This is a genomic window from Micromonospora cremea (assembly GCF_900143515.1).
GTDB classification, from domain to species: Bacteria; Actinomycetota; Actinomycetes; order Mycobacteriales; family Micromonosporaceae; genus Micromonospora; species Micromonospora cremea.
Window position 1 is genome coordinate 4,376,442 of the sequence record NZ_FSQT01000002.1, and the last position, 54,124, is coordinate 4,430,565.

The 54,124-nt window shown below is 73.2% G+C and carries 60 protein-coding genes (2 of these 60 only partly in view); 32 read left to right on the plus strand and 28 right to left on the minus strand.

Annotated features, from left to right (window positions below):
* A protein-coding gene (locus BUS84_RS33975) for an APC family permease (RefSeq protein ID WP_074318437.1) crosses the window boundary here: on the plus strand, positions 1-1,052 show its 3' portion. Its footprint begins 472 nt before the window's first position; 1,052 of the gene's 1,524 nt are visible here — the last part of the coding sequence; the start codon falls outside the window, past its left edge; its stop codon occupies positions 1,050-1,052.
* A complete protein-coding gene (locus BUS84_RS33980) occupies positions 1,049-1,639 on the plus strand; it encodes a GNAT family N-acetyltransferase (protein WP_074318438.1) in 591 nt (196 codons plus the stop codon). The genes BUS84_RS33975 and BUS84_RS33980 overlap by 4 nt, the downstream gene beginning before the upstream one ends.
* A gap of 124 nt (positions 1,640-1,763) precedes the next feature.
* Here the strand turns inward: BUS84_RS33980 and BUS84_RS33985 are convergent, their stop codons facing one another.
* The gene (locus tag BUS84_RS33985) at positions 1,764-2,762 is read right to left on the minus strand and encodes an IS481 family transposase (protein ID WP_084757911.1); all 999 of its coding nucleotides are present in this window, start codon (positions 2,760-2,762) and stop codon (positions 1,764-1,766) included.
* Between the two features lie 124 nt (positions 2,763-2,886).
* Entirely contained in the window at positions 2,887-3,708 is an 822-nt protein-coding gene (locus tag BUS84_RS33990) for a SigB/SigF/SigG family RNA polymerase sigma factor (protein WP_074318440.1), read from the minus strand.
* A 380-nt stretch (positions 3,709-4,088) separates the two neighbouring features.
* On the opposite strand from BUS84_RS33990, the gene BUS84_RS33995 reads away from it, so the two are divergent.
* Positions 4,089-4,847, plus strand: coding sequence for a hypothetical protein (locus tag BUS84_RS33995; RefSeq protein WP_074319321.1), 759 nt, complete (start codon positions 4,089-4,091; stop codon positions 4,845-4,847).
* Here BUS84_RS33995 and BUS84_RS34000 read toward each other — a convergent pair.
* On the minus strand, positions 4,796-6,385 hold the full coding sequence (locus tag BUS84_RS34000; RefSeq protein ID WP_074318441.1) for a phospholipase D family protein: 1,590 nt from the start codon (positions 6,383-6,385) through the stop codon (positions 4,796-4,798). The two genes, BUS84_RS33995 and BUS84_RS34000, sit on opposite strands and share 52 nt — an antisense overlap.
* 132 nt (positions 6,386-6,517) lie before the next feature.
* On the opposite strand from BUS84_RS34000, the gene BUS84_RS40805 reads away from it, so the two are divergent.
* Positions 6,518-6,646 carry a hypothetical protein gene (locus tag BUS84_RS40805; RefSeq protein ID WP_255421212.1) on the plus strand — a complete coding sequence of 43 codons (129 nt, stop codon included), beginning with the start codon at positions 6,518-6,520 and terminating at the stop codon, positions 6,644-6,646.
* Positions 6,647-6,706: 60 nt separating this feature from the next.
* On the opposite strand, the gene BUS84_RS34005 is transcribed toward BUS84_RS40805, so the two are convergent.
* Together BUS84_RS34005 and BUS84_RS34010 are read right to left on the minus strand one after the other, a co-directional pair.
* Positions 6,707-7,693, minus strand: coding sequence for a pirin family protein (locus tag BUS84_RS34005; protein WP_074318442.1), 987 nt, complete (start codon positions 7,691-7,693; stop codon positions 6,707-6,709).
* 9 nt (positions 7,694-7,702) lie between these two features.
* Complete coding sequence (locus BUS84_RS34010) at positions 7,703-8,185, minus strand: MarR family winged helix-turn-helix transcriptional regulator (RefSeq protein WP_074319322.1); 483 nt, start codon at positions 8,183-8,185, stop codon at positions 7,703-7,705.
* Positions 8,186-8,332: 147 nt separating this feature from the next.
* Between BUS84_RS34010 and BUS84_RS34015 the strand changes: the two genes are divergently transcribed.
* The gene (locus BUS84_RS34015) at positions 8,333-8,866 is read left to right on the plus strand and encodes a GNAT family N-acetyltransferase (protein ID WP_074319323.1); all 534 of its coding nucleotides are present in this window, start codon (positions 8,333-8,335) and stop codon (positions 8,864-8,866) included.
* 106 nt (positions 8,867-8,972) lie between these two features.
* On the opposite strand, the gene BUS84_RS34020 is transcribed toward BUS84_RS34015, so the two are convergent.
* Positions 8,973-9,458 carry an FBP domain-containing protein gene (locus BUS84_RS34020; protein ID WP_074318443.1) on the minus strand — a complete coding sequence of 162 codons (486 nt, stop codon included), beginning with the start codon at positions 9,456-9,458 and terminating at the stop codon, positions 8,973-8,975.
* Positions 9,459-9,518: 60 nt separating this feature from the next.
* Between BUS84_RS34020 and BUS84_RS34025 the strand changes: the two genes are divergently transcribed.
* Together BUS84_RS34025 and BUS84_RS34030 are read left to right on the plus strand one after the other, a co-directional pair.
* Positions 9,519-10,115, plus strand: coding sequence for a TetR/AcrR family transcriptional regulator (locus tag BUS84_RS34025; protein ID WP_074318444.1), 597 nt, complete (start codon positions 9,519-9,521; stop codon positions 10,113-10,115).
* Positions 10,116-10,143: 28 nt separating this feature from the next.
* Positions 10,144-10,731, plus strand: a complete 588-nt coding sequence (locus BUS84_RS34030) for a DUF1684 domain-containing protein (protein WP_074318445.1) — start codon at positions 10,144-10,146, stop codon at positions 10,729-10,731.
* A gap of 44 nt (positions 10,732-10,775) precedes the next feature.
* Here the strand turns inward: BUS84_RS34030 and BUS84_RS34035 are convergent, their stop codons facing one another.
* Positions 10,776-11,243: a YflT domain-containing protein gene (locus BUS84_RS34035; RefSeq protein ID WP_208869972.1), complete on the minus strand. Its 468-nt coding sequence runs from the start codon at positions 11,241-11,243 to the stop codon at positions 10,776-10,778.
* Positions 11,244-11,485: 242 nt separating this feature from the next.
* Here BUS84_RS34035 and BUS84_RS34040 point away from each other — a divergent pair, with 242 nt between their 5' ends.
* From BUS84_RS34040 to BUS84_RS34045, 3 genes are all read left to right on the plus strand, one after another.
* A complete protein-coding gene (locus BUS84_RS34040; protein ID WP_074318446.1) occupies positions 11,486-13,315 on the plus strand; it encodes a glycoside hydrolase family 15 protein in 1,830 nt (609 codons plus the stop codon).
* An 80-nt stretch (positions 13,316-13,395) separates the two neighbouring features.
* Positions 13,396-13,560: a ricin-type beta-trefoil lectin domain protein gene (locus BUS84_RS37910; RefSeq protein WP_143728604.1), complete on the plus strand. Its 165-nt coding sequence runs from the start codon at positions 13,396-13,398 to the stop codon at positions 13,558-13,560.
* 86 nt (positions 13,561-13,646) lie between these two features.
* A complete protein-coding gene (locus BUS84_RS34045; RefSeq protein ID WP_074319325.1) occupies positions 13,647-14,147 on the plus strand; it encodes a metallophosphoesterase family protein in 501 nt (166 codons plus the stop codon).
* An 18-nt stretch (positions 14,148-14,165) separates the two neighbouring features.
* On the opposite strand, the gene BUS84_RS34050 is transcribed toward BUS84_RS34045, so the two are convergent.
* Positions 14,166-14,381, minus strand: a complete 216-nt coding sequence (locus BUS84_RS34050; protein ID WP_074319326.1) for a DUF3072 domain-containing protein — start codon at positions 14,379-14,381, stop codon at positions 14,166-14,168.
* 115 nt (positions 14,382-14,496) lie between these two features.
* Here BUS84_RS34050 and BUS84_RS34055 point away from each other — a divergent pair, with 115 nt between their 5' ends.
* Entirely contained in the window at positions 14,497-15,435 is a 939-nt protein-coding gene (locus tag BUS84_RS34055) for an NAD(P)/FAD-dependent oxidoreductase (RefSeq protein WP_074319327.1), read from the plus strand.
* 55 nt (positions 15,436-15,490) lie between these two features.
* On the opposite strand, the gene BUS84_RS34060 is transcribed toward BUS84_RS34055, so the two are convergent.
* From BUS84_RS34060 to BUS84_RS34070, 3 genes are all read right to left on the minus strand, one after another.
* Positions 15,491-16,780, minus strand: a complete 1,290-nt coding sequence (locus BUS84_RS34060) for a cation:proton antiporter domain-containing protein (protein WP_074318447.1) — start codon at positions 16,778-16,780, stop codon at positions 15,491-15,493.
* Positions 16,781-16,886: 106 nt separating this feature from the next.
* Complete coding sequence (locus BUS84_RS34065; RefSeq protein WP_074318448.1) at positions 16,887-17,564, minus strand: HAD family hydrolase; 678 nt, start codon at positions 17,562-17,564, stop codon at positions 16,887-16,889.
* Between the two features lie 62 nt (positions 17,565-17,626).
* Positions 17,627-19,762: an ATP-binding SpoIIE family protein phosphatase gene (locus BUS84_RS34070; RefSeq protein WP_074318449.1), complete on the minus strand. Its 2,136-nt coding sequence runs from the start codon at positions 19,760-19,762 to the stop codon at positions 17,627-17,629.
* Between the two features lie 198 nt (positions 19,763-19,960).
* Here BUS84_RS34070 and BUS84_RS34075 point away from each other — a divergent pair, with 198 nt between their 5' ends.
* A complete protein-coding gene (locus BUS84_RS34075; protein WP_074318450.1) occupies positions 19,961-20,773 on the plus strand; it encodes a mechanosensitive ion channel family protein in 813 nt (270 codons plus the stop codon).
* A gap of 136 nt (positions 20,774-20,909) precedes the next feature.
* On the opposite strand, the gene BUS84_RS34080 is transcribed toward BUS84_RS34075, so the two are convergent.
* Positions 20,910-21,263, minus strand: coding sequence for a DUF6401 family natural product biosynthesis protein (locus BUS84_RS34080; protein ID WP_074319328.1), 354 nt, complete (start codon positions 21,261-21,263; stop codon positions 20,910-20,912).
* Between the two features lie 161 nt (positions 21,264-21,424).
* Here BUS84_RS34080 and BUS84_RS34085 point away from each other — a divergent pair, with 161 nt between their 5' ends.
* A complete protein-coding gene (locus BUS84_RS34085; RefSeq protein WP_074318451.1) occupies positions 21,425-21,874 on the plus strand; it encodes a hypothetical protein in 450 nt (149 codons plus the stop codon).
* On the opposite strand, the gene BUS84_RS34090 is transcribed toward BUS84_RS34085, so the two are convergent.
* Entirely contained in the window at positions 21,871-22,080 is a 210-nt protein-coding gene (locus tag BUS84_RS34090) for a hypothetical protein (RefSeq protein WP_074318452.1), read from the minus strand. The two genes, BUS84_RS34085 and BUS84_RS34090, sit on opposite strands and share 4 nt — an antisense overlap.
* Before the next feature lie 158 nt (positions 22,081-22,238).
* Between BUS84_RS34090 and BUS84_RS34095 the strand changes: the two genes are divergently transcribed.
* Entirely contained in the window at positions 22,239-23,540 is a 1,302-nt protein-coding gene (locus tag BUS84_RS34095; protein WP_074318453.1) for an MFS transporter, read from the plus strand.
* On the opposite strand, the gene BUS84_RS34100 is transcribed toward BUS84_RS34095, so the two are convergent.
* The 4 genes from BUS84_RS34100 to BUS84_RS34115 all read right to left on the minus strand — a co-directional run bounded on the left by BUS84_RS34100 (position 23,495) and on the right by BUS84_RS34115 (position 25,873).
* Positions 23,495-23,755 carry a hypothetical protein gene (locus BUS84_RS34100; RefSeq protein WP_074318454.1) on the minus strand — a complete coding sequence of 87 codons (261 nt, stop codon included), beginning with the start codon at positions 23,753-23,755 and terminating at the stop codon, positions 23,495-23,497. The two genes, BUS84_RS34095 and BUS84_RS34100, sit on opposite strands and share 46 nt — an antisense overlap.
* 108 nt (positions 23,756-23,863) lie before the next feature.
* On the minus strand, positions 23,864-24,325 hold the full coding sequence (locus BUS84_RS34105) for an SRPBCC family protein (protein ID WP_074318455.1): 462 nt from the start codon (positions 24,323-24,325) through the stop codon (positions 23,864-23,866).
* A gap of 49 nt (positions 24,326-24,374) precedes the next feature.
* Positions 24,375-24,791 (minus strand): DUF2795 domain-containing protein, encoded by a 417-nt coding sequence (locus BUS84_RS34110; protein ID WP_074318456.1) that lies wholly within the window; start codon positions 24,789-24,791, stop codon positions 24,375-24,377.
* A 101-nt stretch (positions 24,792-24,892) separates the two neighbouring features.
* The gene (locus BUS84_RS34115) at positions 24,893-25,873 is read right to left on the minus strand and encodes a YihY/virulence factor BrkB family protein (protein ID WP_074318457.1); all 981 of its coding nucleotides are present in this window, start codon (positions 25,871-25,873) and stop codon (positions 24,893-24,895) included.
* A 178-nt stretch (positions 25,874-26,051) separates the two neighbouring features.
* Here BUS84_RS34115 and BUS84_RS34120 point away from each other — a divergent pair, with 178 nt between their 5' ends.
* Positions 26,052-26,453, plus strand: a complete 402-nt coding sequence (locus BUS84_RS34120; protein WP_074318458.1) for a ChaB family protein — start codon at positions 26,052-26,054, stop codon at positions 26,451-26,453.
* A gap of 87 nt (positions 26,454-26,540) precedes the next feature.
* On the opposite strand, the gene BUS84_RS34125 is transcribed toward BUS84_RS34120, so the two are convergent.
* On the minus strand, positions 26,541-27,974 hold the full coding sequence (locus tag BUS84_RS34125; RefSeq protein ID WP_074318459.1) for an aldehyde dehydrogenase family protein: 1,434 nt from the start codon (positions 27,972-27,974) through the stop codon (positions 26,541-26,543).
* A 72-nt stretch (positions 27,975-28,046) separates the two neighbouring features.
* Between BUS84_RS34125 and BUS84_RS34130 the strand changes: the two genes are divergently transcribed.
* Complete coding sequence (locus tag BUS84_RS34130; RefSeq protein WP_074318460.1) at positions 28,047-29,654, plus strand: phytoene desaturase family protein; 1,608 nt, start codon at positions 28,047-28,049, stop codon at positions 29,652-29,654.
* A 50-nt stretch (positions 29,655-29,704) separates the two neighbouring features.
* Here the strand turns inward: BUS84_RS34130 and BUS84_RS34135 are convergent, their stop codons facing one another.
* The 3 genes from BUS84_RS34135 to BUS84_RS34145 all read right to left on the minus strand — a co-directional run bounded on the left by BUS84_RS34135 (position 29,705) and on the right by BUS84_RS34145 (position 32,044).
* On the minus strand, positions 29,705-30,472 hold the full coding sequence (locus tag BUS84_RS34135; protein WP_074319329.1) for a polyprenol monophosphomannose synthase: 768 nt from the start codon (positions 30,470-30,472) through the stop codon (positions 29,705-29,707).
* A 145-nt stretch (positions 30,473-30,617) separates the two neighbouring features.
* Positions 30,618-31,619 carry an SDR family oxidoreductase gene (locus BUS84_RS34140; protein WP_074318461.1) on the minus strand — a complete coding sequence of 334 codons (1,002 nt, stop codon included), beginning with the start codon at positions 31,617-31,619 and terminating at the stop codon, positions 30,618-30,620.
* Positions 31,616-32,044 (minus strand): SRPBCC family protein, encoded by a 429-nt coding sequence (locus BUS84_RS34145; RefSeq protein ID WP_342199272.1) that lies wholly within the window; start codon positions 32,042-32,044, stop codon positions 31,616-31,618. Before BUS84_RS34145 ends, BUS84_RS34140 begins: the two co-directional genes overlap by 4 nt.
* Before the next feature lie 172 nt (positions 32,045-32,216).
* Here BUS84_RS34145 and BUS84_RS34150 point away from each other — a divergent pair, with 172 nt between their 5' ends.
* From BUS84_RS34150 to BUS84_RS34185, 8 genes are read left to right on the plus strand one after another with little or no spacing between them, the layout of a single operon-like run.
* Complete coding sequence (locus BUS84_RS34150) at positions 32,217-33,896, plus strand: HAD-IIIA family hydrolase (RefSeq protein WP_074318463.1); 1,680 nt, start codon at positions 32,217-32,219, stop codon at positions 33,894-33,896.
* Positions 33,893-34,867 carry a glycosyltransferase gene (locus BUS84_RS34155; RefSeq protein WP_074318464.1) on the plus strand — a complete coding sequence of 325 codons (975 nt, stop codon included), beginning with the start codon at positions 33,893-33,895 and terminating at the stop codon, positions 34,865-34,867. The genes BUS84_RS34150 and BUS84_RS34155 overlap by 4 nt, the downstream gene beginning before the upstream one ends.
* Complete coding sequence (locus BUS84_RS34160; protein WP_074318465.1) at positions 34,852-36,069, plus strand: glycosyltransferase; 1,218 nt, start codon at positions 34,852-34,854, stop codon at positions 36,067-36,069. The genes BUS84_RS34155 and BUS84_RS34160 overlap by 16 nt, the downstream gene beginning before the upstream one ends.
* Positions 36,066-36,767 (plus strand): D-sedoheptulose-7-phosphate isomerase, encoded by a 702-nt coding sequence (locus BUS84_RS34165; protein WP_074319331.1) that lies wholly within the window; start codon positions 36,066-36,068, stop codon positions 36,765-36,767. The genes BUS84_RS34160 and BUS84_RS34165 overlap by 4 nt, the downstream gene beginning before the upstream one ends.
* Before the next feature lie 31 nt (positions 36,768-36,798).
* Complete coding sequence (locus BUS84_RS34170; protein ID WP_425293514.1) at positions 36,799-38,352, plus strand: PfkB family carbohydrate kinase; 1,554 nt, start codon at positions 36,799-36,801, stop codon at positions 38,350-38,352.
* The gene (locus BUS84_RS34175; RefSeq protein WP_074319330.1) at positions 38,349-39,050 is read left to right on the plus strand and encodes an SDR family oxidoreductase; all 702 of its coding nucleotides are present in this window, start codon (positions 38,349-38,351) and stop codon (positions 39,048-39,050) included. Before BUS84_RS34170 ends, BUS84_RS34175 begins: the two co-directional genes overlap by 4 nt.
* Positions 39,047-40,000: a glycosyltransferase family 9 protein gene (locus BUS84_RS34180; protein WP_074318467.1), complete on the plus strand. Its 954-nt coding sequence runs from the start codon at positions 39,047-39,049 to the stop codon at positions 39,998-40,000. Before BUS84_RS34175 ends, BUS84_RS34180 begins: the two co-directional genes overlap by 4 nt.
* Positions 39,984-40,967, plus strand: a complete 984-nt coding sequence (locus tag BUS84_RS34185) for a DNA topoisomerase IB (protein ID WP_074318468.1) — start codon at positions 39,984-39,986, stop codon at positions 40,965-40,967. Before BUS84_RS34180 ends, BUS84_RS34185 begins: the two co-directional genes overlap by 17 nt.
* Positions 40,968-41,012: 45 nt before the next feature.
* On the opposite strand, the gene BUS84_RS34190 is transcribed toward BUS84_RS34185, so the two are convergent.
* A complete protein-coding gene (locus BUS84_RS34190; protein WP_208869795.1) occupies positions 41,013-41,774 on the minus strand; it encodes a TetR/AcrR family transcriptional regulator in 762 nt (253 codons plus the stop codon).
* 81 nt (positions 41,775-41,855) lie between these two features.
* Here BUS84_RS34190 and BUS84_RS34195 point away from each other — a divergent pair, with 81 nt between their 5' ends.
* A complete protein-coding gene (locus BUS84_RS34195) occupies positions 41,856-43,457 on the plus strand; it encodes an MFS transporter (protein WP_074318470.1) in 1,602 nt (533 codons plus the stop codon).
* On the opposite strand, the gene BUS84_RS34200 is transcribed toward BUS84_RS34195, so the two are convergent.
* The 4 genes from BUS84_RS34200 to BUS84_RS40810 form a co-directional block, all read right to left on the minus strand.
* On the minus strand, positions 43,447-43,950 hold the full coding sequence (locus tag BUS84_RS34200; RefSeq protein WP_074318471.1) for a hypothetical protein: 504 nt from the start codon (positions 43,948-43,950) through the stop codon (positions 43,447-43,449). The two genes, BUS84_RS34195 and BUS84_RS34200, sit on opposite strands and share 11 nt — an antisense overlap.
* Positions 43,951-44,017: 67 nt before the next feature.
* Positions 44,018-45,649, minus strand: coding sequence for a RecQ family ATP-dependent DNA helicase (locus BUS84_RS34205; RefSeq protein ID WP_074319332.1), 1,632 nt, complete (start codon positions 45,647-45,649; stop codon positions 44,018-44,020).
* A 75-nt stretch (positions 45,650-45,724) separates the two neighbouring features.
* Positions 45,725-46,675: a TIGR03557 family F420-dependent LLM class oxidoreductase gene (locus BUS84_RS34210; protein WP_074318472.1), complete on the minus strand. Its 951-nt coding sequence runs from the start codon at positions 46,673-46,675 to the stop codon at positions 45,725-45,727.
* Positions 46,676-46,772: 97 nt separating this feature from the next.
* The gene (locus tag BUS84_RS40810; RefSeq protein WP_255421242.1) at positions 46,773-46,898 is read right to left on the minus strand and encodes a hypothetical protein; all 126 of its coding nucleotides are present in this window, start codon (positions 46,896-46,898) and stop codon (positions 46,773-46,775) included.
* Positions 46,899-47,114: 216 nt separating this feature from the next.
* Between BUS84_RS40810 and BUS84_RS34215 the strand changes: the two genes are divergently transcribed.
* On the plus strand, positions 47,115-48,605 hold the full coding sequence (locus BUS84_RS34215) for a glycoside hydrolase family 3 protein (protein ID WP_074318473.1): 1,491 nt from the start codon (positions 47,115-47,117) through the stop codon (positions 48,603-48,605).
* A 27-nt stretch (positions 48,606-48,632) separates the two neighbouring features.
* Here BUS84_RS34215 and BUS84_RS34220 read toward each other — a convergent pair whose 3' ends face one another.
* Together BUS84_RS34220 and BUS84_RS34225 are read right to left on the minus strand one after the other, a co-directional pair.
* On the minus strand, positions 48,633-48,920 hold the full coding sequence (locus BUS84_RS34220; RefSeq protein ID WP_074318474.1) for a GNAT family N-acetyltransferase: 288 nt from the start codon (positions 48,918-48,920) through the stop codon (positions 48,633-48,635).
* The gene (locus BUS84_RS34225) at positions 48,917-50,143 is read right to left on the minus strand and encodes a cysteine desulfurase-like protein (protein WP_074319333.1); all 1,227 of its coding nucleotides are present in this window, start codon (positions 50,141-50,143) and stop codon (positions 48,917-48,919) included. Before BUS84_RS34225 ends, BUS84_RS34220 begins: the two co-directional genes overlap by 4 nt.
* A 106-nt stretch (positions 50,144-50,249) precedes the next feature.
* Between BUS84_RS34225 and BUS84_RS34230 the strand changes: the two genes are divergently transcribed.
* The 6 genes from BUS84_RS34230 to BUS84_RS34255 form a co-directional block, all read left to right on the plus strand.
* Entirely contained in the window at positions 50,250-50,615 is a 366-nt protein-coding gene (locus BUS84_RS34230) for a hypothetical protein (RefSeq protein WP_074318475.1), read from the plus strand.
* A gap of 58 nt (positions 50,616-50,673) precedes the next feature.
* Positions 50,674-51,495: a DUF1206 domain-containing protein gene (locus BUS84_RS34235; protein ID WP_074318476.1), complete on the plus strand. Its 822-nt coding sequence runs from the start codon at positions 50,674-50,676 to the stop codon at positions 51,493-51,495.
* Positions 51,496-51,577: 82 nt separating this feature from the next.
* Positions 51,578-52,774: a mechanosensitive ion channel family protein gene (locus tag BUS84_RS34240; protein ID WP_074318477.1), complete on the plus strand. Its 1,197-nt coding sequence runs from the start codon at positions 51,578-51,580 to the stop codon at positions 52,772-52,774.
* Between the two features lie 350 nt (positions 52,775-53,124).
* Positions 53,125-53,559, plus strand: a complete 435-nt coding sequence (locus BUS84_RS34245) for a phage holin family protein (protein WP_074318478.1) — start codon at positions 53,125-53,127, stop codon at positions 53,557-53,559.
* Complete coding sequence (locus tag BUS84_RS34250) at positions 53,556-53,963, plus strand: DUF3618 domain-containing protein (protein ID WP_074318479.1); 408 nt, start codon at positions 53,556-53,558, stop codon at positions 53,961-53,963. Before BUS84_RS34245 ends, BUS84_RS34250 begins: the two co-directional genes overlap by 4 nt.
* A protein-coding gene (locus tag BUS84_RS34255; RefSeq protein WP_074318480.1) for a DUF4235 domain-containing protein crosses the window boundary here: on the plus strand, positions 53,960-54,124 show its 5' portion. 108 nt of this gene lie beyond the right edge of the window; the window shows 165 of its 273 coding nt (coding positions 1-165); the start codon lies at positions 53,960-53,962; its stop codon lies off the right edge, out of view. Before BUS84_RS34250 ends, BUS84_RS34255 begins: the two co-directional genes overlap by 4 nt.

A 54,124-nucleotide genomic window follows, 5' to 3' on the forward strand; every position in this document is an offset into this window, starting at 1 on the left:
TCCGGGTGGACATCAACGGCATGGTGCTGGCGGCGCTGCTGGTCGCCGAGATCGTGGTGATCCTGATCTTCGACCTGGGACAGCTGGGCAACCCGGCCGACGGCCAGGTCAGCCTCGCCGCGCTGTCGCCGGACAACCTCTTCGTGCCGGGAGTGGGCGCGGTGCTGGTGCTGGCCATCCTCGGCTTCGTCGGCTTCGAGTCCGCGGTGGTCTTCAGCGAGGAGAGCAAGGACCCGAAGCGCACGGTGCCGCTGGCCACGTACCTCTCGGTCGCGATCATCGCCGGGCTGTACGCGCTCTCCTCCTGGACCATGACGGTCGCCGTCGGACCGGACCGGATCGTCGCCGAGGCCGGTGAGCAGAGCGTCGGGCTGATCTTCAACCTGGCCGGTGCGCAGCTCGGCGACACGGCGGTCACCATCGGCCAGGCGCTCTTCCTGACCTCGGTGCTGGCCGCGATGATCTCGTTCCACAACACCACGGCCCGCTACGCGTTCGCGCTCGGCCGGGAGCGGGTGCTGCCGGCGGTGTTCGGGCAGACCTCGCCGCGCAGCGGCGCGCCGCGGGCCGCCTCGCTGGCGCAGAGCGTCCTCGGCCTGCTGGTCATCCTGCTGTACGCGGTCAACGGCTGGGACCCGGTGGTCAAGCTGTTCTTCTGGGGCGGCACCACCGGCGGGTTCGGCGTGCTGCTGCTGATCGCCACCACCTCGGTGGCGGTGATCGCCTACTTCGTCCGTTCCGGTGGCGGCGAGACGCTCTGGCGGCGGGCCATCGCACCCGGCCTGGCCACCATCGCGCTCTTTGTGATCATCTGGCTGGCCGTGTCGAACTTCGCCAACCTGCTCGGCGTCGCGCCGGACTCCACCCTGCGCTGGGCGCTGCCCGCGGTCTACCCGGTGGCGGCCGCGTTGGGCGTCGGCTGGGCGCTGGTGCTGCGCAGCAGCCGCCCGGACACGTACGCCCGGATCGGCCTGGGCGCGGAGAGCGCCGCGGCCGCCGCGCGGCCGGTGGAGCAGCCGCCGGCGTCGGCCGGCGCGGAGGTGCACCGATGAGCGTGGCCGTCGACCGGCTCGGGCCGGAGGACACCGCGCTGGTGGCCGGCCGGATCGCCCAGGCGTTCGCCGCCCTGGAGGTGACTCGCTGGCTGGTGCCCGACGCGAGCAAGCGGGAGGCCGTGCTGGCTGGAAACGTCGAGATCCTGGTCGAGCACGCGATGCGGCACGGCCTGGTGTACGCCAGCGCGGATCGGGCAGCGGTCGCGGTCTGGTTCCACTCGGTCGGCGAGCCTGCCCCGCCGCCACCCGACTACGACGCCCGGCTCGCCGCTGCCTGCGGTGAGTGGACCGACCGGTTCGAGCATCTCGACGAGTTGTTCGCGGCGAACCACCCGCATCCGGACCACCACCATCTGGCCTTCCTGGCGGTCGAACCGGAGCGGCAGGGGCAGGGGCTGGGCACCGCGCTGCTGGTGCACCACCACGCCTGGCTGGACGCCAACGGGATGCCCGGTTACTTGGAGGCGAGCAGCACGCGCAGCCGGGACCTGTACGTGCAGCACGGCTACCGGGCCGGCGAGCCGTTCCGGTTGCCGGACGGCACGCCGTTCTGGCCGATGTGGCGGGAGCCGGTGGGCCGCTGACGGAACCGGCCGGGCCACCGCCAACCGGCCGGTACGCAGCGGAACGCGCTGTAACGTCCGCGTGACAATTCGTACGAACGATGCAGGGCCGGGTCCGCGGACCCGGCCCTGCATCGTGAACCGCCTAGTTGTGCTGTCCAGGGACGTTGGTCAACCTGGTGATGGGTGGTAGGCCGCCGGTGGCGGTGTGGGGTCGGTGGTGATTGTAGTGATGCAGGAAGGCCGGTAAGGCCTTCCTGCGGGCTTGTTCGGAGTTGTAGAACCGGGCCAGGGCCCAGCCATCGTTCAGGGTGCGGTGGAAACGCTCGACCTTGCCGTTCGTCTGGGGCCGGTAGGGGCGGGTCTTCTTCACGGTGATGCCCAACTCGTGGCAGGCGTCGCGCCAGGCGAAGGACTTGTAGGCCGAGCCGTTGTCGGACAGGACCCGCTCGATGGTGACACCACGTGCGGTGAACCACGCGACGGCGTTGCGGAGCACGTCGATGGCGGTGGCGGCTTTCTCGTCGTCACGGATCTCGGCGTAGGCGACGCGGGAATGATCGTCGATGACGGTGTGCACGAACGCCGTCCCGACTTTCGGTGCCCAGTTCCTGCCGCGGTTTCCGGTCCGCACGGCGGTGGCGTTGCGGTGGCGGCGGCCCTGGAAACGGCCGACGTAGCGCCAGCCGCCGCCGTCGGGGATGTTGCCGTATTTGGTGACGTCGACATGCAGCATCGCGCCCGGATGCGGGTGTTCGTAGCGGCGCACGGGTTCAGCGGTTGTCCGGTCGATATGGCGCAGCCGGTTGAGGCGGCAGCGCACCAGCACGGCGTGCACGGTCGAGGCCGGCATGTCGAGGCGCCCGCCGATCTGGACCGGGCCCAGGCGCTGCTTGCAGCGCAGGTGCACGACCTTGCGGACCATGGGCTGCGGTGTGCGTGCCGGGCTGCGGTGCGGGCGCGACGAGCGATCCTGCATACCGTCAGCGCCCTGCTCGCGGTAACGATCTGTCCAGCGTTTCGCGGTGCGCCAAGAGACGTCATAACGGCGTGCTGCCTGGGCGACCGGCCAGCCCTCGTCCACGATCAGACGCGCCAGCCGCAGACGCGCGCGTGGGGTCAGAGCAGCATTACGGTGGAGCATGAAGGCCTCCTGGTTGCCGGAGCGGTTCCTCGACAGCTCCACTCCACAACCGGAGGCCTTCACCTACCTACGACATCAGACCGTGTCGTCACACAACCTCGACCAACCTCCCTGGACAGCACACCTAGTACGTGCCGTCGAGCTGGCCGCGCAGCTTGGTCAGCGCCCGGGCCAGCAGCCGGGAGACGTGCATCTGCGAGACGCCGATCTGCTCGGCGATCTGCGACTGCGTCAGGTTGCCGTAGAACCGCAGGGTGAGGATCTTCTGCTCCCGCTCGTCGAGCGTGGCCAGCGCCGGGCCGAGGGCGACCCGCAGCTCAGCCAGCTCGAACTCGGCGTCCTCGCCGCCGAGCATGTCACCCAGCTCGGTGGCACGCTCGCCGTCGCCGGTCGGGGTGGACAGCGACACCGCGTTGTACGCGCGGGCGCCTTCCAGGCCCTCCAGCACCTCCTCCTCGGTGAGCTTGAGGTGGGCGGCGATGTCGGCGACCGTCGGCGAGCGCCCGAGGGTCTGCAGGAGGGAGCTGTTGGCGTCGGAGATGGACAGCCGCAGCTCCTGGAGCCGGCGGGGCACCCGGATGTCCCAGGTGCGGTCGCGGAAGTGCCGCTTGAGCTCGCCGATGATGGTGGGGATGGCGTACCCGGCGAAGTCGACGCCGCGCGACGGGTCGAACTTGTCGATGGCCTTGATGAGGCCGACCGCGGCGGTCTGCGCCAGGTCGTCGGTGGGCTCGCCCCGCCCGCTGTAGCGGTGGGCGAGGTGGTTGGCCAGCGGCAGCCAGGCCTCGATCGCCCGGTCCCGCAGAGCGGCGCGCGACGGGTGGGTGGTCGGCAGCGCGGCCATGGCGTTGAGCAGGTCAGTGGCGCTGTCGGTGAGCGCACGCGGGTCGAGCTTCGCGCTCTTGACGGCGGTGCCCGGCTGCTCGCTGATCGTTGGCGCGGTCATTGGGTGGTCCTCCCTGCACCTCGTCCGCGGACAAAAAGACGTGACGCTTTGGTTTAGCTTCGTATGGGCCGTTCGGGACTCACCTTAACCTGATCGTCTCCCGGAAATCTAGCCGAAAGGCTGATGTACTTAAGCCCTTTAGGCCAGCAAAAGGCGCAAATCGGGTGGCGGTCCAGGCGGTTGTGAGGTCTCTTACTGATTCCACCGTCCACGTCCGGCCGACCGGCCGTCCCACCGTGGCTTGACCGGTCGGCCCACCGCCCCCGGCCGAGCGGTCAACATGAAACCCGACATCTGGACCCAGGTGTCTACTATCCGTCGTTGTCCCGCCGGTGGGACTGGCCGTAGCGTCGCCTGTACACACCCGGTTCGGAGGCACCGTGCTCGATCCAGCCGCTCCCCAGCTCGTCGTGAACAGCCGCACGCTCCACTTCAGCTGGTTGCCGGCGGATCCGGACGCGGTGGAGGCTCTGGTCCCGGCCGGCCTGCGTCCCCGCCCGGACCGGCAGGTGTTCCTCAACCAGTACATCGTCGACGACGAGACGCAGACGTCCGGCTTCGGCGCGTACTCGTTGACCTACCTCGGCGTCTCGCTGACCGGCGTGGACGCCCCCGGCGGCCTCAACCCGGGCGGCTGGTGGACCCACTACGTGGCGTCCAGTCGCACCGTCCGGGACTACGCCGCCGCCCGCGGCGCCCCGGCGATCACCGGCCGCACCAGCATCGAGGTGCGCGGCGGCGACCTGGTCTCGGTGACCCATGCCGACGGCGCACCGCTGATCCGGGCCCGCTGCCGGGTCGGAGAGACCGGCCACGTGATCAGCAGCGGGCACCACCGCTACTTCACCCGCCGCGACGGTCAACTGCTCAGCGCCGTCTACCCGTTCGTGGCGGAGCCGGTCGCCCCGTTCGAGATCGAGTCGGTCGAGTTCATGGAGCCCGGCCACCCGATGTACGCGCTACGGCCAGCCAACCCGCTGACCATCTGCTTCGGCTACTACTCGCCACGCTCCTCGTTCGCCTACCCCGGCGGGCTGAGCGTGCACCCGGGCGAAAGCGGCCCGCCACCGGCGCCGGCCCGGTCGGTTCACCAGGTGCCGGCCAACCTGGTCCGCAGCGGCCGACCGTCCGGGTCGTAGACCAGCCGGTACACCGGCAACGCCCAGGTGCGGGTGTACCAGGGCAGCCGATCGGGGCGGTGCGGGCGCAGCCGGCCGGGCGGACGGTCGCCCACCTGGCCGTCGTCGTACCACTGTTGCAGCGCGTCGGCAGCCGCCGTGACGGCCGCGACGGCGTCCGTGGGATCGAGCAGGTCGGCGTCGTCCGCGCCGGCCGGGTCGCGGTCCAGATGCTCGCGCCAGAGCCGCAGCCGTAACTCCCGGGCGAAGACCCGCGCCCCGTCGCCCTGCCCGGCCGGATCGGTGGGCTTCCGCTGGTCACGGATGTCGTCGAGCACCGCACAGGACAACTCGCTGTCGTGCGTCCACGAGCGGCGGTTGAAATTGTCGCTGCCCACGCTGGCCCACACGTCGTCGACCACGCAGACCTTCGCGTGCACGTAGACCGGGTCGCCGGCGTGGTTCTCCACGTCGAACACGTGCACCCGGTCCGGCGCGGCCCGCTCGCACAGCGACAACGCCTGCTCGCGGCCGACCATGTTCGGCGGCAGCGCGAGCCTGCCGTCCACGTCCGGGTGTCGGGGCACCACCGCGATCAGGTGCAGCTCCGGGTTGTCGCGCAGGGCGTGCGCGAACAGGTCCGCCACCTCGCTCGACCAGAGGTACTGGTCCTCCAGGTAGATGAGCCGGCGGGCACGGTGTACCGCTTTGCTGTAGCCCCTTGCCACCGACCGCTCGCCGTGCGGTGCGAAGGAGTAGCGCGGGCGGACCGCGGGGTAGGTGCGCAGCACCTGGATCTGGTGCGGACCGCAGGGCGGCGGGTCGGCCGGCTGCTCGGGCAGCGGGTCGGGGCGCAGGTCCGCGCCCCGTAGCCGGTCCCGCAGGTAGGCCATCGGGTTCTCCGAGTCCAGCGGCATCGGGTCGGTCCAGCGCTCCCGGAACACGGTGTCCAGCGCGCCGACCACCGGTCCGCGTACCGCGAGCTGCACGTCGTGCCAGGGCGGGTTGGGGCCGTACCGGGGAGACATCCGCACCGCCTGCGGGTCGCCGCGGTGCGCGGCGTCGTCCCGCCGGCTGTGGCACAGGTCGATCCCCCCGGCGAACGCGATGTCCCGTTCCGGGGCACTCGGATGCCGCAGCACCACCAGTTTCTGGTGGTGCGAGCCGCCACGGCGGACCCGCTGGTCGAGCAGCACCTCCCCGCCGGCCGCGGAGATCACCTCGCTGAGGTCGCGGTTCTCCGCCTCGCTGTAGGCCAGCGCGTCGAGGTGGGAGCGCCAGATCAGCCCCTTGACCACCACTCCACGCTGGGCGGCCTGGGCGAAGAGCTGGGCCACGGTCGGGCCGTCCGGGCGCAGCCGCTGGTCCGGATCACCCCGCCAGTCGGTGAAGAAGAGGTGGTCGCCGGCCGTCAGCGCCTCCACCTCGTCGACCAGCCGGTCGAAGTACGCCGCACCGTGAATCAGTGGCTCGGCGAGGTTTCCGGTGGTCCAGACGGGTAACACAGAGACCGGGTTGGCCCGTTCCTGTGCGGTGAGGAACCAGTCCTGCAACGGCAACGTCCAGCCCCCCGAGGTCGACAACGTCCTCACGGTAGGACCCCCGACGCGGGTTCGCACGCCAGGGCCGGCAGACCGACGACCTGGCCGACGCCACCAGAACGACGCGACAACAACCGAGGAGGCCACACCATGCCCCGCGAGACGACGAACCCCGTGACCGAGTACCGCGAGCCGGCGGTCGAGAGCGAACGGGGGGCGTTGGTAGCGGTGTTGGTGATGGTGATTCTCGGGGTGGCGGGGATTTTCGCCGTCTCCTGAGGCGGCGCCGGCGCCCCCGGGTACGGGGGCGCCGGCGCCGATCTCAGCGGTTGACCATGGTCAGGGCCTGGTGCCCTGGCCGCCGGTGTGCGGCAGCCGCTCGGAGGGAATCACGCCGAGCCGACCTGCCTGGTAGTCCTCGAACGCCTGGATCAGTTCGTCCCGGGTGTTCATCACGAACGGGCCGTACTGTGCCACCGGCTCCCGGATCGGCTGACCGCCCATGATGTAGAGGTCCAGGGCAGGGGTGTTGCTGTCCTGCGTGGTGTCCGCGCTGAAGCGCAGCGCGTCGCCCGGGCCGTGCACCGCGAGCTGGCCGGTGCGGACCGGCCGCCGGTCGGCGCCGACGGTGCCGCGCCCGCCGAGCACGTACACCAGGGCGTTGAACTCCGGCTGCCAGGGCAGGTCGACCTGCGCTCCCGGCTGCACGGTGACGTGCGTGATGGTGATCGGGGTGAAGGTGGAACCCGGGCCGCGGTGCCCGGCCACCTCACCGGCGATGACCCGGATCAGCGCACCGCCGTCGGGCGTCGTGAGCAGCGCCGACTCCCGGCCCCGGATGTCCTGGTAGCGGGGCGGGTTCATCTTGGCCGCGCGGGGCAGGTTGACCCAGAGCTGGGTGCCGTGGAAGAGCCCACCGCTCATCACGAGGTGCTCCGGCGGGGCTTCGATGTGCAGCAGGCCGCTCCCGGCGGTCATCCACTGGGTGTCGCCGTCGGTGATGGTGCCGCCGCCACCGTGCGAGTCCTGGTGGTCGAAGACGCCGTCGATGATGTACGTGACGGTCTCGAAGCCACGGTGCGGGTGCCAGGGGGTGCCCTTCGGCTCGCCCGGCGCGTAGTCCACCTCACCCATCTGGTCGAGGTGGATGAACGGGTCCAGGTCGGTCGTCGGCACCCCGGCGAAGGCCCGGCGGACCGGGAAGCCCTCGCCCTCGAAGCCGCTGGGCGCGGTGGTCACCGTGCGGACGGGGCGGATCTTGGCGGACTCGTCGAGCTGGGGCAGGCGGGGAAGGACGAGGACGTTCTCAACGGTGATCGCGGGCATCGAAGGCTCCTAGTTCGTGGCGTGGGTGGTCGACGTGGCCCGGGCCGCGCGCAGGCGGTCACCGAGCCGGCCGAAGACCCGGGTGAGGCAGGCGACCTCGGCGTCGTCGAGGTCGTCCATCAGGTGGGTACGCACCGACGCCAGATGGTGCGGCGCGGCTTCCCGCAGACCGAGCAGCCCGGCGGCGGTGAGCACTGCCTCGCTGCCCCGTCGGTCGTCCGGGCAGGCCTCCTTGCTGACCAGGCCGCGGCGTTGCATCGAGGAGATCTGGTACGTCAACCGGCTGGGCGAGAAGACCAGTCGGCCGGCCAGCTCGCCCATCCGCAGCCGCTGCCCCGGTGCCTCGGAGAGCAGGACCAGCACGTGGTAGTCGGCGAAGCTGAGGTCGCTGTCGGACCGAAGGTCCTCCTCCAGCTGGGTGTAGAGGCGCTGGCTGGCCTCGATGTAGGCGCGCCAGGCGGCCTCTCGGGTGCTGTCCAGGCTCTCTGTCACGTCCATGACGATAGCACTCTTTAAAAATTTAACTAGTGGCTCTGGGCGTCGTGTGGGTCACATCCGAGCGGTCGATGTCCGGGGTTCGTGCAGCTTTGAAGGAAGCCGGCGGGGGAGGCGGGGCGCGATGTGCCAGACTCCGCCCTCGTGGAACACGTGGAGCTCACCGCCGCCGACCTGTTGCTGCGCCCCTGGCGGGACGCCGACGCCCCCGCGGTGCGTGACGCCCTGCGCGACCCGGCCATCGCCCAGTGGAACCCGCACGGCGGTGGCTTGATCGACGACGAGGCCGCCCTGCTGTGGGTGCGCCGCCGGGCCGACTGGTCCGGCGGCGACCACGCCTCGATGGCGGTGACCGCCGCGGCCGGCGGGGAGTTGCTGGGCTCGGTGTCCCTGTACGACATCCATCACGGCGACGCGTCCATCGGCTACTGGACGGTGCCGGCGGCGCGCGGGCGCGGGGTGGCGGTGCGCGCCGTCGTCCGGCTCACCGACTGGGCGTTCGCCGACCTCGGGCTGCACCGGGTGGAGCTGTGCCACGCGGTGGCCAACCAGGCGTCCTGCCGGGTCGCCCACCGGTCTGGCTACCTTGCGGAGGGGACGCTGCGCGAGTCGTACCGGTACGGCGACGGCCGCCGCCACGACGAGCACCTGCACGCCCGGCTGTCCACCGACCGCTGAACGACTCGCGGTGGTTGCGCGAGGCTGATCAACACAAGGTCGGCGATGTGGAGGTGTCCCACTGCTGCGAATGCCCCCACATCGCCGATGTCGAGTCGATCACCCGTCACTCGACCACCCTGCGCAGGAAGGCGCCGAGGGTGGTCGTCGTGCGGTCGATCTTTTCTTCCAGGGTGATGGTCTCGTCCAAGCGTCGCCCGGCGTCCTTCTTGCCCCGTAGGTAGAACGAGCAGGCCAGGTCGGAGCAGATGTAGACGCCGACGGAGTTGCCCTGCCGCCCGTCCCGGCCGGCCTTGCGGGCGGTCATCAGCGAGACGCCGTCCCCGGTGTGCGTGGTCAGGCACAGCGAGCACATGCTGCGCCGGGCACGCCCGGTCTGCGGGGCCACCCGCAACGCCACCCCGACCAACCCGCTGTCGGACTCGGCGACCAGGTAGGCCCGCTGCGTCGCAGCGGGGTCCCGCCACCCGAGGAAGTCGAGGTCGTCCCATGGTCGCATTTCAAGATCGTTCGGTACGGCCAGCCGCTTCGCCTCGCCCTGCGTGCAGTTGACGAACGACGCGCGGATGGCGCCCTCGGTTATCGCTAGCATAGGTAGTAGCCTAGCTCTCCTAGGCAAACTATTAAGACGACTAGGTTTGGGGTGTGCGGAATGGCACGTGCGGGGGTGACCGCCGAACGCCTGACCCTGGCTGCGGCCGAGCTGGCCGACGAGATCGGCATGGAGAACGTGACCGTCGCCGCGCTCGCCCGGCGTTTCGGCGTCAAGGACGCGAGCCTGTACTTCCACATCAGGAACGCTCAGGACCTGCGGGTCCGGGTGGCGCTGCTGGCACTCGCGGAGCTTGCCGACCGGGTCGCCGCCGCGCTCGCCGGCCGCGCGGGCAAGGACGCACTGGTGGCCTTCGCCAACGCGTACCGGGACTACGCGACGCAGCACCCGGGCCGGTACGCCGCGATGCAGATCGACCTCGACCCGGAGACGGCCGCCGCGAGCGCCGGCGTCCGGCATGCCGAGATGACCCGGGCGATCCTGCGCGGTTACCGGCTCTCCGAGCCGGACCAGACCGACGCGGTACGGATGATGCACAGCACGTTCCACGGGTTCGTCAGCCTGGAGAAGACCGGTGGCTTCCGGCACACCCCCCGTACGACGGACGCCTCCTGGCCCCGAACGCTGGATGCCCTCGACGCGGTCCTCAGCAACTGGCCGCCCGCCGCGGGTAGCAATGCGGAGACCGCTCGGTGACGGACGGCGACCGCCTAGGCTCGACGGCGTGGATGATCTGGAGCTGGCCGACTGGCGGGAGCGGGTAGCCCGGCTGTACCTGTCCGACGTCGACCTGGCCGGGTTCCGCGCCGGCCGCGATCAGCTCTTCGCCACCCACCCGCAGAGCCCGATCCCGCCGGCGGAGCGACCCGGCTTCTCCGGAGTGCGCTACTTCCCACCCAACCCGGCCGCCGTGGTGGAAGCACCCCTGCGCCCGGCCAGCGGTGAGCTGCGGATCGACACCGGCGGCCCGGACGGGGTGGTCGCGTACCGGCGGGTCGCGGTGGCCGAGACGTCGTGGGGTCCGCTGACCCTGTGGTGGATCGAGGCGTACGGGGGCGGGCTGTTCGTGCCGCTGCGCGACGGCACCTGCGGGCAGGACACCTACGGCGGAGGCCGGTACCTCACCGACACGGTGAAGGGCACCTTCGGCCGGGGCGTCGAGCTGCTGCCCGGCGACCGGGTCCGGCTGGACGCCAATTATCTTTACAATCCGTCCTGCGCGTACGATGACCGCTGGGCGTGCCCACTGGCACCGCCCGAGAACCGGGTCGACGTGCCGCTGCGGGCCGGCGAGCTGGCGTACCACGACTGAACGGCCGCCCCGGCGTGCTGCCGGGACGGCCGGTCGAACCGCTCTCAGCCGGCGTTCGTGGCCGAGCCGGACATCTGCATCCGACCCAGCAGCTGCCGGGCCTGGTCGGCGAGCTGCGCGTCGACGATCACCGCGTACTGGCCGGCGCGTAGCGAGCTGGCCGAGGTGAAGTCCCGCTGGCCGCCGGTCATCGCGTGCGCGACGGCGCCGAACACGGCACCCCAGATCGCGCCGATGACCAGCCCGACCAGGATCACCGCCAGCCAGTTGCCGACCGTGAAGATGCCGAACAGCAGGCCGATGAAGAGCCCGAACCAGGCGCCGGTGCCGGCGCCGAGCAGCGCGGCGCGGCCGGTGGTCATCCGCCCGAGCACCGTCTCCACCAGCGTGAGGTTGGTGCCGACGATCGCGGTGTGCTCCACCGGGAAGCGGTTGTCGGCAAGATAGTCGACCACGCGCTGTGCGGCCGGATAGTCCGGATACGAACCGATCGTCACGGTGGGCGGGCCGATCTCCGGCCCGTGCCCGTCACCGGACGGTGCCGACGGGCGGCCGGCCGGGCCGGACGGCAGCAGATCGCCACCCTGTGTGCCGGGCCGCCACGCGGCGGCCGGCCCCGAAGCTGACGTCATGAGCATCCTCCCTCGTCAAGCCGTCCGGGTTCCCGCCCGCGCCGTCCGGTAACGCCAGCAACCACGGTGGATGCCGTGCCGGTCGGCAGGAATGCGCCCGGACGCCCCGGGTAGGTAACCGGGTGCAGAGCGGACAGATCAGCGACTACGGCTTCCTCGCCGACGGCCGCAGCGCGGCGCTGGTGGACCGCTCCGGCTCGGTGAACTGGTGGTGCCCGGGCCGGTTCGACGCACCGTCGGTGTTCGGGCGGCTGCTCGACGAGAACGCCGGGCACTGGTCGATCCAGCCGGAGGGCGAGTTCAGCGTCGAGCGCTGCTACCTCGACGACACCCTGGTGCTGCGGACCGTCTTTCGCACCGGGCACGGGGAGGTGGCGCTGACCGACGCGCTCGCCTTCGAGCCCGGGGCGCGCAACCACGACATCGGGCTCCGCTCGCCGCAGGTGCTGGTCCGCAGCGTGCAGGGCCTCTCCGGTGAGGTGCCGATGCGGGTGCACTACCGGCCCCGCTTCGAGTACGGGCGGACCACCGCGTTCCTCGTCGAGCGGGACGGCACGCTGGAGGCCATCGCCGGGGCCGCGCGGCTCACCCTGCGCGGCAGTGTCCCCTTGTGCTGTGGCGAGGGCGAGGCCACCGCGACGTTCACCGCCCGCTCCGGTTCGGTCCACAACTTCACCCTCGGGTACGCCCCGACCTACGACGCGCCGCCGCCGGAGGTGCCGGACGCCGACCGGACGATCGCCGACACGGTCGCCGGGTGGCGGTCCTGGGTCGAACGGCACGAATACCGGGGGTGCTACCCCGAACAGGTGCGGCGCAGCGCGCTGGTGGTGCAGGGCATGACGTACCGGCCCAGCGGGGCGGTGGTGGCCGCGGCGACCACCTCGCTGCCGGAGAAGCTCGGCGGAGACCGGAACTACGACTACCGCTACGTCTGGGTGCGCGACTTCAGTCTCACCCTGCGGGCGCTGTGGCGGTCGGCCTGCTTCCACGAGGTGCAGAGGCAGTTCTCCTGGGTGAGCCGGGCGATGGGCCGGATCGGCGACGAGCCGGTGCCGATCATGTACGGGGTGCAGGGGGAACGGGACCTCACCGAGCACCGCTTGGAGCAGCTCGCCGGGTACCGCGAGAGCCCGCCGGTGCTGATCGGCAACGACGCGTGGCGGCAGCGGCAGACCGACATCTTCGGCGAGGCGCTGGACGCCGCCTGGCTGATGCGCGACAAGTTGGAGCCGATGGAGCCGGAGGTGCACAACGTGCTGCGGGTGCTCGCCGACCAGGCCGTGGTGGACTGGCGGCGACCGGACGCGGGCATGTGGGAGGAACGCGGGATCGAACACCATCACGTGTCCTCGAAGGTGCAGTGCTGGGTCGCGCTGGACCGGGCGGTCCGCTTCGGCGACAAGCTCGGTGGACCGGAGGACGTGGCCCGCTGGGCGGAAGCCCGCGACGAGGTGCGGGCGACGGTGCTGGAGCGGGGGTGGAGCGACCGGCTCGGTGCGTACACCGGGAGTTTTGATTCCGACGACCTGGACGCCTCGGTGCTGGTGATGCCGCTGGTGGGTTTCCTAAGGGCGGACGACCCGCGGATGCGCTCGACGATCGGGGCGGTGGAGCGGCAGCTGTCCCACGACGGCCTGCTGCGGCGCTGGGACGGCGACCCTGCGGGCTTCGTCATCTGCTCGTTCTGGCTGGTGGGTTGCCTGGCGTTGGGTGGTGAGCGGGACCGGGCGCACGAGTTGTTCCTCAGGCTTGCCGGTCGGGTCAACGACCTCGGCCTGTTCGCCGAGCAGATCGACCCGCTGACCGGTGAGCAGATGGGCAACTTCCCCCAGGCGTTCTCGCACATCGGCCTGATCAACGCCGCCGGTCAGCTCACCGACGTCGAGCGGGACCCGGCGCTGCGGCATCGCGGTATGCCACCGCCGCACTTCACCCCGACGCGGGCCTGACCCCCGGTCCTTTTGCAAGAATCTTGATGACTATCGATTCATTGGATCGAAGTTCTGTCGCGATGAAGTGGAAGACGTTAATGTCCGGGACACCCTGCGGTGCTACTCCAGTCGGCGGGGCGCGCACCGGGGAGATCAAGGCGCTCGGCAAGTGCGCGGACATCGCCTCCAACCTCACCGACGGCCGGCAGCTGCAGATCTGGACCTGCAACGGCTCCGGGGCGCAGCGCTGGACGCTGCCGTGACCGGCGGCTGATCGCCGCCGTACCCGATCCCGGCCGTCCACCCGCGTCCCCGGGTGGGCGGCCGGGGCTCGGGGGACAATGCCGGGATGCGGCTCGTGCTCACGGCGGACACCCACCTACCGAAGCGAGCCCGGGACCTGCCCGGGCCGCTCTGGACGGCGATCGAGGCGGCGGACGTGGTGCTGCACGCCGGCGACTGGGTGGACGAGTCGCTGCTCGACGCCATGACCGCGCGCTCCCGCCGGCTGATCGGCGTGTACGGCAACAACGACGGCCCGGCGCTGCGCGCCCGGCTGCCGGAGGTGGCCCGGGCCGACCTCGACGGCCTGCGGGTCGCCGTGGTGCACGAGACCGGCCCCCGGACCGGTCGCGAGCAGCGGTGCGCAGCCCGCTTTCCCGACGTCGACCTGCTGGTCTTTGGGCATTCGCACATCCCCTGGGACACCGAAGCCCCCGGTGGGCTGCGCCTGCTCAACCCCGGCTCACCCACCGACCGCCGCTCCCAGCCCCACGCCACCTACCTCACGGCCGAGGTGAACGCCGGCCGCCTGAGCCAGGTCGAGCTGCACCGGCTGCCCCGTCGCTGACCCGCCCCTCGGGCGGTGTCACTGGCCCCGGCCCGTTTCGGCCTGGAGCTCGTCGATCCGCTTGGACGCCTCGGCCTTGGTCAGGTCGTCCGGCAGCTCCGCGTCCGCCTCTCGGGCGAGGGTGGCCAGGTACGACTCCTGTGCCGCGGTGGGTGGCTCGTCGCCGGTGACCCACTCGTCCGGGTCCTTGATCGCGCCGCGCGGGTCGGCCTGCTCGTTGTTGCGGTCCGTCATCGTCATCACCCTTTCTTCGAACAGGTGTGCCAGTACCCGGACCGTCGCCGGTTCATGGCTGCTCGGCGCGTCAGCCGGCACCTACGATCACCGGATGAGCGTGGACCGGTCGGGTGTGGTGGTGGTCGGGGCGGGCATCGCCGGGGTGGCCTGCGCGGTGGAGCTGGCCGCGGCCGGGGTGCCGGTGCAGGTCCGCGAGCGGGGGCACGTGCGCGGTGGCCGGATGGCCAGCAAACGCTTCGACGGCCGCCCCACCGACATCGGCGCCGCCTACTTCACCGCCAGCGACCCCGACTTCGCCGCGCTGGTCGAGCAGTGGCGCGCCGCCGGCCTGGTCCGCGAATGGACCGACACCTTCCAGGCGTACGACCGGGACGGGCGCCACGACGTGCCCGGACCGATGCGCTTCGCCGCGCCGCACGGGCTGCGCTCACTGGTCGAACATCTGGCCGGCGCGGTCCCGGTGACTGTCGACCGCTTGGTGCTCAGCGTGGAACCCGGGCCGGCCGTGGACGGCCAGCCGTGCGCGGCGGTCGCCCTGGCCATGCCGGGCCCGCAGGCCGCCCTGCTGCTCGACCCGGCCCTGGCCGACGCCACCCGGGTCGTGCAGGCGCAGCGCTGGTCGCCGTCGCTGGCCGCGGTGCTGCGCTTCCCGACCCGGCGCTGGCCGGACTTCCGGGGCGCGTTCGTCAACGACCACCCGGTGCTCAGCCTGGTCTGCGACGACGGCGACCGGCGGGGCGACGGTGCACCGGTGCTGGTCGCGCACACCGTGCCGGAGTTCGCCGCCGGCCACCTCGCCCAGCCCACCGGAGCCGGCCCGGTGATCGAGCAGGCGGTCCGGGACCTGCTCGGGTTGCCCGAGGTGGCGGCCGACGTGCACGTGCACCGCTGGACGTACGCGAAGCCCACCACCAGGCCCGGGGGCGGCACCCACCACCTGGACGCCGACAAGATCGGCCTGGCCGGCGACGCGTTCGGCAAGCCCCGCGTGCAGAGCGCCTGGCGTTCCGGTCGGGACCTCGGCCGCGCCCTGGCCGCCCGCCTCACCTGACGTCCGCCGGCCCTCGGCTGGCCGCCGGTTCTCGGATCTACCGGCGAGCCGGGGCTCAGGCCCTCCCGGCGACCCGCTGGCCGGGCACGTCCGCTTCGGCCGGGTCGCTGGTCCGCTCGCCCTTTTGGTCCAGCAACTGCATGACCGGGGTCGCCGCGATGCCGTGCACCACCACGGAGACGAGCACCACCAGCCCGACCGTGGCCCAGAGCAGCTCCGCCTGCGGGAAGTCCGCCTTCGTGGTGGCGTACGCCAGGTAGTAGAACGAGCCCACGCCGCGGATGCCGAACAACGAGATCACCCAGTGCTCGGCCGGCCGGCCCGGCGCGCCCCGCAGCGACAACCAGCCGACCAGCGGCCGGACCAGGAACACCAGCGCCACCCCGACGGCCGCCGCCGGCCAGGTCAGCGGAGCGAGCAGGCCGCCGACGATCGCGCCGCCGAGCAGCAGCAACAGCACCAGGGTGAGCAGCCGTTCGATCTGCTCGGCGAAATCGTGCAGCACCGAGTGGAACTCGTGGGTCCGCTCGGCGGCCCGGATCGCGCGGGCGGCCACGAACACCGCCAGGAACCCGTACCCGCCGATCACCTCCATCAGCCCGTACGCCAGGAAGGTGGCGGCCAGCGCCAGGAAACCCTCGGCGTGCCGGGCCAGCCGCAACTGGCTGGGCGCCCGGAAGAACAGCTTGCCGAGCAGCCAGCCGATGAGCAGGCCGCCGCCGGCCCCGGCGCCGACCTTCCAGAGCACGTCGACGGTGAACCAGTCGGCCAGCCAGTCCCGCGGCGCGAGGCTGGTCGAGGCGATGGCGATGGCCGCGTAGACGAACGGGAACGCCAGCCCGTCGTTGAGGCCCGCCTCGGAGGTCAACGCGAAGCGGACCTCGTCCTCGGAGTCCTCCACGTCGGTCGGCTCGCCGACCTGCACGTCGGCGGCGAGCACCGGATCGGTCGGGGCCAGGGCGGCGCCCAGCAGCAGCGCGGCGGCCGGCACCAGCCCGGCCCACCACCAGCCGAGCAGCGCCACCGACGCGATGCACAGCGGCATCGCGATGACCAGCAGGCGCCACGTGGACGACCACTTCGCCCAGCTCAACGGTCGGTCGATCTTGAGCCCGGCGCCCATCAGGGCGACGATCACCCCGATCTCGGTCAGGTGGGTGGTCAGCTCCGGGTGGGCCAGCGGGTCTGGTGTGGGCAGCCCGACCGGCAGCAGGAAGACCACCATCCCCAGGGCGAGGAAGGCGATCGGCATGGACAGCGGCCGCCGCTCCAGCACCCGGGGCAGGATGCCTGCGAGCAGGGCGCCCAGGCCCACCAGCGCGAACGCCACGTCTACCGGTTCCACCGTGCCACCCTCCGACCGTGCCCACGCGGTGCGGGCAGGTGGTCACAGACCATGCCCCGCGAGCCGGACGTGTAAGCCTCGGTGCTACGGCGAAGGGGAGGATTCCTCAGCGTGGGCGGGTGACCGGCGAATCGTCCAGTGTGGCCAGCAGCGCGGCCGGGTCGTCGTACACCGCCACCGCGCCGGCGCCGGCCAGCTCGCCCCGGCTGGTGCCGCCGCAGGTCAGCCCGACGCACGGGATGTCCAGCTTGCCGGCGGCCGCGACGTCCCAGATGGAGTCGCCGACGAAGACCACCCGCTCGGCGGCCAACCCGGACTGATCGAGCGCGGCGACCAGAATGTCCGGAGCGGGCTTGCTCTGCTGGGCGTCCGCCGACGAGGTGACCGTGTCGACCACGTCGTCGGCGTTCAGCGCGTGGCGCAGTGCGCCGACCTCAGGTTCGGAGGCGGAGGTGGCGAGCACCACCCGCAGCCCCCGCTCGGCGCAGGCGCGCAACAGGGCCGCCGCCCCGGGCAGCGGCGTGAGCCGTTCCCAGTACTCGGCGTACAGGGTGTCGTGCGCGTCGCGCAGCTTCGCGTCGGCGTCACGGTCCCGTTCCGGGCCGAGCAGGTGCTCCAGGAGCTTGTCCGAGCCCATCCCGATCGACCGGTGCACGGTCGCCATCGGCACCGGTTGGTCGGACTGGCGCAGCGCCTCCCACCAGCTCACGGTGTGCAGGTAGGTGGTGTCGACGAGGGTGCCGTCGACGTCGAAGAGGACCCCGGTGGGTCGGTCGGTGCGCATGGGGTCCTCCTACCCGATGAGCCGCCGGCTGACCCATCCAGGCTCGGCGTGCACGGCCGGTTTCAGCGGCGCTCGGCCGGCGGAATCAGGATCTCGAACCAGACCGTGGAGCCGCGGACCGTCGGGTCGGTGCCCCAGGCGTCACTGAGCTGCTCGATCAGGCCGAGCCCCCGCCCGCGACTGCTCAACGTGTCGGTGCGGGCCCGGGTCACGGTCCCGCGGGTGCCGGAATCGGCGACCGAGACCAGCAGCCGCTCGGGGCTGAGGTCGATCTCCACCCGGGCGGCGGTGCCGGCGTGCAGCAACGCGTTGGTGGTCAGCTCGCTGGTGCACAGCACCGCCGCACCGATCACCGCCTCGGGCACCTGCCACTCGGTGAGCTGGCCGCTCATCCAGTGCCGGACCCGGCTGGGGGCGGTCGGCTCCGCCGGCACCTCCATGCTCGCCGAGCGGCTGGGCATGAGCGCGTGCTCGACCGCCAGCACGGCCACGTCGTCCTCGGTGCCGCCGGGCACCGCGGCGGTGGCCACCGCGCAGAGCGCGCGGGGGTCACTGCTGCCGGCCTTGGCGACCGCGTCGCCGAGCGCGTCCAGCCCGACGGTGAGGCTCTGCCTGCGGCGCTCCACCACGCCGTCGCTGAACAGCAGCAGGGTGTCGCCGGGGCGGAACGCGACGGTGGTGGTGGCCGGCCGGCCGCCGAGCCCCAGCGGGGGGCCGACCGGCATCGTCAGGTATTCGGAGTGTGAGCGACCGTCCGGGGTGCAGCGACGGATCAACGGCGCGGGGTGCCCGGCGCTGGCCAGGGTGAACTCGCGCCGATCGGCGTCGATCACCCCGAACACCACGGTGACGAACAGTTCGTGCGTGCCTGCCTCCGCGCCCAGGCTGGTCACCAGCCGGTCGAGCCCGGCCAGCACCGCGTCCGGGGCAGGGTCGGCCAGGGCCAGCGCGCGCAGCGCCGCGCGGACCTGGCCCATCCGCGCGGCGGCCTGTACGTCGTGCCCAGCGACGTCGCCCAGCACGACGCCGAGGCCGCCGGTGGGCAGCAGGAACGCGTCGTAGAAGTCCCCGCCGGCCGCGTTGCCGTCCACGCCCGGGTCGTAGCGGGCCGCGATCCGCAGCCGCGGCAGGTCCGGCAGGTTCTCCGGCAGCATGCTGCGTTGCAGCAGCTGGGCGGTGCCGTGCTGGGTCTCGAACCGGCGGGCCCGCTCCGCCGCCTGGCCGATCAGCTCGGCCGAGGCGGCCAGCAGCGCCCGTTCGGCGGCCGACCAGGTGTGCGGCACCTGGTAGCCGACCGCCAGCCCGCCACGGACCACCGAGGTGCCCAGCGGCAGCGCGGCCAGCGAGCGGATCTTCTGGTCGTGGCGGTCCACCGCAATCTCCCGCAGCGGCTGCCCGTCCCGGGTGAACGATGGCCCGCCGGAGCGGGCCGCGTCCACCACCGGGGCCGACCAGTCCGCCGGGATGCGCCGCCAGAGCGGCGGCAGGCGCTCGTCGGCCTCGTCCATCAACTCACCGCGCACCCGGCGCACCATCCGCCATCCGCCACCGCCCTCGTCGACCGCGAACGCGACCCGGTCGGCGTCGAACGTTCTGATCGCGTACCGCAGCGCCACCCGGGCCACGTCGTCGAGGGTGAGGGTGCCGGCGAGCGCGGCGGCGACCTCGCTGAGGCCCTGCAACTGCTCGGTGACGTGGGTGGTTTCGGCGGCGATCGTCAGCATCCCGACGATCTGCCCGGTGCTGTCGCGAACGGGGGAGTGGCTCCGGGTGAAGACGGCCTGCTCGGCGACGCCGGAGCGGCCGCGGACCATCGGGAGCGTGCTCTCCTTCTCCAGGAACGGCACGCCTTGCCGGTAGGCGCGCTCGATCACCTCGCCGACGCCGGGCAGCGTCCAGATCTCGGCGTACACCTCGGCGGACGGGCGGCCGAGGGCCGCGGGGTGCTTGCTGCCCAGCAGGTCGGCGTAGCCGTCGTTGTAGAGCAGGACGAGGTCGTCGCCGTACGCCAGCGCCATCGGCATCGGGGAGGCGAGGATCAGATCGACCACGGCCCGGACTGCGGGGTCCCACCCCTCGGGCGGCCCGAGCGAGGTGCCGGCCCAGTCGTGGGCGAGCACGGCGGCAGCGCCCGGTCCGGTGGATGCGCCCGGGACCGGGGTTGCTGGCGTGGGGACTCGCCCGACCGTTCCTGGCATGTTCGCAGCCTAGCCGGCTGCCGGACAGGCGCATCCGATCATGGCCGCGGGGTGTCGCGAGCCCCGTCGCGGTGGCTGTTCGGGCAGTTCACGGCCCCTGTTCGGCGACTTGTCGGAAAAAACGTGGCGAGCCGCGCGGACTGCCGCACCGGTGGCCGGGTATGCGCCCGGCGCAGTCCATGCGACAGGAGGGACATCATGCTGAAAACCCTCGCGGTCGGGCAGGCCGACATCGGTGATGCCATCGCCGACACCTGGAGGTCGGTGCTGCTCTTCATCCCGAAGGCCGTGGCCTTCATCGTGATCCTCGTGGTCGGCTGGCTCATCGCCAGAGCGGTCCTGAAGATCGTGGACACGGTACTGGAACGGGTGCACTTCGACCGGGCGGTCGAACGCGGAGGCATCAAACGTGCGCTGGAGAGAACGAAGTACGACGCCAGCGACATCCTGGCCAGACTGGCGTACTACGCGGTACTGCTGTTCACGCTGCAGTTCGCGTTCGGCGTCTGGGGGCCCAACGCGATCAGTGACCTGATCAGCGGCGTGGTGGCCTGGCTGCCGCGCGCGTTCGTGGCGATCATCATCGTGGTGGTGGCGGCCGCGATCGCGAACGCCGTCCGTGATCTGGTCACCGGGGCGCTGGGCGGTCTCTCGTACGGCAAGGTCCTGGCCGACCTGACGGCCATCTTCATCATCGCGCTCGGCGTGATCGCGGCGCTGAACCAGGTGGGTATCGCCACCACGGTGACCACGCCGGTGCTGATCGCGGTGCTCGCCACGGTGGCCGGCATCCTGATCATCGGTGTCGGTGGTGGTCTGGTGAAGCCCATGCAGAACCGGTGGGACCGCTGGCTGGACCGGGCGGCCGAGGAGGCTCGGGCGGTGCAGGAGAGCCGGCGGGCGACCACGGCCGGACGCGGTGACGTGGAGCGGCAGATGGCCGACCGTGGGGGCGACCGCACCCAGGCCATGCCGCAGGTCGAAGAGCAGGCGACGCAGTACCGCCCGTAGCGGGGCGGAACGGCACAGCGACGAGGGGGAGGGTGTTCCGCGTGTGGCGCGGACGCCCTCCCCACGCGCTACCGGTCGCTGGCCGGCGCTGCGGCCGGTCGCCCCCTGCGGCGGCGTCCGACCCTGCGGCGGATGGTCAGGTCCGGTCCAGCGCGCGAGCCAGCGCGCAGACCGCGACCAGCCGGGTGAGCAGCCACTCCGGCTCGCTCCAGTCCACCGGGCCGCTCGGCGGCACCCACCCGTGCTCGACGGCGGCCGCGCGGACCCCCTCGGCGTAGCCGGCGAGCGTCGCGGCGGTCAGCGGGCGGCGGTCCCCGTCGAGGCTGTCCCGCACGGCGGCCGCGTGCTGGTCGACCAGGGCCAGCAGGCCGGGTCGCGCCGCGGCGGCGGCGAGCCCGGCGGTGCCCACGGAGACGGTGAGAGCTGCCAGGGTGGACCGCGCCGAGTCGACGGCGGTACGGGGGGCGACCCGGTTGAACGGCACACGCATGGTGACCGAGGCTAACCGACCGCTGACCCGGTCGACCTCGGCCGCTCGGCGGGTGTCGGCTGCGCCACCGGCCGACCCGGGCTGACCGCGAGGGTTGATCCGGCACAGACGGGGCAGCAGGAGAACCACGGCACAGGGCGGCACAGAGCACGGAGGAACGGATGGGACAGCAGGCGGATGGGCCGGACGAGCAGCACCGCCGGCCGGCCGGGGTGAGCGACGCGACGGTCGCCGCGCTCGGCAAGCTCAGCGAGGCGCTGGAGTGCGTCGAGCGGGCCCGGGGGCACCTGTACTCGCTGCACCAGCTGATCGGGCACGCGGACCTGATGCTCGACGACGCGGTGGAGCAGTTCCGCGCCGCCGGGCATCCGCAGCTCGCCGACCGGATCGACACCGAGCTGCTGGGCCGTAACGTCATCGCCGGACGGTGGACGTTCCAGATCGTCGAGGACTTCGACGACGGCTACCACGCGCTGTTCCGGGAGCTGGACCGGCAGGCCCGCGAGGAGTTGGTGGGCGGGCGACGCCACCTCTACGAGGCGGAGATGAAGGAGCGACGCCGCAGCCGGGGCGAGCCGGGGCACGAGGCCCGACCGGGCGGCGAAGGCTAGTCGCCGGTCGCGTCCGCCGGCCGTCGCCGGGCCGCGTCGTCGGCGATGATCACGGTGGCCACCATCAGCGCGACGCAGAGGCTGAACAGCCACGACTCGTCGGAGACGAGCCAGGCGGAGACGGGCGCCTGCAGCGCGGCGAGCAGGAAGCCGAGCCAGGCGAGCCGGCGCTGTCGCGGGGAGAGGATTCCGGAGCCTTGATGCATCCCGAAATTCTTACGCGAACTGGTCGGTCTGCCGTCCTCCGATCGGTCGATTCTGGATGAGCTGTCCGTTTTCTCGACCGTCCGGACACCACTTCTTGCCGCCGCGAGCGACAGCCCGGAGCTGGCGGTAGGGTGCCGCTGCGGCAGGATGGTGCCCCGTGTCCACCACGCCCACGCCGCCCCGCGCCTCGCTGCTCCTGCTGGCGTACCTCGCCTTCGTGAGCCTCGGCCTGCCCGACGGCCTGCTCGGTGTCGGTTGGCCCTCGATCAGGGCCGACTTCGGCGTACCGACCGAGGCGGTCGGCCTGCTACTCACCGCGGGCACCGTCGGCTACCTCACCTCCAGCGTGCTGGCCGGGTTCACACTGGCCCGGGTCGGGGTGGGCGCGCTGCTCGCCGGCAGCACCCTGCTGGCCAGCCTGGCGCTGACCGGGTACGCCGCGAGCACCGGGCTGGCCGTGCTGGTGGGCTGCGCGCTGCTGCTCGGGCTTGGCTCCGGCGCGATCGACTCCGGGCTCAACGCGTACGTCGCCGGCGCCTTCGGCCCGCGCCACATGAACTGGATGCACGCCTTCTTCGGGCTGGGCGTGGCGATCGGCCCGCTGATCATGACCGCGGCGCTGAGCGCGGGGCTGGCCTGGCGGTGGGGGTACGGCATCGTGGCCGCCGCCCAGCTCGCCCTCGCCACCGCGTTCGCGCTCACCGTACGGGCCTGGCGGCACCGCGTCCCCGCCTCCACCGAGCCGGGCGCCGCGGTCGCGACGTCCCCCGCCCCGCCGGCGGCACAGCTCCCGATCCGGGCCACGCTGAGGCTGCCCGCGGTCTGGTCCGGGGCGCTCGCCTTCGCGCTGTACGTGGCCATCGAGGTGTCCGCCGGGCTGTGGGCGTTCCTGCTGCTGACCGAGGGGCGCGGGCTGGGCCCCGCGGTGGCCGGTGGCTGCGTCTCCGCCTACTGGGGCAGCCTCTTCGTCGGCCGGGTGGTGCAGGGCGTGGTGGCCGAGCGGCTGGGGGCCCGGTTGGTGCTGCGCGGCAGCCTGGCCGGGATGGCCGTCGGTGCGGCGCTGATCGCCGTACCCGGGTCGGCCGCGCTGGCCGTGCTCGGTCTGGTCGTGGTCGGTTTCGCCGCCGCGCCGGTGTTCCCGCTGCTCACCCTCACCACCGCCGACCGGGTCGGGGTGGCGCACGCGGACCGGGCCATCGGGCTCCAGATCGGCGCCGCCGGCGTGGGGGCGGCGCTCGTTCCTGCCGGGCTCGGCGTACTGATCGGCAACCTGTCGGTGCAGGTGCTCGGCCCGGCCCTGGTGGTGCTCGCGCTGGCGCTGGTCGTGCTGTACGAGTTGGGCGCCCGCCGGCCCGGCCCGGATCAGCCCAGGTCGCCCGTTCAGGTCGGGACCGGTCAGACCGGTACGGCGGGTCAGCCGGTGTCCGGCCCGGTCCTGCCGGTGGTGGACGGGCGGTAGGCGCGGTCCGGGTCGGTCGGCTCCCGGCCGGCGCCCCTGGCCTGACCGCCCCGGTCCGCTGCCGCCGGTCCGTGCCCGAACGCGGCCTCCTCGCCGGCGTCGTTGCCGGTCACGTCGTCGGCCTGCCCGTCGATGCTGGAGCCCGCCACGGCGCGTTCCAGTTCCTCCAGCGGAGTCCGTTCCTCGTCGCGCCACACCCTGTTGTCGTCGGTCATGTCTTCAGCGGTACCCGGGCGCGATGATCGCAAACGGGTGGTGGCCGGCCCGGGACACGGCGATGGCCGCCGGGAACTCCGGCGGCCATCGGACTTCGGTGCTCAGGATCACGGCTGCGGGCGGTCCACCTTGCCACGCCAGGCGCCGGTCTCCTGACCGCGTCGCTCGATGTAGGTCTTGAACCGCTCCAGGTCACCCTTGGCCCGCCGGTCGACGATGCCGAGCTTGTCACCGGCCTGCTCGAGCACCCCGTGCGGCTCGAACTCGAGCTGGAGGGTGACGCGGGTCTTGTCCTCGTCCAACCGGTGGAAGGTCACCACGCCGGCCTGCTGCGTGCCGCCCGTGGAACGCCAGGCGACCCGCTCGTCGGGGAGCTGCTCGGTGATCTCCGCGTCGAACTCGCGCTTGACCCCGGCGATGTCCACCGTCCAGTGGGTCATCGTGTCGGTGAGCTGCCGAACCTCCTGCACGCCCTCCATGAACTCGGGGAACTCCTCGAACTGCGTCCACTGGTCGTACGCGGTGCGAATCGGTACGGAGACGTCGACATGTTCGGTAACACCACTCATCAGGAAACCTCCTTTGGTCGCCGGTCGTTCGGATCGGGGGACGATCCGGTCACCAGCGGGTTGTCTCGTTCTTGTTGCCGAGCGCGGCCCACACCTCGGAGACCGTCTGGTAGCGGGTGCCCTCGGGCAGCCGCTCCAGCGCCCTCACGATGTCGTCCGGCGCGTCGTTGTCGCGCGCGTTGGCGACCAGCGTTTCCCGGTCGCCGGGCAGGGCGCTCATCGTGATGAAACGACCCAGCCGGCTGCGCTGCTCGACGTCCTGGGAGCTCATCCCCTTGGGGGCGCCGGTGCGCAGTTCACCCGCCGGGGCGGTGGTCGCCTCGGGCTGGTCCTCGCCGGCCGGTTCCGGCACACGGGACTCGTCGACCCGAGAGCCACCGGTCCCCGGCCCCTGGACAAGGCCGCTGACCTCCTGGCTCATCTGCTCATCGATCCTCGGTCCGTGCTTGCTGTTGCCACGCTCCATGCCTTCTGCGCTACCCGGCACCCCGGCCGGTAAACCGGCACCGGGTCATGAACCGGCCCTCGGTCAGGCCCCGGATCGGACAACCGGCCCGGTACCGGCGCTCAGGACTCGGCCGGCCTCCGCGGCGGCAGCACCGGCTCGTCCGGGTCCGGATCGCCGGCCTGCAACCGCCGACCGCGCTGCACCTCGGCGTTGATCTGCACCCCCAGCATCAGCGCCGAGTTGGACAGGTAGAGCCAGACCAGGAACGCGATGGCCGCTCCCAGGCTGCCGTAGGTGGCGTCGTACGAGCCGAAGTTGGCGACGTAGAGGCCGAAGCCGAAGGAGGCCACCGCCCAGGCGAACAGGGCCACCGCGCCGCCCGGGGTGAGCCAGCGGAACCGGGGCTGCTGCACGTTCGGGGCGATCCAGAACAGCAGTGACAGCAGCACCATCATGATCAGGGCGAGCACCGGCCACTTCGCCACGCTCCACACCGTCCGGGCCAAGCCACCGGCGTTGATCAGGTCGCCGACCGCGTCGGTCACCGGACCGCTGACGATCAGCCCGAGGGCGACGATCGCCAGCAGCACCAGCGTGATCGCGGCCAGGCCGATCTGCAACGGGCGCAGCTTCCACACCGGCCGGCCCTCGGTCACTCCGTAGATGGCGTTGGACGCGCGGGTGAACGCCCCGATGAACCCGGACGCGGACCAGAGCGCTCCGAGCAGACCGAAGCTGAGCAGCGCCTTCGCGGAGCTCTCCTGGTCCACCACCTCACCGATCACCTTGACGATGCCGTCGTCGGCCACCACCGACCCGGCGCCCATCTGCTTGGCCAGGTCGACGACCGTGGCCACCGTCTGTTCGCCGTTGGAGACCAAGCCGACGAGGGCCACCACCACGATGGCGGACGGAAAGAGCGCGAGCACCCCGTAGTAGGTCAGAGCGGCGGCCCAGTCGGAGCAGTTGTCGGTGACGAAGTTGCGCGCGCTGCGGACCCCCACCCCACGCCAGGTTCGCCAGCTCAGCTGCCGTATCCGCCGGGGTACCCGGGTGCCGAGGGTGCCGCCGAGCGTCGTACCGGGCTCCGTGGTCGTCATGCCCGCTCCCTGTGCCCCGGCCGCCGGATGACCGGTCATCCGGTCGGGCCTGGCACGGCCGGTACCCGCGCCGGGAAATCGACAAACCCACCCGCCGGCGGCTGACCGCCGCGTAGGGTTTGCCGCCCCGTCACCGGGGAACGGTCACAGTGATCCTGTCGAGACGGAGGAGGACGAGATGCCCGGGCGCGAGGACCTGCCCAGCACGCTGCGACGCTCCCCGGACAAGGCGCAGCGGACCTGGGAGAAGACGCACGACTCGGCGGTGGACACCTACGGCGAGGGGGAGCGGTCGCACCGCACCGCCTTCGCCGCGGTGAAGCACCAGTTCGAGAAGGTGGGCGACCACTGGGAGCCGAAGGGCCGCAAGGGCCCGAGCGATCGCCAGGCGGCCGGCGGCGGGCCGGAACGGCGGGCCCCCACCGCGGGTGGGGTGGACGCCAACGCCAGCAAGGACCACCTGATGTCGGTGGCCCGCGAGCTGGACGTGACCGGCCGGTCCAGCATGACCAAGCCGGAGCTGGTCAAGGCGATCGAGAAGGCCAACGATCGGGCCACCCGCAAGGCCCGCGGCGACTGACCGTCGCGACGCCGGTGCGTGGCCCGCACCGGAGGCACACGGATGCGGTACGGGCGGACGCGGCGACCCCGCGCCCGCCCGTACCGCTCACCAGTGCCCGCCGCCCGGCGCCTCGATGTGCACGGCCTTCGTGGCGGTGAACTCGTCCAGCAGCTCCGGGCCGTACCCGAAGCCCTGACCACTGGCCCGGCGCGGGTGCGCGGCGCCGCCCGGTGCGCCGCCGAACACTGAGTTGATCTTCACGGTTCCCACCGGCAGCTCCCGCCAGGCCCGCTGCGCGTGGCTCATCGACGCGGTCAGCACCGTGGCGGCCAGCCCGTACGGGGAGTCGGCGGCGCAGCGCAGGGCCTCGTCGAACGAGTCGACTACCACCACCGGCGCGACCGGCCCGAACGTCTCCTCCCGTACCAGTGGCATGTCGTGCCGGCAGTCGGTCACCACCGTGGCCGGGTAGAACGCTCCCGGCCCGTCCGGCAGCTCCCCGCCGGTACGCACCTGCGCGCCGTCCGCCACCGCCGCGGTCACCTGCCCGTGCACGTGGTCGCGGTGCCGCCGGTCGACCAGTGGGCCCAGCTCGGTGCCCGGGTCGCGGCCCGGGCCGGCCCGCAGTGCGTCGGCCCGCTGCACGAGCGCCGCCACGAAGTCCTCGGCCACCTCCCGGTGCACGTAGATCCGCTCCACCGCGACGCAGATCTGCCCGGCGTTGGCGAACGCGCCGAGTGCGGCCTGACCGGCCGCCCAGCTGGCGTCGACACCCGCGTCGACGACCAGGGGATCACTGCCGCCGTTCTCCAACAGCACCTTCGCGCCGGTGCGGGCCGCGGCGGCGGCGATCGCGCGCCCGGTCGCGGTGGAGCCGACGTGCGCGACCACGTCCACCTCCTGTCCGGCCAGCGCGGCACCGACCTCCGGGCCACCGGTGAGCAGCGACAGCACGCCGGCCGGCAGCGCCTGGTCCAGGGCCCGGGCCAGCAACCAGCCCGTCGCCGGGGTCCGTTCGCTGGGCTTGTAGAGCACCACGTTGCCGGTGACCAGGGCCGCGCCCAGCAACCCGCAGGAGACCGCCACCGGGTCGTTCCATGGCGTGATCGCGGCGACCACGCCACGCGGCTGCGGGGTTATGAAGTCCAGCGCGTCCGGTTCGCCGTGCAGCGTCCGCCCGCCGCGCAGCGGGGCCAGCTCGGCGTACTGTCGCAGGGTGCCAATGCCCGCCTCGACACCACCGCGGGCGTCCGCCAGCGGCTTGCCCATCTCCGCGGTGACCGCCGCGGCCAGTTCCTCAGCAACCGCCTCGACCGCGTCCGCGGCCCGGTGCACCGCCGCCGCCCGCGTGGCCGGCGCGGTCGACGCCCACTCCGCCGCCGCTTCGCGTGCCGCCGCCACCGCCTTGCCGACCTCGTCGGCCGTGGCCACCGGCACCGAACTGACCGGCGAACCGTCCGCCGGGTCATTGACGACCAGCTCGCCGCCTCCACCGCCCGCGCCCCACACCCCGCCCATCAACTGCGCAACCGTGTACATGCGACGCTGGATGCCCCGGCCCCGGCGAGGCAAACGCGTTTCGCCCGGTTGTGCGCCGGGTAGGCGGATCGGATGACTACCACCGGCGCGGAGAGCGCGGACGCCGTCGTCGTCGGCGCCGGCCACAACGGCCTGGTAGCGGCCAACCTGCTGGCGGACGCCGGTTGGGACGTGGTGGTGCTGGAGGCGACCGCCGTGCCCGGCGGCGCGGTCCGCTCCGCCGAGGTGACCGCGCCCGGCTACCTCAGCGACCTCTACAGCTCCTTCTACCCCCTCGGGTACGCCTCGCCCGTGCTGGCGGGCCTCGACCTGGACCGGTACGGGCTGTCCTGGCGGCACTCGCCGGACGTGCTGGCGCACCTGCTGCCGGACGGCCGCGCCGCGGTGATCAACCGGGACCCGGACGTCACCGCCGCCTCGCTGGAGCGGTTCGCCCCCGGTGACGGCAAGCGCTGGCTGAACGCGTACACCGACTGGCTCGAGGTGGCCGAGCCGATGCTGACGACGATCACCACGCCGTTCCCACCGCTGCGGGGCGGGCTGGCTCTGCTGCGGCGGATGCGGGTCGCCGGAGCGCTGCGACTGGCCCGGCGGCTGGTGGTGCCGGTCCGCAAGCTCGGCGACGAACTCTTCGCCGGGGACGGCGGGCAGGCGCTGCTGGCCGGCTGCGCCCTGCACACCGACCTGTCCCCGGAGGAGGCCGGCTCCGGGGTGTACGGCTGGCTGCTGGCCATGCTCGGTCAGCAGGTCGGCTGGCCGGTGCCCGACGGCGGCGCGCAGCAGATCACCAACGCGCTGGTGGCCCGGCTCCAGGAGCGCGGCGGCCGGATCGTCTACGGCGCCCGGGTCGACCGGGTGCTCACCGCCCGGGGCCGGGCGATGGGGGTGCGCACGGACGGCGGCACGCTCTGGCGGGCCCGGCGGGCGGTGCTCGCCGACGTGCCGGCGCCGGCGCTCTACCTCGACCTGGTCGGCGCGGCGGCGCTGCCGACGCGGCTGGTGGAGGACCTGGCGCACTTCCGGTGGGACGGCTCGACGCTGAAGGTCGACTGGGCGCTCTCCGCGCCGCTGCCGTGGACGAACCGGGAGGTGACCGGCGCCGGCACCGTGCACCTCGGCGCGGACCTGGACGGGCTCACCCGCTACTCCGGTGAGCTGGCCCGCGGCGAGCTGCCGCGCGACCCGTTCCTGCTGCTCGGGCAGATGTCGGTGGCCGACCCGAGCCACTCCCCGCCGGGCACCGAGTCGCTCTGGTCGTACACGCACCTGCCGTTCCGCCGGCACTGGCGGGCCGAGGACGTCGCCGGGCACGTCCAGCGGATGGAGGACGTGCTGGAGGCGGCCGCACCGGGTTTCCGGCAGCTCATCGTCGGCCGGCACGTGGCCGGTCCGGCCGACCTGGAGAAGGGCAATCCGAGCCTGGTCGGCGGCACGCTCGGCGGTGGCACCGCGGCCGCGTACCAGCAGCTGTTCCTGCGCCCGATCCCCGGCCTGGGCCGGGCGGACACCCCGGTGGACCGGCTCTTCCTGGCCAGCGCGTCGGCGCATCCCGGCGGCGGGGTGCACGGCGCACCCGGCGCGAACGCGGCCCGCGCGGCGCTCGCGCGCGACCGCGCGCTCACCGGTCGCGCGTACGCCGCCGCCATCGCCACCGCACACCGCGCCGTCTACCCCGACTGATCCGCCGCGCCCCGGCCGGCCCGCCCCAACGGGGCGTGCCGAGGGACGGGTCAGCTGGTGATGTTGCGGTGCTTGCTGCGCAGGCGGAACGGCATCAGCGCACTCTCGATCTTGGTGGCGGTGGTCATCTTGGACTCCCCGTCGCGCCGCTCCTCGAAGCGGATCGGCACCTCCAGGATCGTGTGCCCCAGCTTGGTGGCCAGGTAGTGCATCTCCACCTGGAAGCTGTAGCCGTTGGACTGCACCCGGTCCAGGCCGATGTCCCGCAGCGCGTCCGCCCGCCAGATCTTGAAGCCGGCGGTCAGGTCCCGGATCCGCACCCGCAGCAGCGTGTGCACGTAGAGGTTCGCCCAACCGCTCAGCGCCCGGCGGTACAGCGGCCAGTTCTCGTCCAGCTCGCCACCGGGCACGTACCGGGAACCGATCACCACGCCGGCCTGGGTGGAGAGCAGCGCGCCCAGCATCCCCGGCAGCGCCGCCGGCGGGTGGGACAGGTCGGCGTCCATCTGCGCCACGTACTCGGCGCCGCTGTCGAGCGCCCGGCTCATCCCGTCCACGTAGGCCCGGCCCAGGCCCTCCTTGCCGGCCCGGTGCACCACCTCGATCCGGTCCGGGTGCTCGATGGCCAACTTGTCGGCCACCTCGCCCGTGCCGTCGGGGGAGTTGTCGTCGGCAACGAGGATGCGCAGCCCCGGCAGCGGCAGTGCGAGCAGCCGCTCGACCAGCGCCGGGAGGTTGCCCGCCTCGTTGTAGGTGGGCACCACGACGGTCAGGCGCGCGTCCCGCCACGGCGACGGCAGCTGCACGGGCTCGATCATGTCGGACATCCTCGGTTTGCGGACAGGGCTACCTGAGAGGGTAGCCAGTTGCCACATCCGGGTTGAAAAGACTCCCCTTCCGGGCGTTGCGGACGGTGCCCCTCCGCCGCGTGCGAGCCCTGCCCCGCTGGTGCGGAGGCGCAGGTCAGCGCGGGCGCCGAGCGGCGGCGGCGAGGGCCAGCGCCACGCCGGCGAGCGCGACACCGGACAGCGCCGGCTTGTGGGTGCCGACCCAGAGCGCCGCCGAGCGACTGCGCGCCCGGTCGGTGAAGACGCCCGCCGCGCCCCGGTCCCGGTCCGCGTCGCAGGGGTGGTCGAGATTGTCCCGCCAGGTGGCCCGGTCGATCTCCGCGCCGGTCTGCTGGCTGTCGTACCCGTCCCGGGCCAGCTTGCGGTCCAGCAGGCCGGGGATCAGGATGTCGCCCAGTCGGGCACGCCAGGTCGGGCCGCCCACGTTCAGCTCCCGGGTGCCATGGTCGGCGGCCCAGACGATGGCCCGCGCGGCCACCTCCGGCGCGAAGATCGGCGGCACCGGCTGCGGATGGCGGGGCAGCCGGGTGCGCACCCAGGAGAACTGCGGCGTGTTCACCGCGGGCAGCTGCACCATCGACAGCTTCACCCCCGGGCAGTCGTGCAGCAGCTCGGCCCGCAGCGAGTCGTTGAAACCCTGGATGGCGTGCTTGCTCGCGCAGTACGCCGACTGCAGCGGAATCCCCCGGTAGGCCAGCGCCGAGCCCACCTGCACGATCGCGCCGCGGCCGTGCGCGCGCATGTGCCGCAGCGCCGCCAGGGTGCCGTGCACCGTGCCCAGGTAGGTGACCTCGGTGACCCGGCGGAACTCGCGTGCCGGGATCTCCCACGCCGGCGCGAACACCGACACCATCGCGTTGTTGATCCACACGTCGATGCGGCCCCACCGGTGCACCACGTCGTCGCCGGCCTGCTGCACCGCACCCGCGTCGGCGACGTCGACCCGGTACACGCGTACGTCGGTGGCGCCACACCGCCGGCACTCCCGCTCGGCGGCGGCCAGGCCCGCCTCGCCCCGGGCCAACAGCGCCAGCCGGGCGCCCCGGGCCGCGTACGCGTGTGCGACCGCCCGGCCGACGCCGGCGCTCGCGCCGGTCACCACCACGGTCTGCGTCACGGCGCACCCTTCTGCCGGGTGGCGATGTCGGCGAGCCGGTTCAGCGTCTCCCGGTTACGCAGGTGCAGCACGAGATCATTTATCTTGGTGCGGACCCAGCGCAGCGGACCGGCGGCGAAGTCCTCCCCGATGCGGACCCGGGTGGCGCCCTCGCCGACCGGTTCCAGGGTGAAGGCCACGATCGCCTCGCCGGCCGGCCAGAGACCGGCCCGGAGCACCAGCCGGTGCGGTGGCTCGCAGACCAGCACGGTCGAGGCGTCCTGCAACGAGAACGGCCACGGCCCGGCCCGGTGGTGCAGCTGACTGCCCACCCGGGGCCAGGCCTCGTCCACGTCCCGGACGTGCGCGGTGCCGACCACCCAGTCGCTGTACGTCCACCCGTCGGCCAGCACGTCGAACACCTGCTGCGGGGAAGCGTCGATCACTTTCTCCACAATCGCCACTGGACTCCCATACCCCGACGGCACGGCGGCTAACGGGCCAGCGGGTTAGCTTCTCCGGGGCGGCGGGTAAGGCCGACGCGGGGCGCCGCCGGCGGCGCTGGCCCACCGCGCCGACGCCACGTTTACTCCTCGGGGCGCAGGGAACCCGCCGCCTGTGCGACAGGACCAGGAGGATCCGGATCAGCGCAGGTCAGCCCGGGTGTACGCCGGTGCTGGCCGGGCCGGTTCGGGGCCTGTCAAGGGCACCCGCCCCGTCCTGTACGACGCGGTGCTGCTGGACCGGGACGGCACCCTGATCGAGGACGTGCCGTACAACGGTGACCCGGAGAAGGTGCGGCCGGTGCCGGGGGCGCGAGCCGCGCTGGACCGGCTGCGGGCCGCCGGGCTGCGGCTGGCGGTGGTGACGAACCAGTCCGGCCTGGCCCGGGGGTACTTCAGCGAGGAGCAGATGCGGGCGGTGCACGCCCGGATCGAGGAGCTGCTAGGGCGCTTCGACGCGTGGCTGGTCTGCCCGCACGACGACACGGACGGGTGTGACTGCCGAAAGCCCGCCCCCGGCCTGGTGCACGCCGCCGCACGGGAGCTCGGCACGAGCGCGTCGCGCTGCGTGCTGGTGGGCGACATCGGCCGGGACGTGGCCGCCGCGATGGCGGCGGGGGCGGCGGGGGTGCTGGTGCCCACCCCGATGACCCGACCGGAGGAGATCGCCGCCGCCGGGTGGCTGGCCAGCGATCTACCGGCGACGGTGGACGAGATCCTGCGCCGCCAGCAGGCGGTGCACGCCGTGCCGGGTCCGACCGGCGAGCGGGTGGGAACAACGCTGGTGGTGCGGTCGGACTCGGCCGGGGACATGCTGGTCACCGGGCCGGCGGTCCGCGCCGTCGCGGCCGGCGCGCAGCGGGTGGTGCTGCTCTGCGGGCCACGCGGACGCGCCGCCGCCGACCTGCTGCCCGGCGTCGACGAGATCATCGAGCATCCGCTGCCGTGGATCGACCCCACTCCGGCGCCGGTCGACCCGGACGCCATGCGGACCCTGACCGCGCGCCTCGCCGCGGTCGGCGCGGACGAGGCGGTGGTGTTCACCTCGTTCCACCAGTCCGCCCTGCCGCTGGCGCTGCTGCTGCGGATGGCGGGGATCCGCCGGATCGCCGCGATCAGCGACGACTACCCGGGTGCCCTGCTCGACGTCCGCCACCGGGTACCCGTCGGCGTCCCCGAGCCGGAACGTGCCCTCTCCCTCGCCGCCGCCGCCGGCCACCGGCTGCCCGTCGGCGACGAACCCGTGCTCCGGCTGCGGCAGGACGCCCTGCCGCCCCGCCCGGCCGACATCGGTGACCCCGGCTACGTGGTGCTGCATCCCGGCTCGGACGCGTCGAGCCGGGCCTGCCCGCCCGAACTGGCGGCCCGGATCGCCGAGGCGCTGACCGCCGCCGGGCACCGGGTGCTGGTCACCGGCGGCCCCGACGAGCGTGACGTCACGGCCCGGGTCGCGGCGGCCGGCGGCACCGACCTGGGTGGCCGGACGGACCTGCCCGGGTTGGCCGCGATCGTCGCCGACGCCGGCGCGGTGGTGGTCGGCAACACCGGGCCGGCGCACCTGGCCGCCGCGGCCGGGGTGCCGGTGGTGAGTCTCTTCGCGCCGACCGTCCCTTTCGGGCAGTGGGCGCCCTACCGGGTGCCCACCGTCCGGCTCGGCGACGCCGGCGCGCCCTGCCGGGACACCCGGGCGGCCAGTTGCCCGGTGCCCGGTCATCCCTGCCTGAGCGGCATCGACCCGGCCGAGGTGGTCGAGGCGGTGCGGGTGCTGGCCGGCAGCGGTGGTGACGGCCGATGAACGTCCTGCTCTGGCACGTGCACGGCTCCTGGACCACGTCGTTCGTGCACGGCAGCCACCGCTACCTGATCCCCACCACACCCGACCGCGGCCCCTACGGCCTCGGCCGTGCCCGCACCTACCCCTGGCCCGACAGCGCCGTCGAGGTCGCGCCCGCCGACCTGCCCGGCACCGACGTCGACCTGGTGATCCTGCAACGCCCCGAGGAGGTCGACCTCGCCGAGGAGTGGCTGGGCCGCCGCCCCGGCCGGGACGTGCCGGCCATCTACGTTGAACACAACACGCCCAAGGGCGACGTGCCCAACACCCGGCACCCGATGGCCGGACGCGACGACCTGCTCATCGCCCACGTCACCGGGTTCAACCAGATCTTCTGGGACACCGGCGCCACCCGCACCACGGTGGTCGACCACGGGATCGTCGCCCCCGCCGTGTCGTACACCGGTGAGCTGGACCGGCTCGCCGTGGTGATCAACGAGCCGGTCCGGCGGGGCCGGGTCACCGGCACGGACCTGCTGCCCCGATTCGCCGAGATCGCACCGCTGGACGTGTTCGGCATGGGCGTCGCCGGTCTGGCCGACCACCTCGGCCTGCCCGCCGACCGGCTCACCAGCCACGACGACGTGCCCCAGGACCGGATGCACGCCGAACTGGCCCGGCGGCGCGCGTACCTGCACCTGTGCCGGTGGACCTCGCTCGGGCTCAGCCTCATCGAGGCGATGGCGATCGGCATGCCGGTCGTCGCGCTCGCCACCACCGAGGCGGTGACGGCGTTGCCCCCGGCGGCGGGGGCTCTCGCCACCCGGATGGACACCCTGCTCGACGCCGCCCGTCATTTCATCGCCGAGCCGGCGGCCGCGCGTCAGGCCGGCGCGGCGGCACGGACGGCCGCGCGTGACAGGTACGGCCTCGACCGTTTCCTCGCTGACTGGGACCGGCTGCTGGAGGAGGAAATATGCGGATCGCGATGATCTCGGAGCACGCCAGCCCGCTCGCCATCCTCGGAGGGGAGGACGCCGGCGGCCAGAACACGCACGTTGCGGAGCTGTCCGCCGCGCTCGCCGACGCCGGGCACGAGGTGCGGGTCTACACCCGCCGGGACGCTCTCGACCTGCCGGTGACCGTCCGCAGCCCGGACGGGTACGACGTGGTGCACGTGCCGGCCGGTCCGGCCGAGCCGGTGGCCAAGGACGCGCTGCTGCCACACATGCGGGAGTTCGGCCGGTGGCTGGTGGAGCGGTGGCGGGGCGGGGACTGGATGCCCGAGGTGATCCACGCGCACTTCTGGATGAGTGGCCTGGCCGCGTTGAACGCCGGCCGGCAGACCGGCGTTCCGGTGGTGCAGACGTACCACGCGCTGGGCACCGTGAAGCGCCGCTACCAGGGCGTGCAGGACACCAGCCCGGCCCGGCGGATCTCCTACGAGCGGGAGTTGGGCCGCTCGGTGGACCGGGTCATCGCGCAGTGCCGCGACGAGGTCGGTGAGCTGGTCCGGATGGGGGTGCCCCGGTCCCGGATGACCGTCGTGCCCTCCGGGGTCAACCTCGCCTCGTTCGCCCCGCTCGGGCCGACCGCGGACCGCGAGCCGGGCCGGCCCCGGATCCTGACCGTGGGCCGGTTGGTCGAGCGCAAGGGCTTCCAGACGGTGGTCCGCGCGATGGCGCTGGTGCCGGACGCCGAGTGCGTGGTGGTGGGCGGGCCGCCCGAGGGGCTGCTGGAGACCGACCCGTACGCCCGGCGGCTGCGGGCGCTGGCCGAGTCTTGTGGGGTGGCCGACCGGGTACGCCTGGTCGGCGCGGTGCCCCGGGAGGAGATGGGCCGCTGGTACCGCTCGGCGGACCTGCTGGTCGCCGCCCCCTGGTACGAGCCGTTCGGGTTGACTCCGCTGGAGGCGATGGCCTGCGGGGTGCCGGTGGTCGGCACCGCCGTGGGCGGCATCCGGGACACCGTGGTCGACGGGACGACGGGTGATCTCGTGCCGGCCCGCGACCCGCGTGCCCTGGCCACGGCGATCCAGCGGCTGCTCGACGATCGCATCCGGCGCTTCCGGTACGCCACCGCCGCGCATGAGCGGGCCCGGTCGCGGTACTCGTGGGCGGCCACGGCCGAGCGGCTGGCGGAGCTCTACGGCGAGGTGACCGCCGTGCGCCGGCCGACCCGGGTGGTGGCCTGATGCCGGCGGGCAGCCTGCTCGACACCCACCTGACGAACCTCGCCGCGGCGCTGGTGCCCTACCGGCGGTGCGAGTCGCAGCTGGCGCGCTGGGGTGCGGAGCTGGCGCACCGGCTGGCGGCCGGCGGGCGGTTGCTGGTCGCCGGCAACGGCGGCAGCGCAGCCGAAGCCCAACACCTCACCGCCGAACTCGTCGGCAAGCTCCACGACGACCGTCAGCCGCTGTCCGCCATCGCCCTGCACGCCGAGACCAGCGCGGTGACCGCCATCGCCAACGACTACGGCTACGCCGACGTCTACGCCCGCCAGGTCCGTGCCCACGGCCGGCCCGGCGACATCCTGCTGCTGCTCAGCACCAGCGGCACCAGCGCCAACCTGCTCACCGCCGCGCACGCCGCCCGGGACGGCGGCCTCACCACCTGGGCGCTCACCGGGCCCGCCCCCAACCCGCTCGCCGACGCCTGCGCCGACGCTCTCGCCGTCGCGTCCGCCGATTCCCAGGTCGTCCAGGAACTGCACCTCGTCACCAGCCACCTGCTCTGCGAATACCTCGAGCAGGAGTTGCCGGCCGCGCTGGCCGCTTCCACCCGGCACGCGCCGGCCGAGCCCGCACCGGCCGGTCGGCTCCCGTCCGGGCCGGTGCGTACCGGCGTCGAGGTGGTGCTCGACGGCGGGACCGGACAGCAGGTCGACGCGTGAGGATGAGGAGGAAAGCGTGAGGGGACCCGTGGTGGTGGTCGGGGACACCCTGCTCGACCGGGACGTGGAAGGGGCCGTGAACCGGCTCTGCCCGGACTCCCCGGTGCCCGTGCTCGACGAGACGGCGGCCACCGACCGGCCCGGTGGCGCCGGCCTGGCGGCGGTCTTCGCCGCCGCGCAGGGCGCCGAGGTGGTGCTGGTGACCGCGCTCGCCGACGACGCCGGTGGCGCCCGGCTCAGCGCGTTGCTCGCCGCCGCCGGCGTGCAGGTGTACCCGCTGGCCCTGTCCGGCGCGACCCCGGAGAAGATCCGGCTGCGGGCCCGCGGCCGGGTGCTGCTGCGCCACGACCGCGGTGGCGCACCCGGCGAACCGGGCCAGCCCTCCGACGAGGTGCTACGGGTGATCGGCGCGGCGTCGGCGGTGCTGGTCAGCGACTACGGCCGGGGGGTGGCCCGCCAGCCCGCGCTGCGCGCCGCGCTGGCCGCCACCCGCGCCCCGGTGGTGTGGGACCCGCATCCGCGCGGACCAGCGGCGGTGCCCGGCGTGCACCTGGCCACCCCGAACGAGTCGGAGGTGCGCGAGCTGGTCCCCGCGCTGCCCGGGGCGTCCCGCCTGGCGACCGCCTCCCGGGGAGCGCAGGGCCTGCGCCGGCGCTGGCGGGCCGGCGCCGTCGCGGTGACGCTGGGCGGGGACGGCGCGCTGCTCTGCCACGCCGGGTCGACGCCGCTGGTGGTGCCCACCGCGGGCAGCGCCGAGGGGGACACCTGCGGCGCCGGCGACCGGTTCGCGGCCGCCGCCAGTCTCGCGCTGGCCCAGGGCGCGCTGGTCTCCGAGGCGGTTCAGGCGGCGGTCGCCGAGGCGTCCGCGTACGTGGCGGGCGGGGGAGTGGCCGCGGTCCTGCCGCCGCCGGTTCGTCCGGTGAGCGGGCGGAGTGAGCCGGGGTTGCGAGCCCCGCAGTCGCGAATGAACGGCGGATGGGTGCCCACCGGCGTGGTCGGCCTGGGCGGTGACCGGGTGGGCGTGGCGGCGGTCGCCGCGCTGCTCGCCGACGTACGTGCCGCCGGTGGCACGGTGGTGGCGACCGGAGGTTGCTTCGACCTGCTGCACGCCGGGCACGTGGCCACCCTCCAGACCGCCCGGCAGCTCGGCGACTGCCTGATCGTCTGCCTCAACTCCGACGCCAGCGTGGCCGGGTTGAAGGGGCCGGACCGGCCGGTGATGTCCGAGGGCGACCGCGGCCGATTGCTGGCCGCGCTGAGCTGCGTTGACGCGGTCATGATCTTCGACGAGCCGACCCCGCACGCGGCGCTGTCCTGGCTGCGCCCGGACATCTGGGTCAAGGGCGGGGACTACGCCACCGGCGGCGGTGACGCCGGGACGCTGCCCGAGGCGGAGGTCCTGCGCCGCTGGGGCGGGCACACGGTGGTGGTGCCCTACCTGGACGGCCGGTCCACCACCGACATGATCGCCCGCTCCGGCGGAGGGCACGCCACCGGCGCGTGCTGCGCGACCGGCCACCCGGCGGAGCCGGCCCGCGCCGCAGCCCCGTCGCCGGTGACGCGCGGCGGGGAGTGGACCCGATGAGCGCCGCGTCGCCCGGCGCCGGGCCCACCATCCTGGTCACCGGCGGGTCCAGCGGCCTCGGCGCGGCGGTGGTCGCCGCGGTGGTCTCCTCCGGTGGCCGGCCGCTCGTGCTGGACCGCCAGCCGCCGGTCGACGGGGTGTCCTGGACCGAGTGCGACCTGGCCGACACCCGGGCCGCCGAGGTGGCCACCCACCACCTCGCCGAGCAGGCGGGCGGCCTGGACGCGGTGGTCACCGCCGCCGGCATGGACGTGCCGGGTCGACTCGCCGACGTGCCGGGGGAGACCTGGGACCGGATCGTCGCCGTCGACCTGCTGGCCACCGCCGCGGTGATCCGGGCCGCCCTACCGTTCCTGCAGGAGTCCCGGGGTCGCATCGTCACCGTCGCCTCGACCCTGGGAGTCAAGGCGGTCAGCGACGCCACCGCGTACTGCGCGGCGAAGTTCGGCGTGGTCGGCTTCACCCGCGCCCTCGCCGCCGAACTCGCCGGTCAGGTCGGCGTCACCCTGCTCATCCCGGGCGGGATGCGCACCGCGTTCTTCGACGAGCGGGACCCCCAGTACAAGCCGGGGCCGGACGCCAACCTCAACGATCCCGCCGACACCGCCGCCGCCGTCATGTACGCGCTCAACCAGCCGCCCGGCTGCGCCATACGCGAGATGGTGGTCTGCGCCGAGCAGGAGACCTCGTACCCGTGATCCTCGTCCTGCGCGCCCTCGGCGTCGGCGACCTGGTCACCGCGGTGCCCGCGCTGCGGGCGCTGCGGACCGCGTACCCCGGTCGGGAGCTGACGCTCGCCGCACCCGCCTGGCTGGCCCCGCTGGTCGACCTGGTCGGCGGCGTCGACCGGCTGGTGGACACCGCCGGGCTGGATGGCCCGGCCTGGTCGGGCCCGCCCCCCCCGGAGGTCGCGGTCAACCTGCACGGGCGTGGCCCGCAGTCGCACCGGCTGCTCGCCGCGGCCCGCCCCGGACGCCTGCTCGCCTTCGCCAACACGGACGCCGATTTCGCCGACGGCCCGCCGTGGGCCGACGAGCACGAGGTGGACCGGTGGTGCCGCCTGCTGACGTGGTACGGCATCCCGGCCGACCGCACCGACCTCGCTCTGCGCCGCCCCGGCCCGGCTGGGCAGCCCACCGGGGCGACCGTGCTGCATCCCGGCGGCAAGATCCCCGCCAAGCGCTGGCCGGCCGAGCGGTTCGCCGCGCTGGCCCGGGCGCTCACCGACCGGGGGCACCGGGTGCTGCTCACCGGCTCGGCCGACGAACGCGCGCTGGCCGCCCGGGTGGCCGCCGCGTCCGGCCTGCCGCCGACCGCCGTGCTGGCCGGCCGGACCGACCTCGGGGCGCTCGCCGCGCTGGTCGCCAACGCCCGGTTGGTGGTCAGCGGGGACACCGGCGTGGCGCACCTGGCCACCGGGTACGGCACCGCCTCGGTGGTGCTCTTCGGGCCCGTGCCGCCGGACCACTGGGGGCCGCCGTCGGACCGTCCCCGGCACCGCGTGCTCTGGGCCGGCGCGGGTGATTGGCCCCGGTGGGACGGGGTGGGAAGCCACCCGACGTTGGCGGCCCTGCGGCTCGACGAGGTGCTGGCCGCCGTGGACGAGGTGGAACGGGTGGTGCGGATCTCCAGTGCGATTGCGGCGTAGTGATCCGGGCCGGCCAGGGTACGGGCGCCGCCGGCGCGGTAGGGGCTGGCACTTCGTCGATCCGAGCGGCGCCCCGGTCCGCGATCCCGATCAGCTGGCCCGACTGCGGGAGCTGGTCATCCCGCCGGCGTGGCAGAACGTCTGGATCTCGCCGTACCCGAACGGGCACATCCAGGCGACCGGCATCGACGCGGCCGGGCGCAAGCAGTACCTCTACCACCCACTGTGGCGGGAGAAGCAGGACGAGGCGAAGTTCGACCACATGCTGGAGGTGGCCCGGCGGCTGCCGGTGCTGCGGGAGCGGGTGGGGCGCGACCTCGGCGGCCGGGGCCTGGGCCGGGACCGGGTGCTGGCCACGGTGGCCCGGTTGCTGGACATGGGGATGTTCCGGGTCGGCAGCGACCAGTACGCGGCCGGCGACGAGCCCACGTTCGGGGTGTCCACCCTGCGTCCCGAGCACGCCCGGACCCGGGGCGGCTGCGTGGTCTTCGAGTTTCCGGCGAAGGGCGGCATCGAGCAGGTGCGCCGGATCCAGGACCCGGAGTTGTGCCAGGTGCTGACCAACCTGCGCCGCCGCCGGCGGCGGGCGGACCGGCTGTTCGGCTACTGGGACGGCCGGGAGTGGCGTGACGTGCGCAGTGACGAGGTCAATGGTTACCTGCGCGACGCCAGCGGCGGGGAGATGACCGCCAAGGACTTCCGCACCTGGCACGCCACGGTGCTCGCCGCGACCGAGTTGGCCACCGTCGGCCCGGGGCGCTCGATGACCGCTCGGCGCAAGGCGGTGGTCGCGGTGATGCGCGAGGTCGCCGAGCTGCTGGGCAACACCCCCACCGTGGCCCGGACGTCCTACGTGGACCCCCGGGTGGTGGACCTCTATCACGACGGGGTGGTGGCGCCGGTGGACCCGGAGGCGCCGCGCGAGGAGGCCGAACGGGTCGTGTTGGAGCTGCTGGAGAAGGCCTGACCGGCCCCGCCGACGATCCTGGGGGAGAGCGACGGGACCGGAGCCTCAGACCGCTCGCCGCCGGATCAGGGCTTCGATGCCGTCGAGGATCCGGTCGAGGCCGAAGGTGAACTCCTCGTCCGGGTCGTCGTCCTGGTTGAGCACACCGGAGGCGAGCACCCGGTGCAGCGCCGGGAAGCGGGCCGGGTCGATGAGCCGGCCCACCATCCGGGCGTACGCCGGCATCAACTCGCCCGGCTCGATGCCGGCGGCGCGGCTGCCCTCGGTGATCTGTGTGGTGAGCGTGGCGTCGTTGCGGACGTAACCGGTGATCAGCAGGAGTGCAGACATCCTCTCGCCCTCGGCCAGCGTGGTGCCGTCGAGGCAGCGCAGCCCGTCCTCCAGCCAGCCGAGCTGGTTGGGGGTGATCGGCGGGCCGGTGATCGGCACGTGCAGCAGCCAGGGCCGCTGCCGCAGCACGTCGTGTTCGGCCCAGGCCCAGCGGGTGAGGCCGGCGCGCCAGTCGGCGTCGGGTGCGGCGGGGCCGGGCGGCGGGCCGTACCCGGCGTCCACCATGAGCATCAGCAGCTCATCCTTCGAGCCGACGTACCGGTAGAGGGCCATGGTGGCGGCGCTCAACTCCTTGGCCACCCGGCTCATCGAGACGGCGGCCAGCCCGTCGACGTCGGCCACCCGCACGGCGGCGTCCACGATGCCGCTCACGGTCAAGCCCGGCCGGGGCCCCTTGGGCGCTCGCTCACGCAGCCCCCAGGCGCTCTCGATGGCCGGCGGGATCGCCGGACCGCTGTCGTCTTTCTTCGCCGCCACATGTCCTCCTTGCCTCGCCATCCTAGTTCTGCGTATGGTCTACGCATAACAGCGTACGTCATACGCAGAAGGAGTTCTCCCATGACAGTGACGACCGCACCGGCACCCCGCGCGGGCCGGCGGGAGTGGATCGGGTTCACGGTGCTGATGCTGCCGCTGCTCCTGGTCTCGATGGACGTGTCGGTGCTCTACTTCGCCGTCCCGTTCATCAGCGAGGAGCTGCGCCCCACCGGCACCCAGCAGCTCTGGATCTTCGACATCTACGGTTTCGTGCTGGCCGGGCTGCTGATCACCATGGGCGCCCTGGGTGACCGCATCGGCCGGCGTCGGCTGCTGCTGTTCGGCGCGGCCGCGTTCGGCGCGGCGTCCCTGCTGGCCGCGTACGCCGACAGCGCCGCGACGTTGATCGCCGCGCGCGCCGTGCTCGGCGTCGGCGGGGCCACCCTGATGCCCTCGACGCTCGCCCTGGTGCGCAACATGTTCCACGACGCCAAGCAGCGCGGCACCGCGATCGGCATCTGGACCGCCACGCTCACCGGTGGCATCGCGATCGGTCCGGTGCTCAGCGGCGTCCTGCTGGAGCACTTCTGGTGGGGCTCGATCTTCCTGATCAACATTCCAGCGATGGTGCTGCTGCTCCTGCTCGCCCCGATCCTGGTGCCCGAGTTCCGCAACCCGGGCGCCGGCCGGTTCGACCTGGTCAGCGCGCTGCTCTCGCTCGGCGCGCTGCTGCCGGTGATCTACGGCATCAAGGAGATGGCCCGTGCCGGCGTCAGCCTCCCGCGGGTGCTGGCCATCGTCGCCGGCCTGCTGGTCGGGGCGCTGTTCCTGCACCGGCAACGGACCCGGGCGTACCCGATGATCGATCTGGCGCTGTTTCGCCGCCGCGGCTTCGCGGGGTCGCTCGCGGTCAACCTGCTGGCGATGTTCGCCCTGGTCGGCTTCGCCATCTTCACCACCCAGTACCTCCAGCTGGTGCTCGGCCTGAGCCCGCTGCGGGCGGCACTGTGGAGCCTGGTGCCGTCACTGGCGGTGGGCGGGATCGCCCCGGCCGCCGCCGCGCTCGCCCAACGCGTCGAACGGGCGTACCTGATCGGGACGGGTTTCGGGATCGCCGTGCTCGGCTTCGTGGTGCTGACCCGGGTCACACCGGAGTCGCCGCTCTGGCTGCTGCTGCTCGGCGCCAGCATCTACGCCGCCGGGTTGGTGATGGTGATGTCGCTGGTCACCGAACTGGTCCTCGGTGCGGCGCCGCCGGAGCAGGCCGGTGTCGCCTCGGCGCTGACCGAGTCCAGCAGTGAGCTGGGCGGCGCGCTGGGGATGGCGATCCTGGGCAGCGTGGGCGCGACGGTCTACCGCCGCGAGGTCCTCGACGGCCTGCCCGCCGGAATGCCGGCGGACGCCCGCGACGCGGCCCGGGAGACGTTGGGCGGTGCGCTGGCGGTGGCCGAGGGGCTGCCGGCCGATCTGGGCGACGCCGTGCTGCACGCCGCCCGGCTCGCGTTCGCCGACGGGCTGCACCTCGCCGCGATCGCCGCCACGGTGGCGATGCTGCTGGGCGCGGTGACCGCGCTGGCCACGCTGCGCGGCACCGCGAGCAAGGGCCCCCTGTCAACGCCTGAGGCAGAGCAGGGGGCCCTTGTTGACGCGTCGTCGTCCGACGACTCGTCGGTCAGTCGTTGAGCACGTGCGCGAGGCGGTCGCGGAAGCGCCGCTCGGAGTCACTGACCGACTCGCCGCCCACCCCCAGCAGCCCGCCGCTGGAGGCGGCGCCGACCACCTGCTCGGCGATCTTCACCAGCCAGTGCTTGTACGCGCCCGCCGCACCCTCGTTGACCCGGGTCGCCAGCAGCGCGGCGGCCTCGGCGGCCCGCACCAGCACGTCGTCGATCATCGCGCGGGGGTCGGCCGGCGCGATGACCGGCAGTTCCTCGCCGGTCTCCGGGTCGCCGACCCGGGTCACGATCTCGCCGGCCACGGCGGCGACCAGCGGGCTGGCCGACTCCCGGCCGGCGGCGATGGTCTCCAACCCCGCCGCGTTCTCCGCCATGGTCCGGCGGGTGCCGTCGGACTCGGCGGCGCTCGCGGCGGTCAGCACCGACTGTGGCAGGCCGACCAGCAGCCCCCACTCCTCGTCGGAGAAACCGAAACCGGTGTACGCCGGCTGCTCGATCACGGCAACGCCCCTTCCGCCCTGCTCTGCTTGGTCAATCGGTGGGCCCCGCGCCGGTGCCCGGCTCAGGCTAGTCCAGCGTCAGCAGGCCCTGTTCGGACACCACGCGCACGGACAGCGTCTTGTACCCCACCTCGTCGAACAGAACCGTCATCTTGTCCTCCTCGTACCCGAGCACCAGGCCGTGCCCCCACTCCGGGTGACGCACCTGGCTGTGCACCGGGAACGGCCCGACCGCGCCGTCGTCGGCGATGCTGGTGCCGGCGTGGCAATTGTCGCAGTGCCCGCAGACCTCGGTCATCTGCTCGCCGAAGTAGGCCAGCAGAGTCTGCCCGCGGCAGGCGGTGGTCTCGGCGAAGGCCCGCATCATGTCGGTCCGCGACCGGGTCACGGTCTGCTGTCGCTCCGCCTCGGCCAGCGCCGCCGCGGCGGCGTCCACCGGGGTCGGGGCGTAGCGGGAAGCGCCGATGCGCTGCCTGGCGCGCGGCTCGGCGGCCCCGACCTGCTCCAGCAGGGAGAGGTACTGGCCCAGCTTGCGTGGCCCGAGGCCGGTGGCCTCGCGCAGCTCGGTCTTGGTGGCCGGCTTGCGGCGCAGCAGCGCCGCCAGGTCGCGCAGCTCGTTCTCGTCCGGCAGGCCACCGCTGAAAAAGCGTTGCAGGCCCACGTCCTCGGCCTGCCACAGCAGCAGCACCCGGGCCGGCTGCCCGTCGCGGCCGGCCCGGCCGATCTCCTGGAAGTAGCTGTCCGGCGAGTCGGGCAGCGCCATGTGCACCACCCAGGCGATGTTCGGCTTGTCGATGCCCATCCCGAACGCCGACGTGGCCACCATGATCGGCACCTGGTCGGCGAGGAACGCCTCGTGCAGCTCGGCACGCGCACCGGCCGACATCCCGCCGTGGTAGCACTGCGCCGGCAAACCGGCGTCGGTCAACCGGGTGGCCAGCTCCTCGGCGGAGCGGCGGGTCGGCACGTAGATGATTCCCGGCCGCTCGTCGTCGCGCAGCAGCGCGACCAGCCGCCGCCACCGGTAGTCCTCGGTGGGGCAGTGCGCCACCTCTAGGAACAGGTTGGGCCGGTCCAGCCCGGAGACCACCACCTCCGGCTTGCGCAGCCGCAGCCGGGCGATGATGTCGTCGCGTACCGGTGGGGACGCGGTGGCGGTCAGCGCGACCACCGGCGGCCGGCCGATGCCCTCGATCAGGTGCCCGAGCGCCAGGTAGTCGGGGCGGAAGTCGTGCCCCCAGGCCGAGATGCAGTGCGCCTCGTCGATCGCCACCAGCGCCGGCTTGAGCGAGGCGACCTCGGCCATCCGGTCGGGGTTGCTCAGCTGCTCCGGGGTGATGAACAGGAACTCCGCCCGACCCTCGCGAATCTCGGTGATCGCCTCGGCCTGCTGGGCGGGCGTCTCGTTCGAGCTGATCCGCACCGCCCGCAGCTCCGGGCGTTGGCGTTCGTTGAGGGCCGCGATCTGGTCCTGCTGGAGGGCCAGCAGCGGCGAGATCACCACGGTGGGGCCGGGGATCAGGCTGGCCGGGATCTGGTAGATGGCTGACTTGCCGGCGCCGGTGGGCAGCACCACCAGGGCGTCCCGTCGCTTCATCACCGCGCGCATGGCGGCCAGCTGGTTGGGCCGCAGCGCGGTCCAGCCGAAGAGGCTCCGCGCCGCGCGGCGCAACGTCATCGAGTGCGTGGACAGTTTCATCGAGGGCCGGAGGTACCCGAGCCGATCACCGCCGAAACCGTCCCTGTCCTTGGCGGTCGTCAACCCCACCCCGGCTCAGCGCAGGCGGGGCAGGACCTCGCGCTGGTAGAGGTCGAACAGACCCTGGTGGTGCGGACCGATGTTCGCCACGTACACCTCGTCGAAGCCGGCCTTGGCGTACTTGTCGATCATCTCCAGGTGCGCGTCGGCGTTGTTGCCGCAGACGAACGCCTCCTTCATCATCTCCGGCTTGACCAGCTCGGCGACCTGCTCGAAGTGGCGCGGCGAGGGGAGCATCTGGGACAGCTCACCCGGCACCCCGGCGTTGGGCCAGCGCTCGTACGCGATCCGCATACCCTCGTCCTCGCTGGCCGCGTACGCCGCCTTGAAGCCGGCCTGACATGGCTTGTCGCCGCCGCCGTTCTCCCGGAAGCGCCGGATCATCTCGGCGTCGGGCTTGGTGTTCACGTAGCCGTCGCCGATCCGGGCGGCCAGGTCGATGGACTTCGGGCCGAAGCCGGAGATGTAGATCGGCGGGGGAGTGTCGGGCAGCGTGTAGATCCGGGCGTGCTCGACGGTGTAGTGCTTCCCGTGATGGTTGACGAAGTCGCCCGCCCACAGTTTGCGCAGCACCTCGACGGCCTCCTCCAGCATCTCCAGCCGGACGTCGGTCTGCGGCCAGGCGTCGCCGAAGATGTGCTCGTTGAGTGCCTCGCCGCTGCCGACGCCGAGCACGAACCGGCCGCCGTGCAGCACGGCGCTGGTCGCCGCCGCTTGGGCGATCACGGCCGGGTGGATCCGCACGGTCGGGCACGTCACCGCGCTGGTCACCGGCAGCGAACAGACCTGGCTCAGCGCGCCGATCATGGACCAGACGAACGGGCTCTGCCCCTGCGCGTCCGTCCACGGGTGGTAGTGGTCGGAGATCCACAGCGCCCCGAAGCCGGCCTGTTCGGCGCCGCGCGCCTGCTCCAGCAGTTCGGCCGGCGTGAACTCCTCACTGGACAGAATGTATCCGATCCTCATCGTTCCCCCTCGGCACGCGTGTCTGCTGATGGGGGAGCCGTACCCCGGTGACCGTCGGCCACACCCGGGGCCGGGCGCTCGAGCGGGTGGTCGGGTTTCAGCGCCGGCCGAACATCGCCCGGATCGCGGCGAGCAGCAGCAGGGCGCCGACCACCAGGCCGAGCAGGCGTACGCCGGGGATGTCGGCCGGGCTCGTCGCGTCGGCCAGCAGGGCGGGGTCCATCCCCGCACTCTCCCCGGGGACCGTGCCGTCCGGCAACTGTAAGGTTTATTGACTATTGAATCGCCCGGTGTGACCATGGCAGCACCGCCTGCCGTGGCGGTGCGCCGAGGGCGCGCGAGAGACGGGGTACGGGGGCCGCATGAGCGAGCGCAACCAGCGGGTCGGCGTGGGCGCGCCGGCGCCGGGGACCGACGCCGACCGCCACGAGGGGGCGGCGTGACCGCGCCCAGCGGGCACCTCCCGGCGCTGGCCGCCGCCGTCCTGCAACCGGGGTTCGTCGGCACCACCGCGCCACCGTGGGTGTGCCGCTGGCTCGGCGAGGGGCTCGGCTCGGTGGTGCTCTTCGCCCGCAACGTCGTCGATTCCGCCCAGGTGGCGGCGCTCACCGCGACCCTACGCGCCGAGCGACCCGACGTCATCGTGGCGATCGACGAGGAGGCCGGCGACGTCACCCGGATCGAGTCGGTCCACGGCAGCTCCCGGCCCGGCAACTTCGCCCTCGGCGCGGTCGACGACCCGGACCTGACCGAGGCGGTCGCCCGGGACCTCGGCGTCGAGCTGGCGGCCGCCGGAGTCACCCTCAACTACGCCCCGGACGCCGACGTCAACTCCAACCCGGCCAACCCGGTGATCGGGGTCCGCTCGTTCGGGGCCGACCCGGCTCTGGTCGCGCGGCACACCGCCGCCTGGGTACGCGGGCTCCAAGCCGGCGGCGTCGCCGCCTGCGCCAAGCACTTCCCCGGGCACGGCGACACCCGGGTCGACTCGCATCACGACCTGCCGCGGATCACTGCCGACCGGGACCGGCTGGACGCCTGCGAGCTGGCCCCGTTCCGGGCCGCCGTGGCGGCCGGGGTGCAGGCCGTGATGACCGGCCACCTGCTGGTGCCCGCGCTGGACCCGCAGCTGCCGGCCACGCTGAGCCCGCGCATCCTGGGCGGCCTGCTCCGCGACGAGCTGGGCTTCTCCGGCGTGGTGGTGACCGACGCGGTGGAGATGCGCGCGGTCGCCGACCGGTACGGCTTCGCCGGCGCGACGGTCCGCGCGCTCGCCGCCGGGGCCGACGCGATCTGCATCGGCGGCGAACGGGCCGACGAGCAGGCGGCCCGGGAGCTGCGCGACGCCATCGTGGCCGCCGTCGTTTCGGGCGAGCTGCCCGAGGAACGCCTCGCCGAGGCGGCCAAGCGGGTCGGTCAGCTCGCCGCCTGGACCGTGGCCGCCCGCACCGCCCGGTCGGCCGCGGCGCGCGACGCCGCCGATATCGGGCTGATCGCCGCCCGCCGCGCCATCCGGGTCACCGCCGGAGAGGCCGGGAGGGCCGCGCTGCCGCTGACCCGCGCCGCGCACGTGGTCGAGTTCGAGCCGCCGCGCAACATCGCCATCGGCGCGGAGACGCCGTGGGGAATCGGGGCGCCGCTGGGCGAGCTGCTGCCCGGCACGAGCACCGTCCGCTACGCCGAGCCCGACGTGCCGGGTGATCCGGGCGCCGGGGCCGAGGGCCGCCCCCTGGTGCTGGTGGTCCGCGACCTGCACCGGCACGACTGGATGCGCGCCGCGGTGCAGCGGGCTCTGGCCGTCCGGCCGGACGCGGTCGTGGTCGAGCTGGGTGTGCCCGAGCTGGTCACCGGCGCGGTGCACCTGGCCACCCATGGCGCCACCCGGGCCAGCGGGCAGGCCGCCGTCGAGGTGCTGACCGGCGCCCGCTGACCCGGGGCGGGCTGGGCCCGCCCGTCGTTACGGGAGCACGGCGACCAGGTCGGCGTACTCGGGGTGCTTGTCGATGTACGCCGCCACGAACGGGCACTGCGGCACCACCCTGCCGCCACGGGCCCGCACCTGGTCCAGGGCGCCCCGGATCAGCGCCCCGCCCACGCCCATGTTCTGGAAGCGCTGGTCCACCTCGGTGTGGGTGAAGACCACCACGTCACCACGGAGCAGGTACGCGCTGAAGCCGGCCAGCGCGTCGTCGACCAGGATCTCGAAACGGTTCTTGGCGGGGTTGTCCTCGACCAGGTTGCTCACCGGTCCATTCTCCCCGCGCCGTCGACCAGCACATCCAGTTCGGTGAGCAACCGGTCCACCTCGTCGGCGGTGTTGTAGTGGTAGATGCTGGCCCGGACCGCGCCGCCGCTGTCGCGCAGGCCCATCATCTGGAAGTACTCGTAGGCGTAGTAGTCGCCGGCGGAGAGGCAGAACCCCGCGGCACCCAGCGCCTCCTGGGTGTCCCCCGGCGACATCCCGGCGACCCGGAAGGAGACCGTCGGGCAGCGCCGGGCCGGGGATCCGTAGACGGTGATCTCGGGCCGCTCGGCCAGCCCGGCGAGCAGCCGGTCCAGCAGTGCCTCCTCGTGCGCCTGGGCCGCGGCCAGCCCGGCCCGCAGCCGCGCCCGCCGGTCGCCCACCGCGTCCGGGTCCAGCCCGGCCAGGTGGTCCACCGCGGCGGCCATGCCGGCCAGCAGCGGGAAGCTGGGAGTGCCGTACTCGAACCGGTCCGGCACCGCGTCGGAGGACGGCACCAGCTTCGCCGGGTGCAGCGCCGCCCACCGGGTGGGGTCGGCGACCATCGCCGCCAGGTGCGGTCCGGACCACTTGTAGGCGCTGGTGACCAGCACGTCGGCGCCGAGCGAGGCCAGGTCGGTCGGCCCGTGCGGCACCGAGTGCACCCCGTCGACGCAGACCAGCGCGCCGACCGCGTGCGCGATCTTCGCGATCGCCGGCACGTCCGGCACGGTCCCGATGGCGTTGCTGCCGGCGGTCACCGCGACCAGCCGGGTGCGCTCGCCGACCAGCTCGGCGTACTGGCCGGCGGGCAGCTCGCCGGTGTGCCGGTCGACCTCGGCCCAACGCACCGTCGCGCCGGCCGCCTCGGCGGCCTGCACCCACGGCCGCACGTTGGCGTCGTGGTCGAGCCGGGACACCACCACCTCGTCGCCGGGACGCCAGCCCGCGCCGAGCGTGCGGGCCAGGGTGTACGTCAGCGCGGTGGCGCTCGGGCCCAGCACCACCCCGGCCGGGTCGGCGTCGAGCAGGTCGGCCACCGCCGAGCGGGCCGCGGCGACCAGTTCCAGGGACCGGCGACCCGGTACGAAGGCGGCGCTGCGGTTACCGACCGCGCTGCGCATGGCGTCGGCGACCGCGTCGATCACACCGCCCGCGGTCTGGGTGCCCCCGGCCCCGTCGAAGTGGACGAATCCCTCGGTCAGGGCGGGGTAGGCGGCCCGGGTGCGGGCGATGTCGAAGGGCATGTCCCGGACCATAGCCGGTGCCCGGGCCGGGCCCGCGCGCCCGGGCGGCCCGTCCGATGATCACCGGCCGGCGGCCTTCTCGCGGTCGTCTCGTACTCTTGGCGAGGTGACGAACCCACCCGCCACCATCCCATTGACCCCCGTCCGCCGCGCCGCCGGCCTGTTCGCCGGTCTGGCGCTCGGCCTCGCCGTGCTCGCCGGCTGCAGTTCCCAGGGCGCCTCCACCGACTGTGGGCTGGACGCCTGCACGGTCACCTTCGAGCGGGGTGTCGACGCGAGCGCCACCATCCTGGGCGTCGAGGCCAAGCTGGTCGGCGCCGAGGGCGACCAGGTGACCGTCGAGGTCGCCGGGGAGCAGCTCACCCTCACCACCGGGCAGCAGGCCACCGAGGCCGGAGGCTTCGCGGTCACCCTGGACAGCGTCACCGACCAACAGGTCAAGATTCGCGTTTCGCGCAACCCGGGCAACTGACCCGTCGGGCGGCGGTGGCCGACGTTTGGGGATCTCCGAAATCGGAGATTGTGGCGGCATGTCACTCACCCGTAGCGCCGAAGCCACCGCCTCCCGTACGGCGGACAGCCGGTGGCTGGAACTCCTCGCCCGGGCCGGCTTCATCGGCTACGGCATCGTGCACCTGCTCTTCGCCTGGTTGGCGTTGCAGATCGCATTCGGTACGTCGTCCGACGACGGCGACCAGTCCGGCGCCCTGCGGACCCTCTCCGCCCAGCCGCTGGGCAAGTTCCTGGTCATCGCCACCGCGGTGGGCCTGCTCGCCATGGCGATCTGGCAGGCGCTGGAGGCGGCGGTGGGGCACCGCGCCGAGCGGGGCAGGGAGCGGGTCGTGGAGCGGCTCGCCTCGGCCGGCCGGACCATCGTGTACCTCTACTTCGCGTGGACCGCGTTCAAGGTCTTCAAGGACGCCTCGTCCAACAGCGCCGACCAGCAGGAGGCGTTGACCGGCAAGCTGATGACCTCCAGCGGTGGTCGCTGGCTGGTCGGCCTGGCCGGGCTGGTGCTCGCCGCGATCGGTGTGGGTCTGGTGATCTACGGCCTGGTCAAGCGGTTCGAGAAGCACCTGAAGACCGGCGAGATGAGCCCCAGGGCCCGCAAGCTGGCCCGCCGGCTGGGCATCGCCGGGTACGTCGCCAAGGGCATCGCGTACGGCATCGCCGGCCTGCTGATCATCGTGGCGGCGGTCAACTACGACCCGGAGAAGGCCCGCGGGCTGGACGCCGCGCTGCACACGCTGCGCGAGCAGTCGTACGGCACGATCCTGCTGAGCCTGGTCGCCCTCGGCATCGCCGCCTTCGGCCTCTTCTGCTTCCTCCAGTCCCGGTACCGCAAGGTCTGACCTGGTCGATTCCGGAGACGCCGGGCACTATTGGGCTTTTGCCCGAAGCACCGTCGCCCGGCCGGAGGGGAGCAACACGCACGTGGAGAGGTATCTCGAAACGGCCGTCGCCGCGCTCGCCGCGGCGGCGGTCGCTCTGTTCCTGGTTGAGGTCGTCCACCGGATCACCCGGCGGTTCGGCCGCCGGTCACTGCTGATGACCGAGCTGACCGACCACGCGCACCGGCCGTTCCAGGTCGCCGCGACGGTGCTCGCGGTGCAGTTCGCCGCCCGGTTCAGCACCGGGTACGCGGTCGGCGAAGGCTGGCGCCGGCTGCTGCTGCACCTGCTCATCCTCGGCGTCATCGCCACCGTGGCCTGGCTGGTGGCCTCGCTGCTGGTCGTCGTGGAGGACACCGCGCTGGCCCGGTTCCGGGTCGACGTGCCGGACAACCGGCACGCCCGGCGCGTACGGACCCAGGTGGTGATGCTGCGCCGGCTGACCATCGCGGTGATCGTGATCCTGGCCGTCGGCGTGATGCTGATGACGTTCCCGAGTGTGCGCGGCATCGGCGCCGGCGTGCTGACCTCCGCCGGTGTGGTCGGTGTGGTGGCCGCGCTGGCCGCGCAGAGCCTGCTCGGCAACGTGTTCGCCGGCCTCCAACTCGCCTTCAGCGATGCGGTCCGGCTCGACGACGTGGTGGTCGTCGAGGGGGAGTGGGGCCGGATCGAGGAGTTGACCCTCAGCTACGTGGTGGTGCAGATCTGGGACGACCGGCGGCTGATCCTGCCCACCTCGTACTTCACCAGCAAACCGTTCCAGAACTGGACGCGGACCGAGGCGGCGGTGCTCGGCACCGCCGAGTTCGACGTGGACTGGGCGGTGCCGGTGCAGACGATGCGGGAGGAGCTGCGCCGCCTGGTGGAGGGCACCGAGCTGTGGGACGGCCGGGTCTGCGTGCTGCAGGTGACCGACGCGACCGGCGGGACGGTCCGGGTGCGCGCGCTGGTCAGCGCCGCCGACGCCGGCAGCCTGTGGGATCTGCGCTGCCTGGTCCGCGAGCACCTGGTGGCGTGGATCCGGGACAACCGCCCCACCGCGATGCCCCGGTTGCGCACCGAGCTGGGTGACGCCAGCAGCGACCTGCCCTGGCAGTGGGTGCAGCCGCGGCGGCCGGTGCGCCGGTTGACCGACACCGAGGTGCCCGACGACGCGCGCGTGTTCGGCGGCAGCGACGACGGCGACGCCCGCAGCGAAGCCTTCGTCGGCCCCGAAGAAGCCCCAGCACCCCGCCCCTGAACCCCTGGCCCCTGTCCCCCCGCTGATCACGAGGGTGGCGACGCCGGTGATGGCGTCTCGCGCCGCCAACTCCATGATCAACGAGGCTGAGGGTGCGGCCCGGGCGTGTCCAGGGGGCGGGGCGGGGCGTTGGTGGGGCGGGGGAGTGCGGTCCGGTCCGTTCCGGGAGGTTTGACCGGGCTTAGGCGGGGGACCTGCTGCCGGACGTCTCTACCGTGATCGGGGCGGCCAGACGGCGCGCCGAGGGGCGCGCAACCGGACGACGGGAACGGCGAGCGGGTTGACGCGCTTTAGGATTGACGGGGGTCGACTCCGGGCATACAGCGCGGTGATGAGGAAAGGAGGACAGCATGGCTGACGTGGCGAACGCCCGCACATCCCAGAACGGGAGCGAGCCCTCCACCGCCGAGTTGGTGCAGCGGGCCGCCGAGCAGGTCTCCCGTCTGGTGCGGGACGAACTGGCGCTGGCCCGGGCGGAGTTGACCCAGAAGGGCAAGCACGCCGGCATCGGGATCGGTCTGTTCGGCGCAGGCGGCGCGCTCGCGTTCTTCGGCCTGGGCGCCCTGGTCGCCACGGCGATCCTGCTGCTCGACCTGGTGCTGCCCGCCTGGGCCGCCGCGCTGATCGTGGCGGTGGCCCTCTTCCTGCTGGCCGGCATCCTCGCCCTGGTGGGAAAGAAGCAGGTCAGCCGTGCGGTCCCGCCGGTTCCAGCGGCCACGGTCCGCAGCCTCCGCGCTGACGTGGACACCGTCACCGCCGCAGTGAAGGACAGGGGACGCGCATGACGGGCAACGGGACGGGCGACACCGAGGCGCTCCGCGAGGAGATTCGTCGCACCCGGGTCGAGCTGGGCGAGACGATGGAGGCGCTGGCCGCCAAGGCGGACGTCAAGGCGCGCCTGAAGGAATCCGCCGGGCAGGCGCGGGAGCGGGTGCGCGAGCAGGCGGCGCAGACCGTGGCCCGGGTGCGCGGGCAGGCGGCACAGAACGTGGCCCGGGTTCGCGGGCAGGCCGCGCGCCGCGCCGAGGTGGCGCGGACGCAGGCGCACGAGAAGGGCGGGCTGGTGCGGGCGCAGGCCCACGAGAAGGGCGAGTTGGTTCGACGCAACCCGGTGCCATGGGCGGCCATCGCCGCCGGTGCGGTGGCCACCGTGGTGGTGCTGATGATCGTGCGGGGGAGGCGTAGGTGAGCAAGGGCATCGGCAGGGCCGCGTACCGACCGGCCGGCGTGCTGCTGGGTATAGCCGCCGGTGCGATGGCCGGCGCGATCTTCCGGCAGGTCTGGAAGGTCACCGCGGGCGACGGCGAGGCGCCCAGCGCCACCGACGAGGACCGCGGCTGGGGCGAGATC

What these genes read in the sequence shown, in the direction of transcription:
- BUS84_RS33980 (WP_074318438.1), top strand. Translation starts at nt 1,049, where the DNA reads ATGAGCGTGGCCGTCGACCGGCTCGGGCCGGAGGACACCGCGCTGGTG.
- BUS84_RS33985 (WP_084757911.1), bottom strand. Translation starts at nt 2,762, where the DNA reads ATGCTCCACCGTAATGCTGCTCTGACCCCACGCGCGCGTCTGCGGCTG.
- BUS84_RS33990 (WP_074318440.1), bottom strand. Translation starts at nt 3,708, where the DNA reads ATGACCGCGCCAACGATCAGCGAGCAGCCGGGCACCGCCGTCAAGAGC.
- BUS84_RS40805 (WP_255421212.1), top strand. Translation starts at nt 6,518, where the DNA reads ATGCCCCGCGAGACGACGAACCCCGTGACCGAGTACCGCGAGCCGGCG.
- BUS84_RS34005 (WP_074318442.1), bottom strand. Translation starts at nt 7,693, where the DNA reads ATGCCCGCGATCACCGTTGAGAACGTCCTCGTCCTTCCCCGCCTGCCC.
- BUS84_RS34020 (WP_074318443.1), bottom strand. Translation starts at nt 9,458, where the DNA reads ATGCTAGCGATAACCGAGGGCGCCATCCGCGCGTCGTTCGTCAACTGC.
- BUS84_RS34025 (WP_074318444.1), top strand. Translation starts at nt 9,519, where the DNA reads ATGGCACGTGCGGGGGTGACCGCCGAACGCCTGACCCTGGCTGCGGCC.
- BUS84_RS37910 (WP_143728604.1), top strand. Translation starts at nt 13,396, where the DNA reads ATGTCCGGGACACCCTGCGGTGCTACTCCAGTCGGCGGGGCGCGCACC.
- BUS84_RS34045 (WP_074319325.1), top strand. Translation starts at nt 13,647, where the DNA reads ATGCGGCTCGTGCTCACGGCGGACACCCACCTACCGAAGCGAGCCCGG.
- BUS84_RS34050 (WP_074319326.1), bottom strand. Translation starts at nt 14,381, where the DNA reads ATGACGGACCGCAACAACGAGCAGGCCGACCCGCGCGGCGCGATCAAG.
- BUS84_RS34065 (WP_074318448.1), bottom strand. Translation starts at nt 17,564, where the DNA reads ATGCGCACCGACCGACCCACCGGGGTCCTCTTCGACGTCGACGGCACC.
- BUS84_RS34070 (WP_074318449.1), bottom strand. Translation starts at nt 19,762, where the DNA reads ATGCCAGGAACGGTCGGGCGAGTCCCCACGCCAGCAACCCCGGTCCCG.
- BUS84_RS34075 (WP_074318450.1), top strand. Translation starts at nt 19,961, where the DNA reads ATGCTGAAAACCCTCGCGGTCGGGCAGGCCGACATCGGTGATGCCATC.
- BUS84_RS34080 (WP_074319328.1), bottom strand. Translation starts at nt 21,263, where the DNA reads ATGCGTGTGCCGTTCAACCGGGTCGCCCCCCGTACCGCCGTCGACTCG.
- BUS84_RS34085 (WP_074318451.1), top strand. Translation starts at nt 21,425, where the DNA reads ATGGGACAGCAGGCGGATGGGCCGGACGAGCAGCACCGCCGGCCGGCC.
- BUS84_RS34090 (WP_074318452.1), bottom strand. Translation starts at nt 22,080, where the DNA reads ATGCATCAAGGCTCCGGAATCCTCTCCCCGCGACAGCGCCGGCTCGCC.
- BUS84_RS34100 (WP_074318454.1), bottom strand. Translation starts at nt 23,755, where the DNA reads ATGACCGACGACAACAGGGTGTGGCGCGACGAGGAACGGACTCCGCTG.
- BUS84_RS34105 (WP_074318455.1), bottom strand. Translation starts at nt 24,325, where the DNA reads ATGAGTGGTGTTACCGAACATGTCGACGTCTCCGTACCGATTCGCACC.
- BUS84_RS34110 (WP_074318456.1), bottom strand. Translation starts at nt 24,791, where the DNA reads ATGGAGCGTGGCAACAGCAAGCACGGACCGAGGATCGATGAGCAGATG.
- BUS84_RS34115 (WP_074318457.1), bottom strand. Translation starts at nt 25,873, where the DNA reads ATGACGACCACGGAGCCCGGTACGACGCTCGGCGGCACCCTCGGCACC.
- BUS84_RS34120 (WP_074318458.1), top strand. Translation starts at nt 26,052, where the DNA reads ATGCCCGGGCGCGAGGACCTGCCCAGCACGCTGCGACGCTCCCCGGAC.
- BUS84_RS34125 (WP_074318459.1), bottom strand. Translation starts at nt 27,974, where the DNA reads ATGTACACGGTTGCGCAGTTGATGGGCGGGGTGTGGGGCGCGGGCGGT.
- BUS84_RS34130 (WP_074318460.1), top strand. Translation starts at nt 28,047, where the DNA reads ATGACTACCACCGGCGCGGAGAGCGCGGACGCCGTCGTCGTCGGCGCC.
- BUS84_RS34135 (WP_074319329.1), bottom strand. Translation starts at nt 30,472, where the DNA reads ATGATCGAGCCCGTGCAGCTGCCGTCGCCGTGGCGGGACGCGCGCCTG.
- BUS84_RS34155 (WP_074318464.1), top strand. Translation starts at nt 33,893, where the DNA reads ATGAACGTCCTGCTCTGGCACGTGCACGGCTCCTGGACCACGTCGTTC.
- BUS84_RS34160 (WP_074318465.1), top strand. Translation starts at nt 34,852, where the DNA reads ATGCGGATCGCGATGATCTCGGAGCACGCCAGCCCGCTCGCCATCCTC.
- BUS84_RS34175 (WP_074319330.1), top strand. Translation starts at nt 38,349, where the DNA reads ATGAGCGCCGCGTCGCCCGGCGCCGGGCCCACCATCCTGGTCACCGGC.
- BUS84_RS34195 (WP_074318470.1), top strand. Translation starts at nt 41,856, where the DNA reads ATGACAGTGACGACCGCACCGGCACCCCGCGCGGGCCGGCGGGAGTGG.
- BUS84_RS34205 (WP_074319332.1), bottom strand. Translation starts at nt 45,649, where the DNA reads ATGAAACTGTCCACGCACTCGATGACGTTGCGCCGCGCGGCGCGGAGC.
- BUS84_RS34210 (WP_074318472.1), bottom strand. Translation starts at nt 46,675, where the DNA reads ATGAGGATCGGATACATTCTGTCCAGTGAGGAGTTCACGCCGGCCGAA.
- BUS84_RS40810 (WP_255421242.1), bottom strand. Translation starts at nt 46,898, where the DNA reads ATGGACCCCGCCCTGCTGGCCGACGCGACGAGCCCGGCCGACATCCCC.
- BUS84_RS34225 (WP_074319333.1), bottom strand. Translation starts at nt 50,143, where the DNA reads ATGCCCTTCGACATCGCCCGCACCCGGGCCGCCTACCCCGCCCTGACC.
- BUS84_RS34235 (WP_074318476.1), top strand. Translation starts at nt 50,674, where the DNA reads ATGTCACTCACCCGTAGCGCCGAAGCCACCGCCTCCCGTACGGCGGAC.
- BUS84_RS34245 (WP_074318478.1), top strand. Translation starts at nt 53,125, where the DNA reads ATGGCTGACGTGGCGAACGCCCGCACATCCCAGAACGGGAGCGAGCCC.
- BUS84_RS34250 (WP_074318479.1), top strand. Translation starts at nt 53,556, where the DNA reads ATGACGGGCAACGGGACGGGCGACACCGAGGCGCTCCGCGAGGAGATT.